The organism is Vagococcus fluvialis (genome assembly GCF_048815235.1).
Taxonomy (GTDB): domain Bacteria; phylum Bacillota; class Bacilli; order Lactobacillales; family Vagococcaceae; genus Vagococcus.
Genome location: NZ_JBMEAO010000013.1, coordinates 57,672 through 109,371, shown reverse-complemented (window position 1 = coordinate 109,371; position 51,700 = coordinate 57,672). Strand labels below are relative to the sequence as shown.

The following is a 51,700-nucleotide window of genomic DNA, read 5'->3' as shown; positions in this document are numbered from 1 at the left end:
AGGAATAACTAACATCACTATTTAGATATTCTCGGACAACTTTATGCTTAAATTTATAGTTATACTTTGTCATAAAAATACACCCCTAAAGTTAGATTTTTTGGTCTAACTTTAGGGGTGCACTACAGTAGAAGATTTTTTTATTAATCAACCACTTACGCAAAACATTAAATAACAAATTTAAAATAAATAAATTTTTAAAACAACTTTAATAAAACGATTGAATCATACATATACCTATAATTTATCTATTTAGACAATGTCCGTCAAGTTTTATAACCCTAATACCAAATTTGTTCATTTAACATCCTATTTTCTGTTTACACAACCTTTACAAACGTTAAATATTCACGATACACAGTTATATCTAATTTTTCTAATGATAACCTAATCTAGGTAAACGCATACAACATGAACACTCGAAACAATATAATGAAAATTATTTATATTTATAATATAACAAAAAAAGAAGATTAGAACTGAGTTCTAATCTTCTTTTTTATTATTTTGATATTTCTTTGAGATATCCATAATACTTTGAAAAGTTTCTAATATTGATTCTTCATATTCTTCTTTTGTAACCATCGATGATAGATTACTAATGACTTCTTTTTCTCTTGATGTATCCAGTGTTGGGATATTATTTTCTTTTTTTATCCTGACAACTTCATCCACACAGACATATCTTTTTTCTAATAACTTTAAAATCTCTTTATCAATCTGATTAATTTCTTTTCTTGGTTTATCTAACACTATCTTTTTCCCCTTTTCTTATAATTCGGCAAAGAAAGTTTCTGCTGATTGTTTCACTAGCACGTGCGGCTCAAATAAATTAATTTCTTCATTGTTAACAACTAAAATCTGACTATTAGCATTTCGATAATCAATTAAACCACTAAAAGGATAGACTTTAAAAGTTGTCCCTACGATAACCACTAAATCGGCTTCACTTAACCACTTAATAGATGTTTGAATGGCCTCTTCTGACAGACCTTCTTCATAAAGAACAACATTAGGACGAATCATTCCACCGCAATTCTCATGAGAATAACCTTTTAAGTACTCTTCAGTTGTGACTGATTGCTGACATTTTAAACAATACAAATCATTTAAATTCCCGTGAAAATTTACTACACGTGAGCTACTTGCTAAATCATGAAGTCCATCTATATTTTGAGAAATAATACTAACCTCATGCTGATTTTCTAACTTTTTCATCACTTGATGAATGATATTTGGCTTTGCTTCTGGGTGATACAGTCCTTTAACAAAATCATAAAATTTTTCTGGTTCTCTCATTAAGCACGTATGACTTAGTAAGTATTCAGGATTTTCATGACCTTGATAGACACCTGTCATCGAACGGTAATCAGGAATACCTGAGGCAGTTGAAACACCTGCTCCAGTCATAAAAACAATTCGCTTACTATTTTTAATCAGTTCCATTCCTTCATTAATCAATTTTCTTCACCTACATTTCTTTTCTCTTATTGTAGCACTAGCCATCATAAAATCCTAAAATCGCAATAGACACAATAATTGCTAGTATCATAGCATATTGTTTACCAGATAATTTTTCTTTTAGAAAAATCCGAGACCATAATACTGAAACAATACTATATGAAGCAATCATCGGTGCGACAACTATTGCATTACTAGCAATCGCTCCAACATAGAAAAACTGTCCTGCAGTTTCAAAAATCGCCGCTAATCCTTTTGTTTTTTCTTTAAATAAAGACATTTTCTCTTTCTTCACTAATCTTAAATACAGCCACAAAATAATAGCAACAATCAAAAAAGTCAGTTCATAAGTCATATTAGCTTCTGATTCTGGTAATATTTTAGCGTAATCTAGATAGTAACCATCTAAAAAAGTTCCTAATCCATCAATAATACAATAAAGAATTGGAAAAATAATGGCTACAGCGCTTATCCGATATTTTTTTTCCACTACTTCACCACTGGCTGCAATCTCTTTATCCATTTCTTGTTTCTCAAAATAAGACAGCATAAAAATCGCTACTGAAATAATAGCTATTGCAATAAATTGAATCCAGACCATCTTAGTTCCCAAAATTAAAAAAGTTAATAAAGCACTTACTGCTCCTGAAGAATTACTAATTGGTGAGGAAATGGATAATTCAATATAACGTAACCCCACATAACCTAAAGCCATAGATAATATATACATGGAAGAAACTGGTAAGTAGGTTAATAAATAGCTCGGATGAAATTGAACTTTTTCATAAAAACCGTAATAGAAGATAGCGTGTATCCCCATTACAAGGCCTACCATAATAGTTGTTTTAATGGCACTGTGTTTATCTCTTTCATTATTTCCTATCTTATAGAATAAATCTGCCGTTCCCCAAGCAAACACAGCAATCAATGCGGGTATAAACCACATAATAACAAAACTCCCTTTAATTTCGATTTAGATACGAATCAAAAATAGCTCAAAAAAGAAAATACGTCAATAAAATTTTCATTTTTTCATGACTTTTCAATTTTTATGTGCTATAGTGGTCTACGAAGAACGAGAAGAACAATTAAATAAATAATCTAGAGGTTGCGAAAGATCATGACAATTAGTCGAGCATAAGGATGTGTTGACACTAATTACGAGGGGTTTTCGCCGAAATATCAATGAACTCCTTAATTCATTGGTGTTGGGGCCATGGTGAATAACTATGGCACTGTCTCAGTTACAAAACTGAGTTGCGCTATGATTTTAATAAATAATTTTTTATTTATTATTAAACCATCGTAGAAGCAACCTTTAGATAATAAGGTTGCTTCTTTTTTCGTATAAGAAAGGATTGAAAGTAAATGAACTCTCAAACACATAATAAGTTCAACCGTTTTTTCTACACCCTCCTATTAATGATTAGTAGCGTTATCACTTTAGGAACGATTACTTTTGCTGAAGATGGCACTTTTACAGTTGGAATGGAGGCTGGATATCCGCCTTTTAACTGGACACAAAAAGATGACAGTAATGGAGCAGTCCCAATTAAAGGTAGTAAAGAATTTGCCGGCGGTTATGACGTTGAGATTGCCAAACGCATTGCTGACGGACTAGGAAAAGAATTAGTTATCTTTAAAACTGAGTGGGATGGTTTACCTCCTGCAGTTACTTCTGGAAAAGCAGATGCCATTATTGCTGGTATGTCTCCTACTGAAGAACGTAAACAAACACTTGATTTCTCTGACTATTATTACAGTTCGCAACTAACGATTTTAGTTAAAAAGGACAGTCCCTATGCTAATGCAACTTCTTTAAAAGACTTTGAAGGTGCCAAAATAACGGGACAACTTAACACCCTTCATTATGGTGTTATTGACCAGATTCCTGGTGTGGCAAAACAAACACCAATGACTGACTTTTCAGCTATGCGTGTTTCCCTTGATTCAGGAAAAGTAGATGGCTATGTAACAGAAATTCCTGAAGGGATTACAGCCGAAAAACTAAATCCAAATTTCAAAATGATTCAATTTAAAGATGGCAAAGGTTTCCAAACAAGTGAAGCTGACAACGCTATTGCCATTGGAATGAAAAAAGGTTCACCACAAGTGAGTGAAGTAAATCAAATTCTAGCTAATATTTCTCAAGAAGAACGTGATCAGATTATGGATGACGCTATTAGCCAACAACCTGAAGTGGTTAATAATAAACCTTGGTATGTTTGGGTAAAAGATATTGCTACTGAAAATTGGCAAATGTTCCTTCGCGGAGCTGGTGTCACATTGCTTATTGCTTTAGTTGGTACTGTCGTTGGGACAACTATTGGGTTAGGTATTGGTATTTACAGAACTATCCCAACTCCAGAAAAAGCATTTCTACGTTTTATGTATAAATTAATTAATACATTGTTCTCAATTTACATTGAAATTTTCCGTGGAACACCGATGATTGTTCAATCAATGGTTATCTTCTATGGTTCAAAACAACTTTACGGAATCGATATGAATCCAATCACAGCTGCTCTCTTTATTGTTTCGATTAATACAGGAGCTTACATGACTGAAATCGTGCGTGGTGGTATTTTCGCAGTTGATAAAGGTCAGTTCGAAGCTGCCTCTGCCATTGGTATGACTCATTGGCAAACAATGAAAAACGTGGTTATTCCGCAAGTATTTAGAAATACATTACCTGCTATTGGTAATGAGTTTGTTATCAACATTAAAGATACGTCTGTATTAAACGTTATTGCTGTATCAGAGTTATTCTTTGCTACTAAAACGGTGGCAGGTGCTAACTTTAGATTCTTTGAAACCTTCATGATTACTTGTGTGATTTACTTTGTTATGACATTTACTGTAACTCGTATTTTAAGATACTTAGAAAAAAGATTAGATGGTGACGGTACATACGCACCATACGCTAACCAAATGCAAACCTCAAAACTTGAAAGAAAGGATGAGCGTTAATGACTTCATTTATTGATATTAATCATTTACAAAAAAGCTACGGAGATAATAACGTTTTAAAAGATGTTAATGTTTCTATTAAAGAAGGCGAAATTGTTACTATCATTGGGCCATCTGGTTCTGGGAAATCAACTTTACTACGCTGTATTAACTTACTAGAAAAACCAACAGGTGGAGAAATTCTTTATAAGGAAGAAAACATTTTAGCTCCTGGCTATAATCTTCCAAAATTTAGAGCCCACGTTGGAATGGTATTCCAACAATTTAACTTATTTGATAACCATGATATTTTAAGTAATTGTATGGTTGGACAGATTAAAGTATTAGGACGAAGCAAAGAAGAAGCTGAAAAAATTGCTATTGAAAACTTGGAAAAAGTTGGCATGAAACAATTTGCTCACGCCAAACCTTCTCAACTATCTGGTGGACAAAAACAACGTGTGGCAATTGCACGAGCAGTTTCTATGAACCCAGAAGTTATGCTTTTTGATGAACCAACTTCAGCCCTGGATCCTGAAATGGTAGGCGAAGTGTTAAAAATTATGCGCGAGTTAACCGAAACTGGGTTAACGATGATTATTGTTACTCATGAAATGAAATTCGCAGAAGAAGTTTCTGATAGAGTCATTTTTATGGATAAAGGTGTGGTTGCTGAAGAAGGCTCTCCCGATGCCATCTTCAACCATCCCACCAAAGAAAGAACTAAAGAATTTTTACAACGAATCATTGAGAGCTAAACAGGATAATCAATGGTTAATAGATAAGGATGACTAGTTAAGTCATCCTTATTTTTTTATACACAATTATCTTTAATAATTCAGAGGCAAAATAGCTCTTTATTAGTCCATTATACCTGTGCATAACTTTAGACTATCCACAAAAAGTTCTACACATTTTCAAAGCTGATTTAATCACTTTTCCAAAGGTTATGCACATTGTCCACAGAGTTATCCACAGTTTTTGCTATTTTTACCCACATTTACCATTTTGTCAAAAACTATTCACAAAATTATTTTTTTATTTTTCATTTTATTTATACCTAGGTTTAGCATTTTATTTTGATATTATTTTACAAAAAAAAATGACACAAACATTGATATAACAGCAACAGATAGATGAAAACGGTTAAAACAAACGCTCGTTCCTATTGACTTATGCCCTCAAAATTGCATTGATCTTCATAAAGTTATCCACACTTGTCCACAATTTTTGTTGATAACTCTTTTTTCCCCCTATAAATCACCTTTATACACTTTATCTTTCCACATTTCTTAGCTACAATAGATTTAATAGAAAGGAGAGAGACTTGTGGATATTAAACATTTAGATTATTTTATAACCATTGTGGAAAACAATTTCAATTTATCACGAGCTGCCACCATTTTACTCATCTCTCAACCTGCTTTAACTAAATTCATTAAAGAGTTTGAAGAGCAAGAAGATGTCTCTCTCTTCATCCGATCTAAAGGACGATTAATTGGTTTAACTCCTATTGGCAAAGAATTTTACGATAACGCTCTAGTGGTTTTATCTGAACACCAACAATTAATGGAAAGTTTACGCATCAATAAAGACACTATTAAGGGAACCATAAAAATTGGCATCCCTCCTGTCATTCTGACTGTTCTTTTTAAAAGAGCGATTCCCCATTTTATTATGGAAAATCCTGATATTCAGTTAGAAATTGTTGAAGCGGGTGCTTATGATTTACAAAAAATGCTACTACTTCAAGAAATTGATATCGCCTTTTTAATTGATCCCATAGACACACCTAACATCACTCATAAAACTGTGGTATCTGATGAAGCTGTGGTCATATTTAACGATCAACATCAGTTAAGCCAAGAAAATGACGCGATTAGTTATTCTCAATTAAGTAATGAAAAAATTCTCCTTCTAAATGATAGTTTTATGTTACATCATCAAATTAAAAAGAATTTTCGAGTAGCTGATGTGACTCCCTATGTCTTCTTTGAGTCTGGTGCCTGGGATTTGCTTGTTAGTATGTGTGAATCTTTAAATATGGTGACGATTTTACCAAAGCCTATTATTGCTCACTATCCGCAAAATAATTTGCTCTATAGATCCTTAACACCACCTCTTAAATGGACAGTGAATATTTGCCGTCTTGATAATGTACATCACAATCATTTAACTAAATACACAGAAAATTTTTTCCTAGATTTTTTTAATGAAGATACACAAGCAAAAAGAGATTAGCTCTAAAATAAGAGCTAATCTCTTTTTCTATTAAATAATAACCTCACTTGTCTAAATTGTGGGAAACATCTTATCAATATGGGGCTACTTATTTACTTCATAAAAAGTTGTTCTTTAAATAAGCAACTTGGCATTACTTTTAAATTAGGAGAAATTAATGGTTTAAAAGCCATTTGATTTAGAATATCTTTTTCTAACTCTACGCCTGGGCCAATTTCTATTAATTCAACGCCTTCTTTAACTAATTTAAAGACTGCTCTTTCAGTAACGTAATAAACTTCTTGACCATTTTTAATAGCTTGTTTACCACTAAAAGTTATCTGTTCTACTTCTTTAACAAACTTAGATTTTTTACCTTCATTTTGAATGACTAATTCTTCATTTATGATGTCTGATTTAAAACCACCTGCTGTAAAAGTACCACAGAAAACCACATGCTTAGTACTTTGAGTGATATTGATGAATCCACCACAGCCTGCGATTTTAGGGCCAAATTTAGAGACATTAATATTTCCTTCTTGATCACATTCTGCTAATCCTAAGAAAGCTATATCAATACCACCACCGTCATAAAAATCAAACATATAAGCTTGATCAATGATTGCGTCTGGCGATATGGCAGCACCAAAATCCATGCCACCTTGAGGAATTCCTCCAAAGCTACCAGGTTCAATGGTCGTTGTATACTTATCATTAACACCCTCTTCTGCTAAAACAGCCGAGATGACTTCTGGTACACCAATTCCATAATTAACAATTTTAGCTGTTTCAGGAATTAAGCATGCTGATCGTCTAGCGATAATTTTACGTTCATTCAATGGGTATGGTTGACCTTCTTCTTCTTTTTTACCTTTAGAAGAAACAAATTCCTCATTAAAAGCTGTTCCGTAAGTTTGCATATGATTATTTTCATCTGCCACCTCAACTATGTAATCCACTAATAACCCTGGAATTTTAACTATTTTTGGATCAAGATTTTCTTTTTTTCCTTTTACTTGGACAATGACGATACCACCATTATTTTTAACAGCTGTTGCTAATGAGGTACAACCTAATGTTAATACCTCTTCATCAAAAGCAATATTTCCTCGCTCATCTGCATAGGTACCTCTTAAGATCGCTACATTTGGTTTAACTAAAGAATAAGCTAATAATTCTTGATTATTGAAAGTCATTTTAGAAACTAACTCTTCCGTTGTGACTTCATTTAACTTACCACCTGTTATATCTGGATCAACAAAAGTCCCAATACCAACCTTCGAAAACAGATAGTCTTTTCCTGCAGCCATTTCTCTAAACATTTGAGCAATGACCCCTTGTGGGAAGTTATAGGCTTCAATTTTATTGTCAGATACTAGAGGTTGAAGTTTAGGAGATAATCCCCAGTGACCCGCAATTACTCTTTTTAATAATCCTTCTTTAGCTAAAAGGTTCATGCCTTTATCTTTTCCATCTCCAATACCTGCAGAGTAAAGTAATGTAAGGTTTTTAGGAGATTGAGATACTTCGTAATGTTCTCCGATTGCCTGATAAACTTCTTCTGCCGTTCCTGAACCAATAAAGCCTTCAATTCCAATAATATCCTCATCCTGTAGCAAACTTGGTACTTCGTCCGCTTTTATAAATTTGACACCCATCACATTTCCTCCTAAGGTTTTAAGGTAACTAATTCCTCAAAATCTATTTCATCCACTGTATTTCCATCTACTTCAAAACCGTTTAAATTTAAAAATTCTTTTCTAAATAAATCATATGAAGTTAAATCTGTTTTAAAGTTTTCTGGTGTTAATTCTGACATTAAGGCACTTACTTTTGCTTGTACTTTTTCATCTAACTCCCAGCTATCTGGACGTAAACGACCTTTTTCATCGTATTCTGATTTATTACCGTATAACATAGTTCTAAAAATACGATCTTTATGCATAATTGGTGTTTCATGAGTGCCTTCTTCAAGCATAACTTTGTATAAACAAATTAAATACTTCGGTAAAATTGGAATTACCACACTTGCTTTAGTTGTCACAGCTTTAGACACACATAAAATACTTTCACCCTTAATATCTTGTACTAATTCATTAATTCGTTTTGATGATTCTTCTGCTTGTTCTTTTGCTTTACCAAGTGAACCATCATGATAAAAAGCGTGAGTTGCATCAGGTCCAATGTAAGAATAAAGAATTGTTTTAAATCCTTCAGCTAAACAACCAGCTTCTTTTAATAACTCAATCCACCATTCCCAATCTTCGCCACCCATGACTTTAATAGTGCCTTCAATTTCTTCTTCCATAGCTGGTTCTATAACCTGAGTGAATAGTTCTTCTGTTTCAAGATTGATATTTTCACCACTAACAGTTTGTCCAATTGGTTTTAATGCTGAAGAATAAGTAATACCTGTTTTGTAATCTGTTCGTTTCGGTGCTGCTAAGCTATACACTAATAAATCAATCTGACCACCAAAAGATTCTTTAATATAAGCAATAACCTCTTCTTTCATCTCTAAGCTATAAGCATCACCAATGAAGTTTTTAGCAATTAATCCTTCTTTTTCAGCGAATTCTCTAAAGAAAATATTATTATACCAACCAGCTGTTCCTAACATATTTTCATCTCTTGGTCCTCTTTCAAAAGAAACGCCAATAGTATCTGCTCCACTACCAAATGCTGCTGTAATACGACTTCCTAAGCCATAACTTGATGAACTTCCTAAGATTAAAGCTTTTTTAGTTCCTTCATAAGTTCCTTGTTCTTTCACATAATTGATTTGATTTAAAACTTCTTGACGACATCCGTAAGGGTTAACTGATCTTGCTGCATTTCCTTTTAATTTCATTTCTACTTTCATTTTCCTTATTCTCCTTTTGGTGGAATCACTGTTGCTGTTCCACTAATTAATAGTTCACCATGTTGATTAACAACTGTTGTTTTTAATTCTGCTAAAATAAATTTTTTCTTATCAATTAAATTAATGACTTCGATTTCTGCTGTTATCTCATCATCAAAATAAATAGGATGTAAAAATTTAACTTCTTGCCCTAAATAAATAGTCCCAGGACCTGGTAAATCCATTCCTAAACACGCTGATATTAATCCAGCTCCAAGCATCCCATGAGCAATTCTTTTTCCAAATAAACTGTTCTTTGCATAATCTTCATCCATATGAGCCGGATTCATATCACTGGTTACCTGAGCAAACATTTCTACATCTTCTAACGTAATTCTTTTTGATTTTTTCGCTTTTTGGCCTACTTTAATTTGATCCTGAGTAACACTGGTATACGTTTTTAACATGATAAACCACTCCTATTTCTAAAGTTTGTTAAACATTGAACAAGTATAATTAAAAAAATAAGAAGTTATCTTCTTGATTGTTTTTTTATATCTCTTTCATGTCTTTATTATAAGACGTGTTATGTATAATTTCTAATACCAACTTTTCATATATAGTATAACTAAAAGTTATAGTAGGTGAAAATAAAAAGAGAACAACTTATTAGTCATTCTCTCTATTTTTTAAACCAATCTGTTACAAAATCAATAAACTTTTTATTGGATAGTGTTTTATTCAACGTTTTTCGCTCCACAAGTAATATTTCCCAATTACGATCTAAACTAATTGGATAGCTAACTAATTGAGGATTAGCATATTGTTCGACAATCGGTGTTGGTAAAATACTAATTGTATCCGGATTATGGCGTACCATATTAATTAATAAGTCCCATTGCTTACTTGTAAAAACAATATTAGGTTTTGCATTACGTTGTTTAAAGGCCGTCATAATAACATCATACAGTTGGAAATCTTCATTTAACGTTACCAATGGATGGTCTTTTAGTTCAATAATATCTTCCACTTTTTTCTGACTTAAAGGATTATCTTTGTTGATAACTATCGAAAAAGTACTCTCGGTTAGAGTTGTTTTTTTACACAATTCATTATCAAATGGCTCAATTAGAACGGCTAATTCGATTTCCCCGTGCATTAAATCATTGATTAAACGATTGGCACCAACTTCCAAAATATCTAACTCAATATCCGGATGTTGTAGCATAAAATTCGATAAAATATCGTAGAAATAAACAGATAATGTAACTGGTGGGATTCCAATTCTTACTTTTCCGCGTTTGTCATCTTTTAACTCACTTAACTTATCTTGAAAATCTTGAGCAGCTAATAAGAAGACTGCTAATTCTTTTTTTAACTCCACACCTTGGGGCGTAATTTTTAACTTTTTTCCAACTCGTTCAAAAAGTAATAGGTCATGTTCACTCTCAAATTCTTGGACTGCTTGACTCATGGCAGGTTGAGAAACAAAACATTTTTCTGCAGCTCGACTAATGTTCTCAGTAACTAAAACAGTATAAATATACTTTAATTGCTTTAAAGTTGATTTCATATTGGCCTCCACTGACTTCTTTTCTTAAGTGTATCTTATTTTAGTCACGATTTAAATACTACATAGAATAAAACAAGAGGCTGACCTAAATGGCCAACCTCCTCTCACTTATTTATTTAAAAATTCTCGTACTTTTTCATCAAATAGGTGTGTATCTAACACGCCACCCATATGACCTTTTTCACTTTCAAAAGTAAAGAGTTCAGCATTTTTACCTAGTTTAGTTAATGTATCCACCATATTTTTATTAAAAATAGTTGGTTGTAGGTAATCTCTTGTACAAGAAACCATTAATACATTAGCTGTAATTTTATCCAATGCTTTTTCTAAAGACTCGTGATTATGAGCGATGTCATGCATCATTGTTGCACGGCTTGTGTAATACCAGTGGCTTGCATCAATTGCTGCAGCTCCTGCTTTAATTCCTTCACCAAGTTGTTTTTCGTAAGACGTTGGCTCATGAATATCTGCATACGTTGATACTTCACTACTATCACGTTTATAAGTATTTTCATAAAATTCTTCTGTGAAAGCTCCAGCATTCATCATTTGGATAGCTAACTCTAAGCCTTCAGTTGGGCCTTCGCCATCTGCATAATTTCCGTCTTGCCATTTTGGATCCATAGCAATAGCACGCATTGCATGTTGTAATACAGTAAATGATGTTAAGACTGGATTTTGAGGATTCGTAATAACACCAATCACATTATCTAGCATCTCTGGGTATTCTACTGCCCAAGATTGGGCAATAAATCCACCAGCAGAAGCTCCCATAATAGCATGTAACTTAGTTATACCTAGTTGTTCTGTAATAAATTCTTTTTGAATTCCTGCCATATCTCTAAAAGTATAAGCTGGGAAATCCATTCCCCATTGTTTACCTGTTTCTGGATTAATACTTCTTGGTCCAGTTGTGATAATCATTGGGTTGTTTGCTTGAACGTTTGCTAAGTTATCCGTACTGATGACAAAATATTTATTAGTGTCTACTGCTTTACCAGGTCCAATTAAACCATCCCAGTAACCAGGAGCTACATCATCTTCAGAATATTTACCAGCTGCATGACTTGATGCACTAAAGTAATGAGCTACTAAAATAGCATTTGATTTATCTTCATTCAATGTTCCATATGTTTCATACCCTAATGTTACTGGAATACTTTTGCCATTTTCCAATGTATAAGAATCTAAACTAAATGATTTTTTTTCGATATTCATTAATTCCACGATAAAATCCCCCTAAGATAATGTTTATTTTTTATTTTTTCCTGTTTCTGGTAATAAAAATGAACCAATAAAGAATGAGAAACTTAAAGCAACAGCTAATAATAATCCTGCTTTGAATCCAGCGTTATCGATAATCATACCAATAACAAAGTAGAAGAATGTTTCAAAAATATATGAGAATGACCAGAAGATACCCATGATTAATGTTAATTTAGATGGTGTCATACCAGGCATTTCTTGTGGAATCGTTACAAGAGCTGTCATTGGAACAAACATAAAGAATCCTAAAAATGCTGCAGCAATTAAAGCCACTGAAGTTGAGTTAGTTAAAACCATTGCTAAACCTGATAAACTCATTAAAAGACCTGACCAACGAATAATCGGTAATCGTTTAGCAAACTTTTTAGCTGCTCCGATACCAACTGCTGCTCCAACCACACCTGCGATTGCTACTGTAGCACTTAAGAACTTAGGATCTACAGGAGCGCCATCTGAGATTGGGAAAATAGTTAAAACAACGATATATAATGTTAAAAGACCAGCATAAGTGAATGGGAAAGCGTAAGTAAATTTCTCTTTTAATGCTTGAGATAATGTGTATTCATCTTCAGCTTTTGTTGCTGTTGCTGCTGGTTTATTGATTTCAAAGTCTTCACCAAAAAGTAACCAAGCTACTAACAATACTAAACTACAAACAGCAAAGAACATCATACTCTTTTGCCATGTTACTAACCAGTTAATAACTGGAGCCACAATAACCATTGCTAAAATACTACCTACGTTATACGCTGCAGCATTAATTCCATTAACCATGGCACGTTTGTCAGCTGAATAGTAGTTCATCACGATTGGGCCAAAGTAAACAACGAATAATGCGCCACCAAATCCCATAATGAAACGAGCAATAACAAAGATTAAGTAAGATGGTGCAAAGACACCTAAGAAACTACCCCCAACAATTAATAAAGCTGCTAAAGTAATTGCTTTTTTAGGGTACAATTTAATTAAAATTTTGGCTGCCATTAAGTTACCAATAATTTTAGCAATTGTAATCGCATTTGAGATAAATGTTGCTGATGAAAATGATTTTAAATCAAAGTGCTCCATAATTTGTGGTGTTAAAGTTGTTCCAGCAATCCAGTTAACCGCGAAAAACGCATAACTTAAAAACATAATAATTTCAATAATATGTGCTCTTGATGAGTTTTGCTTTGTTACATTTTCCATGTAAATTCTCCCTTTTTGTTTAAAATTTTAAATCCATTTTATGTTGACTAAAAATAGTTAAATCCATAAAACTTAAGTTGTCAGAAATAAGCGGCTTAAAGGCCATTTGATCTAAAATATCTTTTTCAAGATCCATTCCTGGAGCAATTTCAATTAAAGTTAAACCCTTTTCCTCTAATTTAAAAACAGCTCTTTCTGTCACATAATAAATTTCTTGATGATTTTTTCTTGCAAAAGAACCACTGAATGTAATATGCTCCACTGCTTCAACTAATTTTTGTTTTTGTCCTTCTTCTACAATAGTTAAACCAGCTTCGTTAATACCATATTTAACCCCTTTAGCTGTAAAAGTTCCTGTAAATATTACTTTTTTAGCTGTTTGAGTAATATCGATGAAACCACCAGCACCAGCAATCTTAGGACCAAACTTAGACACATTCACGTTACCAGCTTTATCTGTCTCAGCCATACCAAGAAAGGCTGTATCAATTCCGCCACCATTATAAAATTGGAACATATCACCTTGTTGAATTATTGCTTCCGGAAATGCCGCACAACCAAAATCTAAACCACCTTGAGGCGTACCACCAAAGATACCTGGTTCAACAGTAGGTGTGAAGTATTCTTCCTGTCCTTCTTCACTCAATACTTGAGCTACAACCTCAGGAACACCAATTCCATAATTAACTACGTGGTCTGTTTCAGGATTTAAAAACATCGCTGCACGTCTTGCTATTATTTTTTTAGCCGTTAGAGGTGTTAAGTCAGCGTTTTCATCTCTTTCCACAATACCAGCTGAAACAAACTCTTCATTATATAATGTATCAAAAGTCTGTTGATGATTTTTCATGTCTGTTGCTACTACCACATAATCCACACACACACCTGGTACAACAATTGACTTAGGATCTAGTGTACCCGCTGGTCGTTGTTCTTTTACTTGAACAATAACTTTACCACCATTATTACTAGTTGCCATTGCCATTGAAATAGCTTCTAACACAAGGGGTTCATCTTCAAAAGAAATGTTACCATTCTCATCTGCATATGTTCCTTTTAAAATGGCCACATCTGGATAAATGGTTTTGTAGGCTAAGAATTCTTCACCTTCAATAGATACTTTTTTGACTAATTCTTCAGTCGTTACTTCGTTTAATTTTCCACCATCAATATCAGGGTCAACAAATGTATCTAAACCAATTTTTGATAAATGCCAGTTACGTTTAGCAGCTGCGTCTCTAAAAATTTGTGACATAACGCCTTGTGGAAAGTTATAACCTTCCACTAAGTTGTTTTCCACAAGTGGTTGGAAGGTTGGGACTAAGCCCCAATGCCCTCCAATAATACGTTTCACTAAACCTTCATGACCATAATGATTTAAACCACGAGCACCTCTGTCACCAATACCTGCAGCATAAACTAATCCAATATGTTGTGGATGACCGGTTTCTAGAAATCTTTTTTCAACAGCTAAATGAATTTCTTCTGCAACACCTGTTCCAATAAAACCACCTACAGCAAGCATCGCACCGTCACTAATTAAATCCGCTGCTTCATTAGCTGATATAAATTGAACTTTTTTGTCAGACATGTTACTTCACCACCTGTTTAACAATCATCGCTACACCCATACCGCCACCAATACATAAAGAAGCAACTCCATAAGTTAAGTTTTTATCTGCTTTCATTTGATGTAAAAGAGTTGTCGCAACGCGAGCTCCTGAAGCTCCTAATGGATGACCTAATGCAATCGCACCACCATTTAAGTTAACACGACACATTAATTCTTCTTCTGTCATGTCATGTTGTTTTGATAATTCTTTAACAACACCCAATGATTGAGAAGCAAATGCTTCATTTAACTCAAAAATATTAATATCATTTAATGATAAATCAGCTTTTTTAAGAGCTTTTTCAATAGCATAAACAGGTCCAAGTCCCATAACTGATGGGTCTAAACCAGCTGTTCCAAATGACACAATTTCTGCCATTGGTTCAAATCCGTATTTCTCAATCGCTTTTTCAGAAGCTAAAAGTAACATACTAGCTCCGTCATTAATACCAGAAGCATTACCTGCTGTTACTGTTCCATCTTTTTTGAAAGCTGTTCTTAATGTACCTAATTTTTCTAAACTAGACTTCGGATTTGGATGCTCATCTGTATCAATCACCACTTCTTGACGACGATTCATAACTGTTACTGGAATAATTTCATCTTTGAATTTACCTTCAGCCATTGCTTTTAACGCTTTTTGTTGTGAGTTATAAGCAAATTCATCTTGTTCTTCTCTAGTGATACCATATTTATCAGCAATATTTTCTGCTGTAATTCCCATATGATAACCATGAACACCATCTGTTAAACCATCTCTTAAAAGCGTATCTTGAATTACTCCACCACCTAATGGTAAGCCACTACGACTTTGGTAGTTTGGTAAAATTTGTGCCGATTGACTCATGGATTCAACTCCACCAGCTAAGACAACTTCTGCTTCTCCTAATAAGATATCTTTATAAGCTTCTTGAACAGTCATTAAACCACTACCACAAAGAATATTAAGCGTATAAGCTACTCTTTCTTCTGGTAAGCCAGCATTTAATAAAACTTGACGAGCAATATTTTGACCATGTCCTGCTGATAAAACATTACCTAAAATTAATTCATCAATTAACTCTGGTGAAACATTATTATCTGCTAATAATTGTTTAACCACTGTTGTTGTTAAATCTACTGGGTTAACACTTGAAAGTCCTCCCATAAATTTACCAATTGCTGTTCTTTTAGCATCTACAATATATACTTTCATTTTGATTTAGCTCCTTAAATTCTCATTCCACCGTTTACTGATAATACATGTCCATTTACAAATGATGCTTCATCACTTGCTAAAAATGCTACTGCGTTAGCAATTTCAATTGGCTCAGCTAAACGTTTCATTGGGTTTTGTTCTTTCAAGCGATCAATGATTTTTTCCGGCACTGACTGAACCATTTCTGTATTGACGTAACCAGGTGCTACAACGTTTGTACGGATGTTTTCACCTTTTCGTGTAAACTCTTTTGCCCACGTATAAGTCATACCAATCACACCAGCTTTTGTTGCTGCGTAGTTTGTTTGACCGATGTTACCATACTCACCAACAACTGATGATAAGTTAACGATTGAACCTTTACCTACTTCTTTCATAAATGGAACAACTGCTTGAGTCACATTGAATGTTCCTTTTAAGTTTATATCAACAACAAAATCCCAATTAGCTTCTGTTGTTTTTTCAATTAAACCATCTCTTGTTACACCTGCATTATTTACTAAAACATCAATTTGTTTGGCTTCAATAATAATTTCGTTCACTACTTTTTTAACTTCATCTGTATTAGAGATATCTACTTTTTTTTGTGTGAAGTTTGCCATTTCTTCACCAACTGCTACGTCTAGTGAATAAACATGCTTCGCTCCTTGCTCTAACATTAAGTCTGCTACAGTACGTCCAATCCCTCTGGCAGCCCCAGTAATTACAATAATTTTGTCTTCAAATCTCTTCATGATTTTTTCCCTCCAACTTGAATTCGCTTACAGATAGAATATAACAAAATAACTACTGTTTTAGAAATACATAAAAACTATTTGCATATAAGCACTCCTTATATAGAATCAATGAAATATTCCCTTTATTTTAACTAATGTTTGCCTTTATTCACAAAAAAACAAACCTTTTGTTATTTTAAAATAAAAAGGCTTGTTTTTTATTAACTTATTATAAATATTTTGATAAGATTGTTGCGATTCCGTCTTCATCATTTGATAAAGTTTCGATATCTGCAATTTTTTTTAATTCTGGAACAGCATTTCCCATGGCTACGCCAACTCCAGCATAAGCTAACATAGTGATATCATTATGACCATCGCCAAAGGCAATAACGTCTTGTCTATTAATCCCCATTGGTGTTAACACAGTATCTAATGCTCTTGCTTTATCAATTCCTTGAGCTGTAAATTCAAAATAAATAGGTGCTGTAAAGACACAGTTTAAATGTTTAAAAGGTGCCATCATTTCCTTATAATTTTCCTGTAAGTAGCTAGGTTCTCCGGCAGTTAATATTTTATTGATCGGATAATCTAAAAATTCTTCTAAATCATCTTTTTCACATAATTTGTATTTACCACCTCGAGCTTCATACTCCACAACATTTAAGAGCTTCCCTTGGATATCCACCTGACAGCTAAATACATCATTAACATACATGTAGTCTTTCTTATCAATCATGACGGTCACATCAAATTGTTTCATATGATTTAAAACAGCTTTTCCTTCCTCAATGGATAAAGTCTGATTGTATAACTCTTTTTGTGTCGCAACTTCTACAACTTTTGAGCCGTTATAAGAAACAATTAAACCGTTATTCTTCTCTAATTCTAATTCTTTGGCTAAATCTAGCATACCTGATGTTGGTCTTCCTGAGGCAAGAATAACTTTCATCCCTTTTTCTTGAGCTTCTATCAAACTTGCTTTAGTTTTAGGTGACAATTGTTTATCACTTCTTAGTAAAGTTCCATCTATATCTAGGATAATTGCTTTCATCTTATCCCCTCCTTAGTTTTAGATTAGCATATTGTTTTCAATTTATTCGTCTTTTCAAGTCTTTTGATAAATATTTCTCAACCAGTAAAAAAATGAACCATGAATTGAAACATTTATCTCAATCCACGATTCATTTTACGGTAATTAGTTAATTTATATTCTTTATTTTTTTCTGCGTCTTGATTAAAAATCCCTGCATACAGAAGATCGAATACCATTAATAATGAAAATCTCGTTGAAAAAGACGATATTTTATTATAATGATTTTCAATAGAAGATAAAAATAATTTTTCAGTTGCATAGGACAAAAAGGGATTATTTTGTGTCGATGTAATCAAAATAACTGGGGTTTGATTTTCTTTAAGAATTCTGAGAACTTCTTTCGTTGTTTGCCCCCTGCCACCATAAGATACAACTATCGCTACATGGCCTTCTGTACTATTCGCTGCTGATAATTTCTGTACATAGTCTTCTTCTGGGACGTTAATTAAATAGCCTATCTCTTGTAGTTGAAACTTAAAATTTTGGGCAAAATGGACATTAGCTGATGAACTATAGATATCTATCATCTTTGCTCTCAAAAGAAGATCAACACTTCGTTTTAAACTATTGGTATCAACTAAGTTAATCGTATCATCTAATGTTTGTTGATAAAGAGCACTCATACGAGAAACTGTTTCTTCTGGTGTATCTGTTTCTAATATTGGATAGTTAGGATCAATTTCTAACGTTTCTTCCCTAATTGTTGAAGCTAACGCAATTTTTAACTCATTAAATCCTGATATACCAACTTTACTTAATAAGCGATAAACAGTTGCGACTGACACATAAGAAGCCTCTGCTAATTCGCTTGGTGTCATATTCAATACTTCTTTCGTATGCTTTTTTAAATAGTGTACTAAAGCTTTTTCATTCGGTGTTAGCATAGTTAAATTAGCTAAGTCTGTAAAAATACTCATAATGTCCCTCCTTTTTACTTCTTTTTATCACTATAACAAAAAAAACCTATTCAACATAGTTCATAATGAACTTTATTGAATAGGATTCTACATATAATAACCTTATTTTTTCTGAATGTATTTATAAGCCGTTCCTAGCGATACATCACATTCCTCAGCAATTTCTCTTAATGTATACGATTGATTATGATACAAATACTTAATTTGCTTGATTGTTTGTTCTGATATTCTAGGTCTTCCGCCAACTCTTCCTTGGCTTTTTGCTTTCTCAATACCTTTTGTTGTTCTTCTTCTGATTGTTACTTTTTCTGCTTCAGATACGCTGCAAACTAGTTCCATATATACTTTGTTTGAAATCGTTTCTGAGGCATTTTTCTTATTAATTACAACTAATTCAATTCCTTTAGCTGTTAATTCTTCTAAAAATTCACCTAATTGAATAATCGTTTTCCCTAAACAACCTAATTCATAAATAACCAATTGATCTCCAGAAGATAGCACTCCAACTACTTCTTTAAGAACTTCATCATTTTGATTATCTTTTGCCATCTCTTTTTCAACAACTACTGTATCTAATTGTAATCGCTTTAAAGATTCTTTTTGTTTATCTAAATAATCTGCTTCACAGATTCCATAGATATATCCAACTTTTTTCATTTCCCGTTAGCCTCTTTTTTCTATTTTTAACACTAAAAAAAAGCAAATTCTGATATATTGTCAGAATTTGCTTTTTCAGTGTACGTTAAATTAGCATTTGAAACGTCCGTTACTATCTCTCTCTACTGAAAACATTCTGATTATTAAATTCTAAGTCTCAAAAATTAACAATAAAGAAAGATTAATAACAACATTTCTTGCATGATCCTTTTATTAACAAGGATACTTTCTTTAATTTCTAGATATGAAAGACAAACTCTATCTCTTAATCTAGTTTTCTTTTTCTAGCAAACCATACATTTGATCCAAATAAGACAAGTAATACAGCCATACCTAAGTTAACAAGAGCTGAAGTTTCAGCTTCACCTGTTTTTGGTAAGCTACCTGTTTTGCTTGTAGTTCCTTTTGATGAACTATTTGAAGATCCTGTATTGTTTGTACCAGTTGGTTTCTTACCTGATTCTTTAGGTACATGAGTATTGGTAATTGTAAATCCTTTGATTTCAGTCTTGTAACCATCTACTTTATTTTCAGTTACAGAGTACTCAATTTCTTTACCTGCTTTAAATTTCGGTAAATCTTTAAATTCATATGACCACTCATTTGTATCCATTGAACCTTTAAATGTTACGACAACAGCTTTTCCTTCTTTATCTTTTACAGCTTCTCCATCGGCAAATAAATTAACTGTAATTGAATTTGGACGGATACCATCTTTGTTATTAGCGTCATTCCAAATTTTCTTAACTGGAATTGAAATTAATTCTACTTTATGAGTATTCGTAAAGTCGTTTCCTTCTTTTGTTGATTCATATCCTTTTACAGCTTCTTCTTCCACTGTATAAGTTACTTTTTGACCAACTTTGCCTACTTCGTAAACTGGTAAGTTTGTAAATTCATACGTCCAATCTGATTTTTCATCAGCTGTTGTACTATCAATTTTCTCACCGTTTGCTAGTAAGTTAATTGTTACTTTTTCTGGGCGGATACCATCTTGGTTGTTAGCGTCATTCCAGATTTTGTTCCCTTTGATTTCTGTTAATTCTACTGCATGAGTATTTGTAAAGTCGTTTCCTTCTTTTGTTGATTCGTATCCTTTTACAGCTTCTTCTTCCACTGTATAAGTTACTTTTTGACCAACTTTGCCTACTTCGTAAACTGGTAAGTTTGTAAATTCGTACGTCCAATCTGATTTTTCATCAGCTGTTGTACTATCAATTTTCTCACCGTTTGCTAGTAAGTTAATTGTTACTTTTTCTGGGCGGATACCATCCTGGTTGTTAGCGTCATTCCAGATTTTGTTCCCTTTGATTTCTGTTAATTCTACTGCGTGAGTATTCTCAACATCAAAACCATTATCTGTTTTAGTAATTGTTGCTTCATATTTTTCTACTGCTTCTTCTTCAATTGAATAAACAACTTTTTGTCCAACTTCACCAACTTTGTAAACTGGTAAGTCAGTAAAGCTATAAGCCCAATTAGATTCAGCATTTACTTTTTGACTAGCAATCTTTTTACCATCAGCAAGTAAATTAATTGTTACTTCGTCTGCTCTCATACCATCTTGATTATTAGCATCGTTCCATGTTTTATTCCCTGAAACGCTTGTTAATTCTACTGCACGAGAGTTAGTTACAAGAACATCTTTGTTTTGTTTATTTTCTTTATTTGCTGAGTAAGCAATTTTAGCTTTATAGCCAACTTTTTCAGCTGCTTCACTAATTTCTTTTACTGAGTATTTAATGTCTTTCCCTTTAAACTTAACTGGTAAGTTTTTAATAGAAGCTTTCCATTTGTTAGCACTACTTAATGTTAATTTTTTACCTGTTAAAGCTTTACCATCTGCATAAAGCTGAATGGCGATATCTTGTGGACGTTTACCATCTTGATTACTTGCATCATCCCAAGCTTTTTCAACAAATAGTCGTGTTTCTTGAGGTTTGTAACTATTGGTAATTGTACTTCCTTTAACTTTTGTTTCGTAGTTTGCTATTTTTTCTTCAGTAACAGTGTATTTAATTTTTTTACCTACTTTGCCTTCAACATGTTTTGGTAAATTGTTAAATTCATAACTCCATGTAGCATCTTTTTCTTCAAAACCACGTGAACCTGTTACTACTTGTGAAGCTACTTTTTTACCATCAGCAAAGAGGTTAACTATTATATTTTTTGGACGGATACCGTCTTGGTTATTTGCGTCATCCCATACTTTAGTTCCTTTAAATGATACTTTATCTAAAGGACGAGCATTGGTTACGTTCATACCGTCTTCTTTAATAACATATTCTTCATTGATTAATTTTTTACTTACTTCTTCTTTAATTGTGTAATTAATTGGTGTTGCTTTTTCAATTGTGTCCCCTGCTTTTACTGCTCTATATTTTGGTACATCTTTAAATTCATAGTTCCATGTATCAGCTGTTTTAGCATCCTTAACTGTGACTGGTTTAATTTCTTTTCCATTCTCATCTAAAGCTGGTTGTCCATCTGCTAACAAATAAATCTTAATTGACTCTGGACGTTTACCATCTCTGTTGTTAAAGTCAGCCCATGTCTTAGTTCCTTTTAGGCTTACTTTTTCAATTGGACGAGTATTCGTTACGTTCATTACATCTTCAGCTATTTCATAGTTAGCAGCTTCATCTTCTTTAGCAATTTCTTCTTTTACTGTGTAAGTAATCGGCTCTGCTTTTTTGATTGTATCCCCTGCTTTTACTGCTCTGTGTTTAGGTAATTTTGTAAATGCATAGTTCCATGTATCAACAGTATTGTTACCTGTTACTGTGATTGGTTGGATCGCTTTACCTGCTTCATCTAAAGCTGGCTCTCCATCTGCTAATAAATGAATCTTAATTGATTTTGGACGAACATTATCACGGTTATTATTATCTTTCCATGTCTTAGTTCCTTCTAAATTAACAGTCTCAATATCACGTTCATTTGTTACATTCATTGAGTCTTCTGTTGCTGTATATCCTGCTGATTTATCATCTTCGGCTAATTCTTCTTTTACTGTATAAACGATTGGTTCTACTGACTTAAGTTCTTCTCCAGCTTTAACCGCGCGATTTTTTGGCATTTCTTTAAATTCATAATTCCATGAAGCGACTGTATTGTTACCTGTTACAGTAATTGGATCTACTTTATTACCAGCTTTGTCTAGAGCTGGCTCTCCATCTGCTAACAAATGAATTTTAATTGATTTTGGACGAGCATTATCACGGTTGTTTTTATCTGACCAGGTCTTAGTTCCTTCTAAATCAACTGTATCAATATCACGTACGTTAGTAATATTCATTGAGCCTTCTGATTCTTCTTTTGCTGCGTAGTTAGAAGCTTTCATTTTTTTCGTTACTTCTTCTTCTACTGTGTAAACAATCGGTGTTGCTTTTTCTGTTTCTTTTGTTGCAGCTTTTTTCATTGCTTTAACTTGATTTTTCGGTACATCTTTAAATTCATAACTCCATGATTTAGCTGTATTACCACCTGTTACAACAACAGGTTCAATTAAATCACCATGCTCATCTAAAGCTGGTTTTCCATCAGCTAATAGTGTCACTGTAATCGACTCTAAACGAGCTCCGTCACGGTTATTACCATCGTCCCATGTCTTTTTACCTTTTAAGCTAATTTTTTTCAATAGGACGTGTATTAGTTACAACGTATCCATCTTTAGCGTTACCAGTCACTTCAGAAGTATAACCATTTGCTACAGGGACTTCTTCTACTGTGTAAATAATTTCTTCTCCAACTGGTTGGTAAACATCTAAATCTGTAAAACTATCTGTCCAGTTATTCTTTTCAGATAAAGTAACTGATTTACCTGTATCAACTTTTGTTTCATTCTTTTTAGTATGTTTGAATAATTTAACTTCAACATTACCTAAACGTTTGCTATCACGGTTATTATCGTCATTCCAAACTTTAGAAACACTTACTGATGTTTTTCCTGGTGTATAAGAGTTAGTGAAATCATTACCCTCTTGACTCATTGAGTAATTTTCAATCGCTTTTTCTACCACAGTATATTTAATTTCTGCTCCAGCTTCATATTTAGGTAAATCTGTAAATTCATATGACCATGTTGATTCTGGATTTACTTCATCTTTTTTATCTTCTGAAAGTCCGTTAAACGATTCTGTTTTAACTTCTTTTCCATTAGCAAATAAGGTAACTGAGATTGACTGTGGACGTTTACCATCTTGGTTGTCCTTGTCATCCCATGTTTTAGTACCTTTTACTTCAGTTAATGCTGGTGTACGTTTATTTGTTACTTCAAAACCTTCTATTACAGCTTTTTCATAACCCTTTACAGTTTGTTCTTCAAGACTATAAACAATATCTTTTCCTGCATCATCTTTTTTACGAAGATGATCTACTGTAATTGACCATGTATTATCTGCTTTTTTATGTTTTTCTTCAGTTAATGTAATTTCTTTTGGTGTTGCTTCATCTGTTGGAACTTTTCCATTAGCTAATAAATTAAACGTGATTGACTCTGGACGTTCACCATCTTGATCATTTCCATCGTCCCATGTTTTATTAATCGTAATAGAAGTTGTTTCATACTTTTTATTTTGTACAACAATATCTTTACTTGGATGAATGTAGCCATTTTCATCAATAACTTCAAATTCAACAGCTTCATTTTCTAATAATTTGTCGTAACCTTTTGGTGCTTTTAATTCAATAACTTTATATTTACCAACATTTAATCCGGCTACTTTAACTAAACCATTCGCATCTGAAATTAATGATTGGCTTACTTCTTTTGATACGTCTGAAAGTGATTTAACCCACTTAACTTCATATTTATCGTTGATGCCATTGTAATATTGACCTGCTTCGTTTTGAATAGCAAACTCTGCATCAGCTAAAACTTTTTGACCATCAGCATCTACTTTTTTTATTTCAAGACGAGGAATATCATTTTTTACAATATGAGTTTCATATAAGTTGATTTCACTTGTATCTTTTAAGTTAATACGAATACCGTTACGGTTTTCTTTACTAATCGTATAACCTTCTGGTGCTTTTGTTTCAACTAAAACATAGTCTGCATCTGGCATTAAGTTAGCAAATTTAAGTTCGCCATCTTTATTGGTTTCACCAGAACGAACGACTTGAAGTTTTTCGCCTGTTGCTTTATCAGCTGCCCATAATTCAAATTGAACACCTTCTAAAGGAATTTCATTGTTAGCATCTAATTTTAGAACGCGTAACGCTGCAGCTGTTCCGCTACCAGAACCGCCTGATGTGATTACCTTCGCGCTACCTGTTTTAGAATCTGAAATTGTCTCTACATTTTGACCTGTATAAGAGATAGTATTTGTTAAATCGTCACTTGCTTTATTCGTGTTAATCAATGAACGATATTCTAAGACATAAGCATTTTTTACAACTTTTAAAAACTTGATTGTTAATACTTGTTGTCCTGTTTCATTGTCTGTTGTTAATTCATACTTGTAGTCAACTCCTGGAGCCAAAGTTGTCTTAACTTTTTTGACTTCACCTGCTGAGTTCACTTGTGTTTCATAAATAACAATTGATTTTTCATCTAATACTTGATTTGTTGACGGTGTATCTACTAATACTAAATCATGAATAGTTGATTGTGATTTGTTAATATCTACTGACCAGTTAACATAGTTACCTGCTTGCTGACCTTCTTTATTAACAATTTCGCCACCGTTAGGAACAGTTACTGAACTACTTACATCTGTACTATGGCTATCAGTTTTATATGTAGCTGTATTGTCATAAGTTCCTTTTGAAATATGAGTACCTTCTAAAGATGTTTTAAATTCTAAGATATAAGCTTTCTTAGAACCTTCTGGTAATTCAGCTGTTAATTTATTACCTTCTAAGTTAATGGGTGTTTTAACTTCTGCACCTCTATTAATAGTTCCATCTTTACTTATTGTTGCTTCATAAACATGAGCACTATCTTTAATATATTCTTGTTCTTTAGGAATAGTATCCACAATAGTAGCATTTTTTAATTTTTCTAAATTGTAGTTCGCTTTAATTGTCCATGTAATTTCTTTAGACACAGCGTTATAAGAACCACCTTTAGTTGCATCATTAATAAAATTCACACCAATTTCTGGTTTGTTGCTAGCTGATTGTTTATGATCTTTTCCGTCTTTACCTTTCCAATATGAAGTTGCTGTATTTGTAAGGTCATTTCTACGGTAATCAAAATCAGTTTGATACGAAATTGTATATGATTTATTGGTAGATACTGAACGAGGTTCTTTAAATCTTACATGGAAGTTTCTATCATCACTTGAAACTAATTCATAGTCTGTACCTAAAACTAATTTAGGTCCATTAGCTTCTTGGATCTCTAAACTATCTTTAATAAATGTTAAACCTTCAGACATAGTATCTTTTAATTCCCAGTTAGCCATCTCGTATTGATAAATATTAACATCAATACTCCAACTGATTTTTCTATTTTCATAGTCTACATCAGATTTTTTTTGCATCCCATTATTTTGAATACCACCACCAGCAGAATGTTCCACTCCACTGTCAGTTTTTACACCATTTTTTAATTGTGTATTACTATTGCTATCATCAATAACAAAAGGAATCTTAGTGAAGTACTCAATATTAACTGGCTTATCTAAGCCGTTAGGAAATGATATTTTCATTTGATTATTGCCAATGTACTCAACAACGTAATCTTTATCACGTTCTAACCATGCGCCACCATCTACCCAGATTTGTACTGGAGCAAAGTCTTTTCCTGGTGTTTCAGTAACATATTGTTGGTTATCTCCTGATAACGTATCAACAATATAACTTCCTTTTGGTAAATCTTTATTGCCATGGTTATATTCAACACGCCATCTGTATACTTGTTCTGCAAATCGATCATCTTTTGATGGACCTTTTTTTTGAATTAGCATACCAAATTTTAAAGTCGCACTAGCACTAGCTGGATAATCTTTACCATTGTTTGTTAATGTAGCATTATTTTTGAAAGAAACATTACCACCAGTTTCTGGAATTTTACTTTCTTCAATAACCGTATCATAAACAATTTTATAAGATTTATTCGTTTGACCTTTGAATGTAATAACATCGCCAGATACTGTATATAAATCTTCTGAAATAGGTGAATCAGAAACTGATTTCACTGTTCCGTTTTTATTAATTGTTTGTTCATAGATTTTAATCCCTTTAAGTTCTAAACCTTCAGGCATCTTATCTGTTACTGTCGCATTATTTAATGTTTCTAAATTATTATTAATTGATACTGACCATTGAACTGATTTTTTATCGTCTCCAATTGATGATTGCTTACTGATTGGATTACCACCAGTTGGTTTAACATTAACTTTAATCACTTGATCTTCACCATCAAGTGGGATTCTAATTTCATTCTCCCCAGCATCAACAGTGTTATCTAATCGTTCATTATAAGTAAAGTCACCTTCAATCTTAAATAATGTTTCGACTGACTTATTGAAAGTTAAGCGCACCTTACCATCTACTACTTTGTAAGTTCCATAATTACCTAACTTTCCTTCAATACCTGCATTGATATTAATACCTGCTGGAATTGTAATATCGTAATAATCTCCAGCTTTTAACTTTTTATCTGTTAATAAATGTTCTGGAATTTTATAATTATATTTTAAACTAACTAAAGCATCTAAAGGAATTGACTCTGTTTTGTAGTCTAACTCTTTACCATCTTTATCAGTAATCTTAATGGCTACATCAGTAAGAAATTTTTCACCATTTAAAAGTGTTTTAATATCGATTGACTCTCTATCTTCTACTTCTTTCTTGGCTGTTAATTTTTTAACTTCTTTTTCTTCTGTCGTACTTTCGACAGTTACTTCTGTTGATTCTTCTGTTTCATGTATTGCTTCTTCAGAAGATGTACTTTCTTCAACTACCTCACTGCTTGAACTAGTTACTACTTCTTCTGTTGATTCTTCTACAACTCCTTCGGCTTGAGTTGTATCTATTTCTTCGTTAAGTACTTTAGCTTCTGTTGCCATCGTTTCCATAGCTGTTACGGCTGCCACTGCTTGAAGTGGTTGAATAACAGTAGAAATTGAAATTAACAGTACTAAAAATAACGAATACCATTTTTTATTTTGATTCATTTTCCCTTCCCTTTCATACGTTTTTCAAACTATTTTTTTGCACAACGATATTTATTATATGTAATAAACATTAAATACGTTCACTTCTTTTTTCATAATAATATGCACTTTTTGGAAGTTGTGAAGTTGTGAATATGTATATACGGTGCTTTTATTCATTCAATAGTTTCAAAAGACTAATAAGGATATAAAAAACATCTTAATAGAACTGTAAACACTTAATAGTTCAATAGATTAGTTCATTATTAGTACAGCGCTTTTATTTGTGAAATATTAAATATGCTATTTTTCAGAAAATAACATGGTTTCTTCATTTAAAATAACATCTTTTTTACATCATATTTTCTATTTTTGTTCTTCATGTATTTTAAAAAGAACTTGTAGAACAATATGATAAAATAATGAGAATAAATCTTATTATATATTTATTTAACTTAATCCTTTTATTTTTTTATTAAATATCCTTTTATTAAAAAAGTTAGTAAATTCACATTAGATTCTTACGACACTTACTCTTTTGCGCACAAAAAAAGAAGACATTTTCATAAATGTCTTCTTCAAAACTACTTATTTGATTAAACGATAGATAGCATCAGCATAAATGACTGTTGCATTGATTAAATCATCTACTGAGATAAATTCATTTTTTTGATGCATAGTATCAATGCTATCTGGGAACATTGCGCCATAAGCAACACCACGTTCTAATAAACGTCCAAATGTTCCACCACCAATAGATTGTTCATGACCTTTAAGTCCTGTATGGTCTTCATACACTGCTAATAATGTTTTTACCAATGGATCTTCTGGTGACACATAATGCGGTTCTTTACTACTTGCTAAAATAACTTTAGCGCTTGTATTAGCTACTTTTTCTTCAATAGCAGTAGCGATTTCTTCTGCTGTGATTCCTTTAGGGAAACGGAAATTCAATGTAATTGTATTATTGTCTTTATTAGCATCAAAAACAAATACACCTGCATTCATTGACAAAGCTCCCATAATATCATCCACATAATTAACACCAAAACGGTTACCTTCTGTATCTAAATGAATGTAATCAGCAACTACTGTTACAAAATCTTTAGCTGGACCTGAGAAATCATAGTAGCTTAAGAAATTAGCTAAGTAAGTACCTGCGTTAATTCCTTTTTCAGGCATTGCACCATGAGCTGCAGTACCGATTAATTTAATAGCAGCCATATTTCCTGTAACTGTTAACTCACCCGTTACTGGTAATTCTGCTAAATACTCTTCGTATTCTTTTGCAAAAGCATCGATATCGCCTGATACTTCAACAATTGCTTCCGCTAAATCTGGTACCATATTAGCACGTTGACCTGATTTAAATGAAATCAAACGTAATGTTCCTTCATTTTTTCCAGCAACTTCTAAAAGAATAGTTGTATTTCCTTTTTCACCATTAATGATTGGGAATTCTGCATCTGGTGAAAAACCAAAATCTGGTGTTTCTTCTACTTTTAAGTAGTGATCCATACATTTCCATTCGCTCTCTTCATCTGTACCAATGATAACGCGAGTGCGTTTAGAAACTGGTAATTCTAATTCTTTAATGATTTTCAAAGCATAATAAGCAGCCATTGTAGGGCCTTTATCATCACTTGCTCCACGAGCATAAATACGATTATCTCTAATTTCTGGTGAGAATGGTTCTGAATCCCAACCTGAACCAACTGGTACTACGTCAACGTGACCAAAAATTCCTAAAGTCTCGTCTCCTGCACCGTATTCAATATGTCCTGCATAGTTATCAACGTTTTTTGTTAAGAAACCGTCTCTTTCACCAATTTCTAAAAATTTTAGAAGAGCTGCTTTAGGGCCTGGTCCTACAGGAGCATCCTCTGTTGCTTTATCATCTTCACGAACGCTAGGTACACGTAATAAATCAAATAAATCTTTCATTAAGTCTTCGCGGCGTGCTTCGACTTCTTTTCTCCAATCAATTGTCATCCTTGTAATCCCTCCATTGTTTCCTTTATATGAAGTTATCATATCATTTTTTTAAGTATTTTGATAATTTATTTTATTTTTATTCTAATTATCATCCCTTAAAATTTTAATTTCTTTCTCATTTAAAGCTCGATAAGCACCTAACTTTAATGTTTCATCTAATAATAGCCCACCCATGCTCTTTCGATTCAGTTCCACAACTTTCTTTCCAACAGCTTCGACCATTCGTTTGACTTGATGAAATTTTCCTTCCATTATTTCAAGTTCAATTTCACTTGTTTGATTTACCTCATCCACACTCATAATAGTTAATTTTGCTGGCAGACATTTTTCATCACCACTAATGGTAATTCCTTTTAAAAAGATCTCTTTATCTGTTTCAGTCATAATTCCTGATACGTGTGATTGATACAACTTAGGTACTTTCTTTTTCGGTGATAACAATTGATGGGCTAAATCGCCATCATTTGTTAACAATAAAAATCCTGTCGTATCTTTATCTAAGCGTCCCACTGGAAACAATCCTTTTTTATAATCTTCTTTAGCGATTAAATCAACCACTGTTCGGTGAACGTTGTCCTCAGTAGCTGATACAACACCTTTAGGTTTATTTAGCATATAGTAAACAAATTCTTGATAACATATCTGTTCTCCATCAACACAAATAACGTCACTTGTTTCATTAACAGACAGTTTCCCGTCCTTCACTCGTTTCTCATTGACTGTTACTATCTTTTTCTTGAGTACTTCTTTGACTTCTTTTCGCGAACCAAATCCTGTATGACTTAAATACTTATCTAATCTCATAATAGCTCCTTATTGGTAAAGAAAAAGATAGAAACAGGTAACCTGCTTCTATCCTTATTCCTATTTAATCTTTAATTTTTTTCTGATTTTAGAAACTTTTTCACCAAGTAACTTATCAGCCAATCTTGTTTTCAATCCTAACCAACCATATGTGGCTACTCCCGCTGAAACTGAGAGCGAAATAATAAGAAACGCTTGGAATTTACGTTCTGGATTTAAGAATAAATACAAGAACGAACGTACTAAAAAGACTGACGCACACATCAACATACTTAAAATAAAAATCAAAATAATTCTTCTAACCGTTAATGAATAATTAAAACGAGTTATTTTGTGGATTTTCTTAGTCATTAAATAGGCTGAAACAGCAAAACCAATTGCTGACGCTAGTAATGGACCATATACTTCAAATCCTCTAATCATTGGGTATTGTAAAACTATTTTAATTAATAGACCTACACCAAGATTAAAAATAGCATCGCCATTTTTATATAAACCTTGTAGCGTTGTAGAGACTAATATAAAGTATCCCATGATTAAACCAACATAACTAGCTTCAATCAATACATTTACACCAAGTGGATCTGGCTGATAAAAGAACACATACATAGGTTCTGCTAAAATAATCATACCAAATGTTGCTGGCATCATAATGAAGAATAACAACTGGATGTTATCACTTATTAATTTGGCAAGACCCGCTTCATCCTTTTTAGAGTAAGCTTCTGTTACTAAAGGTAAACTCGTCATCGCCATACCTGAAGCAAGAGAAATAATAATCATTACTAATTTATCTGGATTAGCACTAAAAATACTAAACAAAGCAGACAATTGATCTTTAGAAAAACTTGTAATACCACCCATTATTGGTTCAAAGGTATACTGGTCTACTAATTTAAAAATTGTAATCGCAGAACCTACAATAATAAATGGAATAGCTTCACGAACCATTTCTTTGACTAAACTAGTTTCTGAGACCGTTATCTCGTTACTACTTCCAGCAACCAATCGGTCCATTTCAGGTTTTTGTTTTAAATAAAACCAAATCAAGGCCCCGTAAGCACCTATCATACCAATGAATGCAGCAAATGTTGATTGAACAACTGCACTAACATAATCCCCTGAACCTAACTTCATTATCATAAAAGCTGTTAGAAGCATGTAAAATACTCTGGCAACTTGCTCAATAATTTGAGAAACCGCTGCTGGCATCATATCTTGGTTACCTTGGAAGTATCCTCTAATAACACTCATACTTGGGAAGACTAAAACAGCAACACTCAACGCCCTCATAACAGGAATTAAATTTTTGTCTCCTGCTGCTAATATCGGTGATAAGAAATACATCACACCAGCACAGAGAACTCCAAAACCTGCCATAATAATTAACGTTCGCTTAAACAATCGCTGACTAATACGATATTCATTTTGCGAATTATAATATGAAATTTGCTTAGCAATTGCTCCAGGTATTCCTGCTGTAGCAATCATTAAAAATAACGCATAAATATTGTAGCCTTTATTAAATAAACTATTTGCTACTTTGGCGTTTTCTCCCATCCATAGATACCAAGGAACAATATAGATTGCCCCTAACAACCTCGATAACACATTTCCAATTGTCATCCAGAGAGAACCACGAACCATTTTTTCTTTAGCATTTAACTCTTTAGAGTTACCCTCAAAAGAGGCTTCTTGATTCGACATGCTTCTATCCAACTTTCTTCATCATACTGCTTTTAATTGTAGCGATTTACATCACTTTATGCAAACCCTTTTAACAATTTTTAAACTCTTTGTGATGAATGAAATTAATTAGCAACAATGTTGACTAATTTGTTTGGAACAGCAATAACTTTACGGATTGTTTTCCCTTGAATAGCTGCTTTTACTTGATCATTTTCTAAAGCCGTTGCTTCTAATTCTTCTTTACTTAGTCCAGCTGCAATAACAGCTTTCGCTTTTAATTTACCATTTACTTGGAAGATTACTTCAATTTCATCTTCAACTAATTCTTTTTCGTCATATACTGGCCAAACTGAATGACTAATGCTTTCTTTATTACCCATTCTTTCCCATAATTCTTCTGAAATAAATGGTGCTACTGGTGCTAATAATTGTAAGAATCCAGTCATGTACTCAACAGGTAATGCTTCAACCTTATAAGCTTCATTAACAAAAATCATTAATTGAGAAATAGCTGTGTTGAAACGTAGATGTTCATAGTCTTCGCCTACTTTTTTCACTGTTTGATGGTACACTTTTGTTAATTTACCATCATTATGAGTTGTAATGCGATCACGTAAAACAGCATTCTCATCGATAAATAAACGCCATACACGATCTAAGAATTTACGACTTCCTTCTAATCCTTTTTCACTCCAAGCAACTGATGCATCAAGTGGGCCCATAAACATTTCGTATAATCTTAATGTATCTGCTCCAAATTCTTGAACCACATCATCTGGATTAACGACATTTCCTTTAGATTTAGACATTTTTTCATTGCCCTCACCTAAAATCATTCCTTGATTATAAAGTGTTTGGAATGGCTCTTTAGTTGATACCACACCGATATCATATAAGAATTTATGCCAGAAACGAGCGTAAAGTAAATGTAGTACTGCATGTTCCGCTCCACCTAAATAAACATCAACTGGTAACCATTCTTTTAATTTTTCAGGGTCAGCTAAAGCTTCGGTATTATGAGGGTCGATAAAACGTAAGTAATACCATGAGCTTCCTGCCCATTGTGGCATTGTATTTGTCTCACGACGGCCTTTCATACCCGTTTTTTCATCAACCACATTAATCCAGTCTTCCATGTTAGCTAGTGGTGACTCACCTGTTCCACTTGGTTTAATATCTGTTGATTTTGGTAAAACTAAAGGCAATTCTTCTTCAGGAATGGCAGTCATTGAACCATCTTCCCAATGAATAATTGGAATTGGCTCACCCCAATAACGTTGACGAGAGAATAACCAATCACGTAAACGGTAACTTGTTTCTTTTTTACCAACACCATTTTCTTCTAACCAAGCAATCATTTTTTCCATAGCGGCTTCTTTTTGAAGACCGTCTAAGAAATCAGAATTAATGTGAGCACCATCTTCTGTGTAAGCTTCTTTCTCAATGTCGCCACCTTCTAAAACTGGAACGATATCTAGATTGAAAGCTTTCGCAAATTCATAGTCACGCTCATCATGTGCTGGAACCGCCATAATCGCTCCTGTTCCATAAGTAGATAACACATAATCAGCAATCCAGATTGGCATTTCTTTTCCGTTAACCGGATTAATAGCATATGCTCCTGTAAAGACACCTGTTTTTTCTTTCGATAATTCTGTACGATCTAAATCGGTTTTCTTTTCAGCTTCTTTGATGTACGCATCAACTGCTGCTTTTTGTTCAGGTGTTGTAATCTCTTGAACTAATTTTAATTCTGGAGCTAGAACTGAATAAGTTGCTCCAAATAATGTATCTGGACGAGTTGTAAAGACAGTAAATTCTTTATCTGAATCTTTTACTTTGAAAGTTACATTAGCACCTTCAGAGCGACCAATCCAGTTTCTTTGCATGTCTTTAACACTTGTTGGCCAATCAATATCATCTAAATCATCAATTAAACGATCTGCATAAGCTGTAATTTTTAACATCCATTGTTTCATCGGTACTCGGTAAACTGGATGATCACCACGCTCAGATTTACCATCAATAACTTCCTCATTAGCAAGAACTGTTCCTAATGCTGGACACCAGTTTACCGCTACTTCAGCTTCATATGCTAAACCTTTTTCAAATAATTTAGTAAAAATCCATTGTGTCCATTTATAATAACTTGGATCTGTTGTATTGATTTCACGATCCCAATCAAAACTAAATCCTAATTCATTTAATTGACGTTTAAACGTTTGAATATTTTTTTCTGTAAATTCAGCAGGGTCATTTCCTGTATCTAAAGCATATTGCTCCGCAGGTAAACCAAACGCATCCCAGCCCATTGGATGAAGAACGTTATAGCCTTTTGCACGTTTGTAACGTGATAACACATCTGTTGATGTATATCCTTTTGGATGTCCTACATGAAGTCCTTGTCCAGATGGGTAAGGAAACATATCTAAAGCGTAGAATTTTTCCTTGTCTGATGTTTCTTCTGTTTTAAATGTTTGATTCTTTAACCAATATTTTTGCCATTTTTTCTCAATATCAAGATGATTGTATGCCATTTTTCTTCCTCCTAAATATAATAAAAAAAGCCCTATAAAAGCTCAAAAAAAGCTTTTATAGGACGTTGATTTTAAACGTGGTACCACCTATATTTATGCTAAAACTACTAGCATCTCTACTTCATGATAACGGGTTGATCCCGGCTGTATTAGCGAACTCAGAGCTAAGTTCGGGTTTCTTTCTTTATGTGTTTTCACCAACCACACACTCTCTAAAAAAGTTTCCACCGTACTACTTCTCGTCATTGTTTTAAATATTAAGCTCATGATAACAGAATCTATTTTACTTGGCAACTAAATCAAAAAACAGTTAATTAATTAACCGACTCTTAAATTTTGACCTTTATAAATAACGTCACTTGTTAAACCATTCCATTGCTTAATTTTTGAAACACTTGTTCCATATTTAGTTGATAATCCCCATAGTGAATCACCCGTTTTCACCTGATGGCGTTTCACACCACTTGGACTCGTTGTGTTAGTTGCCACTGTTTGACCAGGGATTTTAAGTGTTTGTCCTACATATATCATATCACTTTTTAATCCATTAGTTTGCTTCAACTCTGAAACGCTAACACCATGTTTTAAAGCTATTTGATATAAACTATCACCAGTTTTCACTTTATATGTTGAGCTTGTTCCAGTTGTTTGACCACCAGAATTACCACCTTGGTTAGTCGAAGTACCACTAATGACTAAAGTTTGACCAATATAAATAAAGTCTGACTTCAAACCATTTTTTTGTTTGATTTCATTAATACTCACACCATAACGTAAACCAATGCCATAAAGAGTATCACCACTTCGAACGGTATGTGTTCTTGTTGTTCCTACTCCTGATTGGTTACCTTGAGACTGATTAGACCCGCCGTTGCTATTACTACTACCACCAATTGACAATGTTTGTCCTACATAAATAACATCGTTTTTCAAATTATTCCATTGTTTAATTTGAGCGACTGTCACACCGTATTGAGTTGCAATACCATATAACGTGTCACCACTCTTAACTATATGTTTTTTCATTTGTCCTGTATTTGGTGTAGTTGGTTTCGTATTATTATTATTGTTTGTGTTTCCACCTTTAACAGCTAGCTTTTGTCCCACATAAATAACATCACTTGTTAAGTTATTCCACTGTTTAATTTGAGCCACTGTCACACCATATTGATTGGCAATACCATATAAAGTATCTCCACTTTTTACTGTATGTGTAGTTCCCTGAGAAACTGGTGGTTTCGTATTGTTATTTGAATTATTGTTGTTGCTGTTATTATTATTGTTGTTTGTGTTTCCACCTTTAACAACTAATTTTTGTCCCACATAAATAACATCACTTGTTAAGTTATTCCACTGCTTAATTTGAGCGACTGTTACACCGTATTGATTAGCAATTCGGTACAAGGTGTCTCCACTTTTAACCGTGTGTGTTGTTCCTTGCGATACTGGTGGTTTTGGTTTATTAGTTTCATTATTATTACCATTATCCGGTTTTGGATCTGGCTTAGGAGTCGGTTTTGGTTTAGTTGTTGATGAATTATCATTAGAAACTTTTAAAACCTGTCCTACATAAATCATGTCACTTGTTAAATTATTCCATTGTTTTAATTGAGCCACACTAACACCATAAGAAGTTGCAATGCCATACAATGTATCACCACTTCTAACTGTATGTGTTTTGCCTTTATTAGTGTTATTGTTGTTATTTGAATTATTGTTATTATTCGAATTATTATTGTTGTTGTTATTATTTCCATTTCCTGGCGTATCATATTGCGTTAAATTATGAGTCACAATCAAATTATTTAACTTCACATTGTAATTAGGGTCTGTTGCATAACGCCCTGTTAACCAACGTGTTGCATCTTGATATGTGTTAGTATTTGATTTCCATGCGCCTGAATAGAAATAGTTACCAGGGTAGAAAGATGTTGTTTTTAACACACGCGCATTGTCTTCATATGACTCACGATATGATGGGTATTTTCTGAATTCGGCGTTGATAATAACGTCCTGTCCATTAAAATGTTCCCAAGTCTGCATTGTTACAGATTGACCATTATAAGCACCCTTAATACCGAATAAATTATGGTTTGGTGGTGATGATAATGTACTTGAACCATAACCACTTTCTAAAATAGATTGTGCAATCATAACTGATGCATATAAATCATTTTTCCCTGCTACTTCTTGAGCATAGTGAGCAGTGTTTTCAATAAACTGAGCTTGTGGTGTTGCTGCTCTGAACATAGTTGGTCCCATCATAGGAGCACTCATTGCTTTTGCAGCCTGTGGTTTCACAACTACTTCTTCTGTTGTTGATTCAACTGGCTCTTCTGATTCTGTTGTACTTGTTTCCTCAGAGTCATCAATTGAACTTGTTGTCTCCTCTACTGATGTCTCTTCTGTTGATTCTTCTTCAGCACTTGTTTCTGTACTCGTTGTTTCTTCCGTAACTTCTGTTGATTCCTCCACAACTTCCTCTGTTGTCTCAGTTGTTATATCTTCCACCTCAGATGCCGTTGTTTCTTCTGTTATTTCTTCAGACTCTTCTGTCACTTCTTCCTGAACCTCTTTTTTCTCAGTAACAAGGCCTTGCGATAACATACTCTCTCCAATAGAAGCTGTCACAACTTGCTCTGTTAAATCAAACTTTTTAAGAGACATTGGTACAACTAATTTGGCTTGGGTAAACCCACTATTTGTAAATTTAATTTTAATTTGATTTAATGTTTGATCTAGTTCATAACTACCAACAATATTTCCAATCTCATCCTTAACTTCTAATTTCGTTTCATCGAACACTAAATTAGCATTCGGTGATATTTGGATGATCGTATCTAGGTTTTCAACTTGATGAGCATTTAAAACAAATGCCATCTCAAATCTGTTATCTTCCTCTTTTACAACAGAGTTTTCTGTTGTAAAACTACTTAAGTCCATAGCTGGACCTTTCGTTGAAATTAATTCTTTTTCACTTTCTTCTGTATATTCCTTAGCTGCATCTGCATAAGCTTTAGTTGTTACTCCAGGAATTAAGACAGATGAAGAAATCATCATGGTTGTTCCGATTAGCGAAACATTTTTAAGAATTGGCTGTTTCGTTAACATATTTTTAGAGACATTCTTTTTCATTTATATTTCCATCCTTTTACTCGATTTTTAGAGACAACATGCTTATCTTATTTTTCATATAGTCCACTATAATTAAAGCATCTTAATAGACGTTTATCAAGGTTTATAGCACAGTATTAATAATTTGTAATCTGTCCGCAACAATAAATAAAAAAACGTCAGTTGTTTTAAGAGCTTTATCGCTCATACTTTAGCCCGATTTTAGCCTAAACCTCTTGTTATCAAGGATTATAGACGGTATATTAGCATTAAGAAAACAGTCAAGAAAGGATTCTGTCATGAATAAAGAGCACTTTTTAATTGAATTAAAACTGCACTTGCGTCAACTTTCTCTCATTGATCAACAAGCTATTTTAGCTAAATACGATGATTTATTCACTGAAAAGATGGCTCAAGGTTTAACTGAATATCAAATAACCAAAGAATTAGATACACCTAAAGAAATAGCTTGTGCCATTTTAAAAGAATTTAATTTGGAATTTAAAGAAGCGGCAAAGAGTAATAACGATTGGGTAGAAATGTCTAGCGAGACTAACCATTTTAATAATGAGCAGTCACACCCTTACTACAATAACGACATTCCTCAAAAAGCTCAAAGCTCTGGATTTATTCGTTTCTTTCAAGTAACAGGTATCATTTTCTTAAATCTCTTTTTTATGCTTTGGCTTATTTTTTCATGGGGACTCTCTTTACTTGTAGGATGGATTATTAGTCTGTCATTTATCCTTTCCCCAGCATTAGGTGTTTATAGTCTACTAACATTAACGCCATCTTATGGTTCATTTCAATTTTTCATGTCCCTCTTATTCTGTGGAATCGGGTTAATAGGGCTTGTTATTATGGTTCCTTTCTCTAAAATTTCATTTAACTTATTAAAGACTTACTCTAAATGGAATTTACAAGTGCTGAAAGGAGATCGTGCTTTATGAAAAAACGTATCTGGTTCGTTTTAATAGTGGCAACACTCTTAATTATTACTGGTGCTGCTGGAAGTATCTATCACTTCCAAAAATTAGAAGCTGAACGCGCAAAAAGTGATATCAATAAAAAGTTTAAATACGACAACTCCGAAGAACTTGTACTAAACATAAAAAATCGTGCATCTCTTTATTTAAGTACTTCAGAAGATGACTATGTTCATATGAAAAAACAAGGTTTAAGTTATGGAAATACCAAAAAAGATGAAACCTCTTGGGACATAAAAAAAGAAGGCAATAAAACTACAGTAACCATCGATAACCAAAATATGCAACAACGGATACAGCCTACTGTCTTTAACTTTGGAGACATCTACGATGACAGTATTTCTCTTAGCCTACCTGAAAACTACAAAAAAATAACGATCAATGGCAACAGCTTAGATATTCATACATATGAATTAACCCTTTCAAAATTAGACATTAAAACAAAGTACGGCTTTGTAGATGCTAATGATTTAATTACTGAAGAATTAACCATTGAAAGTCATCATGGGGATGTCTTTTTAAATGAAGCTAAAATCGAAAAAGATTTAAACATTGATTCAACTAATGGAAATATTACTATTCAAGATGCTTCCTTTATGAATTTAAAATCAACTTTAAAAAATGGGGATATTGTTACTGGGAACACAAAGGGGAATATGGATATTTCAAATACATCAGGAAATACTTACATCAATCACACTAAAGGAACAACGAAAGTTGATAATAAGAATGGCGATGTTATTTTCCATTCAAACCAAGTCAATTATGATACTACTTTAGAAAGTGTTCATGGCACCATTTTTATTGAAATCGATCAACAATCCTATGACCGAAACAAAATGGATTTTGCAACGAATTTTGGTGTTGTTTCAATATTTAATGAAAATTTATCATCTGAAACAAAATTCTCTAAAGATAAAGGAACTCACCTCCTAAAAGCTACTTCAAAAAATGGTGATATCACGGTTAATGAGCTAGATGAAGATGATACTGAGTACGACAGCCATTAAAATCGTGTTATAATATGAGAAGCCCTGATGTCAGGGCTTCTTTATTTTTAATTATGGAGGTTTTTTATGTCAAAAAAAACGCAAACATCATGGTATCTCGCTTCTTATATTAGTTTATTATTATTTGCGGCTATTGCCATCTTTGTCGTTATCGATGAGACTATCTTAAGTGTTATTGATAACCCAATTATTCATGCTATTCGAGGTAATTTAACTACTACTAAAACATTATTTTTTTCAACAGTCACTCGCCTTGGAGATACTTCTACAGTCATTATTTTAACAGTAGGATTAGCACTAGTTTTATGGTTCTTACTAAAAAATAAAGTAGCTGCCATTTGGTTAGTTATTAATTCGGCAATTATCCAAGGAGCTGGTAACACTGCTCTAAAATTTATATTCAATCGTCCAAGACCTAGTGGTGAACACCTTGTAGCTGCTGGTGGAACAAGTTTCCCAAGTGGACACTCAATGGGAAGTATGCTGTTATATGGAACACTTATTCTATTACTTCCTAGATTCATTAAAAATAGAACAGTTTGTTTAATCGGGCAAATCGGACTAGGGATAATCATTTTATTGGTTGGAACAAGTCGAATTTATTTAGGTGTTCATTATCCAACAGACGTGCTAGGTGGCTTTTTAATGGGATTTGCTTGGTTAAGTTTCTCTTATCCTCGTTTTACTAAATACGACACATTAAGTGCTTAAAAGGAGTTTTTGTTGATGTTTACTTTTAAAGAGGGCAATTCAAAACGCTACTATACGTGGAATGATGCTCTTAGAGAACAATTTGATGCTAAAATATTCAAAGTCCCCATTGATGCTGGCTTTGATTGCCCAAATCGAGATGGAACTGTTGCTCATGGTGGGTGTACCTTTTGTAGTGTTTCAGGGTCTGGAGACATGATTATTGCTCCAAGTGATCCCTTACCTGTTCAATTCAGAAAAGAAGTCGATCAAATGCATCGCAAATGGCCAGGCACAACTCAGTACATTGTTTATTTCCAAAATTTCACCAATACTCATGCTCCTTTAGAAGTGATAAAAAGTCGCTTTGAGCAAGTAGTTAATGAAGAAGGTGTCATCGGACTCTCTATTGGAACTAGACCAGATTGTTTACCAGATGATGTGGTTGAATACTTAGCTGAACTAAATCAACGATTATATTTATGGGTAGAGCTTGGTTTACAAACAACCTATGAACACACTAGTGACATGATTAACCGAGCTCATGATTATCAAACTTATTTAGATGGGGTTGCTAAGCTTCGCAAACATAATATCAATGTTTGTACCCATCTCATCAATGGATTACCTGGTGAATCTTATGAGATGATGATGGAAAATGTTAGACGAACAGTGACTGACTCAGACATTCAAGGTATCAAGCTTCATCTCCTTCATTTAATGAGAAATACACGAATGGAAAAAGATTATTTAGCTGGTCGCTTACAGCTATTAACTCAACATGACTATACTCAGTTAATATGTGACCAATTAGAAATTATTCCTGAGAATGTTATTATTCATCGTTTAACAGGAGACGCTCCTCGTGATACTATTATCGGGCCAATGTGGAGCTTAAAAAAATGGGAAGTTCTTAATGGATTTGATACAGAATTAAGACGCCGTGGTACTTATCAAGGTATTTATGCCAATGGGAGAAAAGGAAAGATAATCTATGCTTAAACGTTCATTACATTATAGTCACGACTTATTAAAAGAAGTTATTAATCTTGGGGATACGGTTGTTGATGCCACAATGGGTAACGGCAATGATACATTATTTTTAGCTCAATTAGTTGGTGAGGAAGGTTGCGTCCATGCTTTTGATGTCCAAGAACAAGCCATTATTAACACAGAAATAAGAATCAAAGAACATCAATGTGACAAACAAACCACTCTACATCTGACAGGCCATGAGAATATCGGTAAAGTAATTGATATAGATACTAGTATTAGCGCTGCTATTTTCAACTTAGGTTATTTACCTAAAAGTGATAAGTCTATTGTGACAAGAGAAGATACTACCATTAAAGCCCTGGAAGAGTTATTACTCCGTTTAAAAGAAACTGGACGTATCATATTAGTTATTTATGATGGTCATGATGAGGGAAAAGTAGAAAAAGCAGAAGTCTTGTCTTTTGTTAGTAACTTGCCGCAAGAAATATATAGTGTTCTTAGTTATCAATTTATTAATCAACGAAACAATCCACCATCACTTATTTGTATCGAAAAAAAACCACAGTAACGCTCTTCAAAAGAGTTACTGTGGTTTTCTCTTAAATAATTGCCTCGTAAATAGAACGCGCATCTGACATATTATATTGTTCTGTAAGAGGATTACCATCTGCTCCAGTGGTAATTAACATATAGGTATCACCATCAATTTCAGCTAGACTAATAAGACATTGTCCTGCTTTTTTAGTGTAACCTGTTTTCCCACCTAGTATTTCACCATTAGACAGACTTAAATCTGTAGAATCTTTTAATAAAGTACTTTCCAAATAATATCCTTCAGGAGTATAACTAGTTCCTGCTGTTTGATAGGTTGTTGTTGTTACAACCTTTTTAAAGGCATCGTTTTTTAATGCTACTTCCATAAATTTACTTAAATCTTCTGCTGTAGAATAATGTTTCCTCGCGTCTAATCCTGTTGCATTTTTAAAATGAGTGTCCTTCATCTCAAGTTTACTAGCTAAGGTATTCATTTCATTCACAAAAGCTGATTCACTACCAGATACATAATTAGCCGCGACCAGCGCAGCGTCCCCTCCAGAAGGTAAAATAATACCGTAAACTAAATCTTCAATCGTTATCTCATCTTCACCTTTGTAACCTGAAAGAGAAGCTCCTTCAGAAATCAATTCATCAATAATACGCTGATCAATAGTACGCTGATCAATAGTTATTTTTTTAGTCAAATCTGATTCATATTCAAGTAATAAATAGGCTGTTATTAGTTTAGTTAAAGAAGCGATTTCTACTGTTTTACTTACATTTTGCTCAACTAATGTTTCTTTTGTACTTAAATTTTTTAGTAAAATCGTTTGACTGTGAACTGGTTTAGTTAGGTCTAGTTTAGACTGATTTTTAGCTACTCCTGTCTCAGATAAATTAGCTTTAAATTGTGTTGACCATAAATAAAAGCCACCACCACCTAATACTAAACATACCAACAATAAACGAATTATCTTTTTCATCTTTTTGCCCTCTCTTCTTAAGTCATCTAAAGAATAACAAATTAAAATGTAGATTTAATAAACTAATTCTGTTTAATTTCTTAATTTCGACTTCTCTTTCATCATTAAATTCGATATAATCGTTAACAATACCCAAAAGGAGGTTTTCTTATGAAACATCGTTTAGCATTACCAGTAACAGAAAATATTTTCTTTGTTCAACCAACCATTCAAATGGCTGAAGAACTATTTAATCTAGTTGATAGTGATAGAGCACATTTAGAAGAATTTTTAGATTTTGTAAAAATGACGGAAAACATTGAAGATGAAGCTAATTTTCTAAAAATGAAAATCACAGGAGAAGCTGAAGGAACTGATCGCCTATTTTTAATCTATTATCTAGAGCAATTAGCAGGAACTATTGATTTACACATGATAGACCAAAAAAATAAACATGCTGAAATTGGTTATTGGATTCATTCTTCCTTTGCAGGTAAAGGTATTATGACTCAATCCGTTCATAAAATAACTGAAATTGGATTTGATGATTTAGGTTTAAATAAACTATCTATTATTGCTGTTGTAGAAAATATTGCTAGTAATAAAGTGGCACAAAAAAGTGGTTATGAGTTTGTCGCGACGCTAAAAGAAGAACAACTTTTATACGGTGAATTCAGAGATATTAACCGCTATGCTCTTCTAAAAAAAGAGTTTGAAGCAAAAAAATAAGGCTCTCCCAGTTTGGGAGAAGCCTCTTTTTTATGCTAATGTATCATCTGTTTTTTGGAAATAGTTCAATACAAATGAAATACCTACCAATGTGATTCCAACTAAGTAGACTTGATGTAAGTTATTAAATAAGATTTCTCTTAAGTCCCCTACTAAATGACTAGGTAAAGAATCTACAGTTTGAGGGTTAATTAGTTTATTCATCATATCTTTTGTTACACCTAAATCACTTTTAGCTTCTAATCCTTTATTCATTGAAGAGTTTAATACTAAACCAAAAATCGAAATCATAATTGTTTGACCAATCGTACGAGACAAGGTGAAGAACGATGTCGCTACCCCAATATGTTCATGATCGACAGATGTTTGAGCTAGCACTGTTAAGATCGTCATTGTCATACCAAAACCAATACCTAGGACTGCTGAATAAATAAAGAAAATGCCATATGGTGTGTCAATTTTAGAGAAGGCTAAACAAATAGCTCCTACTAATACTGGTAACATACTAATAAAAATCGCCTTTTTAGCTGACCATTTCTGCATGGCTTTTCCACCAGTAAATGAGCCTACCATCCAAATAACAGACATCGGTGCTAGTACAATACCACCCAAAGCTGCAGGTTTTCCTAAAATACCTTGCATCCACATTGGAATATAAACTTCTACTCCCATTAAAAAACCACTAATTAATGCCGCAATGATATTTACAATGACATACGTTCTGTTACTAAATAATTCTAGAGAAATAATGGGATCCACAGCACGTTTTTCTACTTTGATAAAGGCAATAAAACCAATTATAAAGATAACAAATGAAATAATAGTAATAGCGCTGAAGCCTTCACTAACTGTTTGGAATCCGTACAATAATGAAAGAAGCATAAAGACTAAACAAATACTACCTAGATAATCAATTGGTGCCTTATCCACTTCTTTTTTCTCTTCATTTAAAAACATCCAAACCAGTAACATCAATACTAAGCCAATTGGAACGTTAATTAAAAAGATCCAATGCCAACTAAGGACATCTACAATAAACCCACCTGCTAAAGGACCAAAAATACTAGCAATTCCCCAAGCAGCACTGTTTAAACCTAAGATGCTTGCTCTTTTTTCAACGGGATACATATCGGCAATAATAATTAATGACACAGGCACAATTGAACCTGCTCCGATACCTTGAATCGCTCTAAATAAAATCAACTGAATCATATTCTGACTAATTCCAGAAAGAGCTGAACCAATAATAAAAATAATAATACCAATTAAAAAGATTGGTTTTCTTCCGATTTTATCAGCTAATTTCCCGTAAATAGGAGTCATCATAGCATTAGTTAATAAATAGATTGAGAATACCCAGTTCATAATAGATATTCCTTCGAGTGAACCAACAATCGTTGGCATCGCTGTTGAAACGATTGTACCTTCTACTGCTGTCATAAAAGTGGCAATAAACACACATGCCGTAATAATTTTAACGCTTGTTTCTCTTTGTTTTATCATTTCCTACCTCCAAAACTTATAAAAAAACCCCTTGTTAGAGAAATATCTCTAACAAAGAGCGCTTTCTACTGACCTAAACTTTGTTTTAAATCTGCAACTTTATCTAATCTTTCCCAAGTAAAGTCTGCGTCTTCACGTCCAAAATGTCCGTAAGCGGCTGTCTTTTGGTAAATTGGGCGTTTTAAATCTAACATATCAATAATACCTACTGGAGAAAGATTGAAGTTTTCTCTAATAGCTGTTATTAAATCTGTTTCTGATACTTTACCTGTACCAAATGTTTCAACTGAAATCGAAACAGGTTGTGCCACTCCAATAGCATAAGCTAATTGAACTTCACATTTGTCTGCTAACTCAGCTGCTACAATATTTTTAGCAATGTATCTAGCGGCGTAGCTGGCTGAGCGGTCTACTTTTGTCGCATCTTTTCCTGAAAATGCGCCACCACCGTGTCGTGCGTAACCACCATAAGTATCAACAATAATCTTACGACCGGTTAATCCAGAGTCCCCTTGAGGACCACCAATCACAAAACGACCAGTTGGGTTAATAAAATATTTTGTTTTATCATCTAATAAGTCACTTGGAATCACTTCATTAATGACTAACGATTTAACATCTTTAATAATTGTTTCTAAGGTCACATGCTCATCGTGTTGTGTACTAACAACAATTGTATCCACTCTAACAGGTTTTCCTGCTTCGTCGTATTCAACTGTAACTTGCGATTTCGCATCTGGACGTAAATAGTCTAAAGTTTCATTTTTTCTAAGTTCCGCTAATTTTTCAGTAATGCGATGACTTAAAGCAATCGGTAAAGGCATTAATTCTGGTGTTTCGTTAATCGCAAACCCAAACATTAACCCTTGATCTCCAGCTCCTAAATCTTCTTTTTCTTCATTACTTTCACGTTTCTCAAATGAAGCGTCAACACCTTGTGCGATATCCGGTGATTGTTCATCAATCGCCACCATAACAGCACATGTATCCCCATCAAAACCATATTTAGCACGTGTATAACCAATTCCTTTGATTGTTTCACGAACTACTTTTTGAATATCCACATAAGCTGTGGTTGTGATTTCACCAAACACAAGAACTAATCCTGTTGTCACAGATGTCTCACAGGCTACTCTGGCCTCTGGATCTTTTGCTAGAATCGCATCTAAAATCGCATCACTAATTTGGTCTGCGACCTTATCTGGATGTCCCTCTGATACTGATTCTGATGTAAATAATTTTCTTTCTAACATTTCTATTCCCCCTGGTTATATATTCGGTTACAAGGAATCTTTACGCGTATAGTAAATCCTATCGGGAATCTTGCAACATTGACAGTATAACAGATAAAAATCTTTTTACCTACCTAAATATATTGACCTTTCTTTCTTATTACAATAAAGTAAACTCATAAGACTAAAAGAGAGGTTATTCCATTGAATAAGACAAAAAACAATTTATTTATTTTACCGTTTTTAATTGTAACCACTTTAACCCAGACACTGATTTCTCTCTTGCCTGGTATTCTATTTTTACGAGATAGTAGCCGTGGCCCTGCCATATTAACCTATCTGGTGATTTATCTATTAATTAGCGATTTTTTTCATTTAATTGGTAAAGCTTCCTACAAAAAAGGCTCTTTCATCTCATTACCTGTATATGGTACAAAACTAGTTATTTCTACTATTCTCATTTTTATGATAGCTCAGCAGACAGCTTACCAATTTGCAGCTATTTTAGTTGCCTATGAACTTTTTCAGTTACTGATTTTTTCAAAACAATTCTTCTATATTGATTCTATTTTTTATTCCTTACTCAATGCTTTTTTTAAAGGAATTGTTTTCAATCAATTACTAACAATCAACTATCCTTTTGATTATAATTTTGAATTAATGAAACCTTTTATCTTTTCATTTGTACTCATCTTGTTTATCACTATCTTAACTCAAGGAATGTACTCATTTTTAAAACGTCATGGGTGGTTTTTATTTTTAGCTGGACTTTGCTTAATACTTCTCTATTATTTACTTATCTCTCAATATTTAGCTCACGAGACAGTTCTTTGGAAAGTATTAATCTTCATTCTATGTAATTTAGGAGCTCTTTATTTCTTTATGAAATCAAAAGATGCTATGAAAAAAGAAATTGTTCTTAATTTTTTCGCTTTAATTAGTTTATTTATTTATTACTTCTAAATGTAAAAGGAGGCTGCGAACAAATGGATAAGAAAAAAGAAATCATGATACGTGTTGGTTCTCTAGCCATCGGAATTCTCATTGCACTACTTATTTTGAAATATTTTTAAAGAAAAAGTCCTTAATGGGCTTTTTTTCTTTACCTTCACACAATGTTATCCTTTATAATAAGATTATTAAAGGAGGTATTTTGAAATGAAAATAAGTGACTTTTCTAGACTTTCTAATACTAGTACACGTATGCTTCGACATTATGAAAAAATAGGGTTATTATCTGTTGAACGCTCTGACCAAAATAATAATTACCGAGACTATTCGCCCAAGCAACTAAAAACAGTAGCACAAATAAAAACTCTCCAAGAACTTGGTTTTTCCTTAAGTAATATCAAAGAGATACTGAACTCCTCATCACCTAGTGAGCTCACAATATCCTTTAATCAACAAAAAGAGCAATTGCAACAAGCATTAGAAAAAATTCAAATCCAACAAAATTTACTTGATTCTATTTCTGATGTTTTAACAGACAATCAAGACTACTTAAATTATCACGTTACTCTAAAAGATATTCCCGAACGACACGTAATGAGCTTACGCCGAGTCGTTCCAAACTATGAAGCAGAGCAATATTTATGGCAAGAACTCTATCAAGAATACCTACTACAAGAAGTTCAATTTTCTGAGCCTTCACTTGGCATTAGCATCTATCACAATGAAAGTTACGAAGAACAAGACATTGATATTGAAATTCAAAGTAGCATTGTTGGTGACTATGTCAGTACGGATAATGTCCAATTTAAATTAGCACCTAAAATGATGGTAGCATCTACTACTTTTCAAGGGAGTTTTGAACAAATGCCTCTAGTAATGGAAGCTCTGGCTATTTGGATTGAAGCCAATCATTACGAAATTGATGGACCAATGATTAACATTTTTCATGTCACAGCTGCTCAAGATAAAAATCCTGATAACTGGGTTACCGAAGCCTGTATTGTTATTAAAGAAAAGGAGATGCTTTAAAAATGGCTAGACCACAAACTAAAACGGATTTAATAGCACAAGCTACTCAAAATTATGATAAATTAACAAAATTAATCAATAGTCTTTCTCAAGAAGAACAACTAGGAACATTCCCTTTTGAAGGACGAGACCGTCAAATAAGGGATTGTCTAGTTCATCTTTATGAGTGGCAACAACTATTTATTAATTGGATAGCACTCAATCAAAATGAACCTGTCACGCCTTTCTTACCAGACCCATACAACTGGAAAAACTATGGTGAAATGAACCAAGCTTTTTGGGAAACACATCAAGAAACTTCTTTAGATTCTGCCAAAGAATTACTAGCAGATAGTCATAAAAAATGCCTTACCATCATTGAAGGATATACAGATGAAGAATTATTTACCAAAAAGTACTATAACTGGACTGGAACAACTAGTTTAGGTAGTTACGCTGTTTCTGCTACTTCATCTCATTATGATTGGGCTTTAAAAATTATTAGAAAATATAAAAAAACATAAAATAAAAATAGAGATGGATTTTTTAAGTCCATCTCTATTTACGTATTAATTATCTTGTCCTAAAATTTGATTAATTTCTTGGCTATATAAGTCTGCCTTACCACCAAACACTGCTTGAATTCCCCCACTTAATTCTAAAACAGCTGTGGCACCTAGTTGTTGAATTCGATTTTTATCGACGACTTGATTATCAACAACAGCTACTCTTAAACGTGTTGCACAAGCTCCTACTGAAGTAATATTAGTCTCCCCACCTAATGCTTCAATGATAATCAATGACTCTTCATGAAGACTATTACTTCCTTTAGTTACTTTTACTTCTTCATTACCAGTTGATTCCATCGCTTCCATTCCTGGAATGGCTACTTTGAATTTTCGAATAAAGAATGTAAACACTGCATAATAAACTAAAGCCCAAATAATACCAATTGGAATCACATATAACCAATGTGTTTTAGCTTGGCCTTGGAAAACACCGAATAAAAGAAAATCGATTAAACCACCAGAGAATGAATTTCCAATTCTAATATTCAATAAATCTGCTACTAAGAATGAACAACCATCTAAAAAGGCATGAATGACATACAACCAAGGAGCACTAAATAAAAACATGTATTCGATTGGTTCTGTAATCCCTGTTAAGAATGATGTTAAAGCGCCACTAGCATACAAGCCACCTGTTTGTTTGCGATTTTCTTTTGGAATCGCATGGTACATTGCTAAACAAGCTGCTGGTAAACCAAACATCATAGTTGCAAAACGACCTGCAAAGAATCGGGTTCCATAAGTGAAAAGTCCTGTATGATTTGGATCTGCTAATTGAGCAAAGAAAATGTTTTGTGCTCCTGAAATAGTTTCCCCTGCAACTACCTCAGCTCCTCCAAGAGATGTATACCAAAACATTGGATAAATCGTATGGTGTAAACCTACCGCTCCAGTTAAACGAAGTAAGAATCCATAAAGGAATGTTCCAAGACTGCCCATCTCAGCGACTGCTTCACCAATAGTTGTCATCCCTTGTTGAATTGGTGGCCAAATTAAGAAGAAAATAACCCCAATAAAAATAGCTGCAATAGATGATACTATTGGAATGAAACGTGAACCACCAAAAAAGCCTAAGAATTGAGGTAATTCAATTTTTCGATATTTATTATGAAGAAAAGCCACTGTTCCACCTACAGCAATTGAACCTACAACACCAGTATCAATAGCTGTCTCTGGTGCAAATAATTGCAATAACCCACTAATAGTTGCTGTATAAACTAAGAAAGAAACACCACCGGCTAATCCAGCAGTTCCCTTATCCCCATTTGCTAAACCGACTGCTAAACCAATCGCAAAAATCAACGCTAAATTACTAAAAACGGCATTCCCCGCATTACTCATAACCGTTAAAACTGTCTGTAACCAAGCTTGGTCTAACCATGGATAAGCTTGAATGGCACTTGCATTTGATAAAGCGCCTCCAATTCCAAGTAACAAACCGGCTGCTGGTAAAATAGCAATCGGTAACATAAAGGCCCTACCTAGTTGTGAAAATTTCTTAAACATAATACTCCTCCTTTTTTTATAAACCTAATCCATCAATAAATCGTTTAGCAATTTCTTTTGGACGGGTAATAGCACCACCAACAACAATTCCTGAAACTCCTAACTCTTTAATCCGTTTTGCCTGTTCTGGAGTATGGATTTTACCTTCAGCTATTACTGGGATATCAGCAGCAACTAATTGCTCCATTAATTCCATATCAGGACCTTCGTCTTGTCTACTGTTAGCTGTATACCCTGATAAAGTAGTTCCGACAAAATCAACCCCTGCTTCATATGCCGTAACACCTTCCTCAAAAGTAGCAATGTCTGCCATTAACAATTGAGTTGGGTATTTTTCTTTAATTTTTTTGATATTTTCAGTAACTGTTAAACCATCAAACCGTTCTCTAGCAGTACAATCTAAAGCAATAACATCTACTCCAGCTTCATAAAGCTCATCTACTTCTTTCATTGTTGCTGTAATAAAAGGTTCTTGTGGTAAATAATCACGTTTAATAATGCCAATAATTGGTAACTTGGTTACTTCCTTGATTTGTAAAATATCCCTAACTGAGTTAGCACGAATCCCCACTGCTCCAGCTTCCTCTGCCGCTTTAGCCATTAAAGGCATAATCCCACCAGCTTCTGTGTATAAGGGTTCACCTTCTAACGCCTGACATGAAACAATAATGCCGTCTTTAATCTGGGTTAAAAACTCTTCTCTCTCCATTTTTACCTCCATAATTATTTATTAGGAGTTTATCTCCAACTAGAATATATCACCTTTCTCCAAAAATGTAAATATGGAGAAAAAATAATTTGACATTATTTTTTTTTAACGCAAAATAGAGTTAATAATAGTTAAAAGGAATGATTACTATGAGTTACCTTGATGCCATTCATACTCATTATGAAGAACTCACAAAATCAGAAAAAAAAGTAGCCGATTTTATTGTTTCTTCTGGAGAAAAAGTATTACATCAAACCCTGCTAGATATAAAAAAAGCGACCATGGTAGGAGATGCTACCATCGTACGCTTCTGTCAAAAACTTGGTTATAGTGGGTTTTCGGATTTAAAAATTGATATTGCCAAAGAAGG

At 33.4% G+C, this 51,700-nt stretch carries 40 protein-coding genes, 2 riboswitches and 1 other annotated feature (1 of these 43 running past the window's edge); of the genes, 13 read left to right on the top strand and 27 right to left on the bottom strand.

The features are described 5' to 3' along the window. Positions 1–486 precede the first annotated feature (486 nt). The 3 genes from ACODH8_RS09760 to ACODH8_RS09750 are packed head-to-tail and all read right to left on the bottom strand — an operon-like array spanning position 487 to position 2,407. Entirely contained in the window at positions 487–753 is a 267-nt protein-coding gene (locus tag ACODH8_RS09760) for a chorismate mutase (protein WP_332465720.1), read from the bottom strand. 18 nt (positions 754–771) lie between these two features. Then, positions 772–1,446, bottom strand: a complete 675-nt coding sequence (locus ACODH8_RS09755) for an NAD-dependent protein deacylase (RefSeq protein ID WP_332465752.1) — start codon at positions 1,444–1,446, stop codon at positions 772–774. Positions 1,447–1,498: 52 nt separating this feature from the next. Further along, positions 1,499–2,407 (bottom strand): EamA family transporter, encoded by a 909-nt coding sequence (locus ACODH8_RS09750; protein ID WP_332465719.1) that lies wholly within the window; start codon positions 2,405–2,407, stop codon positions 1,499–1,501. A gap of 148 nt (positions 2,408–2,555) precedes the next feature. Further along, a riboswitch (Lysine riboswitch) is annotated at positions 2,556–2,734 on the top strand. Positions 2,735–2,829: 95 nt separating this feature from the next. Between ACODH8_RS09750 and ACODH8_RS09745 the strand changes: the two genes are divergently transcribed. From ACODH8_RS09745 to ACODH8_RS09735, 3 genes are all read left to right on the top strand, one after another. Next, positions 2,830–4,431, top strand: coding sequence for an ABC transporter permease subunit (locus ACODH8_RS09745; RefSeq protein ID WP_332465718.1), 1,602 nt, complete (start codon positions 2,830–2,832; stop codon positions 4,429–4,431). Beyond that, complete coding sequence (locus ACODH8_RS09740; RefSeq protein ID WP_332465717.1) at positions 4,431–5,168, top strand: amino acid ABC transporter ATP-binding protein; 738 nt, start codon at positions 4,431–4,433, stop codon at positions 5,166–5,168. Before ACODH8_RS09745 ends, ACODH8_RS09740 begins: the two co-directional genes overlap by 1 nt. Before the next feature lie 571 nt (positions 5,169–5,739). Next, entirely contained in the window at positions 5,740–6,651 is a 912-nt protein-coding gene (locus ACODH8_RS09735; RefSeq protein ID WP_332465716.1) for a LysR family transcriptional regulator, read from the top strand. Between the two features lie 92 nt (positions 6,652–6,743). Here ACODH8_RS09735 and ACODH8_RS09730 read toward each other — a convergent pair whose 3' ends face one another. The 19 genes from ACODH8_RS09730 to ACODH8_RS09640 all read right to left on the bottom strand — a co-directional run bounded on the left by ACODH8_RS09730 (position 6,744) and on the right by ACODH8_RS09640 (position 37,963). Then, complete coding sequence (locus ACODH8_RS09730; protein ID WP_332465715.1) at positions 6,744–8,288, bottom strand: acyl CoA:acetate/3-ketoacid CoA transferase; 1,545 nt, start codon at positions 8,286–8,288, stop codon at positions 6,744–6,746. Positions 8,289–8,299: 11 nt separating this feature from the next. Next, the gene (fabV, locus tag ACODH8_RS09725) at positions 8,300–9,493 is read right to left on the bottom strand and encodes an enoyl-ACP reductase FabV (protein ID WP_332465714.1); all 1,194 of its coding nucleotides are present in this window, start codon (positions 9,491–9,493) and stop codon (positions 8,300–8,302) included. Positions 9,494–9,498: 5 nt separating this feature from the next. Then, positions 9,499–9,939 carry a MaoC family dehydratase gene (locus ACODH8_RS09720; protein ID WP_332465713.1) on the bottom strand — a complete coding sequence of 147 codons (441 nt, stop codon included), beginning with the start codon at positions 9,937–9,939 and terminating at the stop codon, positions 9,499–9,501. 215 nt (positions 9,940–10,154) lie between these two features. After that, a complete protein-coding gene (locus tag ACODH8_RS09715) occupies positions 10,155–11,045 on the bottom strand; it encodes a LysR family transcriptional regulator (RefSeq protein ID WP_332465712.1) in 891 nt (296 codons plus the stop codon). A 108-nt stretch (positions 11,046–11,153) separates the two neighbouring features. Then, positions 11,154–12,263, bottom strand: coding sequence for an alpha/beta fold hydrolase (locus tag ACODH8_RS09710; protein ID WP_332465751.1), 1,110 nt, complete (start codon positions 12,261–12,263; stop codon positions 11,154–11,156). 33 nt (positions 12,264–12,296) lie between these two features. Further along, positions 12,297–13,499: an MFS transporter gene (locus tag ACODH8_RS09705; RefSeq protein WP_332465711.1), complete on the bottom strand. Its 1,203-nt coding sequence runs from the start codon at positions 13,497–13,499 to the stop codon at positions 12,297–12,299. A gap of 19 nt (positions 13,500–13,518) precedes the next feature. Then, positions 13,519–15,090, bottom strand: a complete 1,572-nt coding sequence (locus ACODH8_RS09700; protein WP_332465710.1) for an acyl CoA:acetate/3-ketoacid CoA transferase — start codon at positions 15,088–15,090, stop codon at positions 13,519–13,521. Between the two features lies 1 nt (position 15,091). Next, the gene (locus tag ACODH8_RS09695) at positions 15,092–16,306 is read right to left on the bottom strand and encodes an acetyl-CoA C-acetyltransferase (protein ID WP_332465709.1); all 1,215 of its coding nucleotides are present in this window, start codon (positions 16,304–16,306) and stop codon (positions 15,092–15,094) included. Positions 16,307–16,320: 14 nt separating this feature from the next. Continuing rightward, on the bottom strand, positions 16,321–17,043 hold the full coding sequence (fabG, locus tag ACODH8_RS09690) for a 3-oxoacyl-ACP reductase FabG (protein WP_332465708.1): 723 nt from the start codon (positions 17,041–17,043) through the stop codon (positions 16,321–16,323). Positions 17,044–17,254: 211 nt separating this feature from the next. Then, the gene (locus ACODH8_RS09685) at positions 17,255–18,079 is read right to left on the bottom strand and encodes a Cof-type HAD-IIB family hydrolase (protein WP_332465707.1); all 825 of its coding nucleotides are present in this window, start codon (positions 18,077–18,079) and stop codon (positions 17,255–17,257) included. Positions 18,080–18,192: 113 nt separating this feature from the next. Further along, a complete protein-coding gene (locus ACODH8_RS09680; RefSeq protein ID WP_332465706.1) occupies positions 18,193–19,038 on the bottom strand; it encodes a MurR/RpiR family transcriptional regulator in 846 nt (281 codons plus the stop codon). Between the two features lie 102 nt (positions 19,039–19,140). Then, positions 19,141–19,695, bottom strand: a complete 555-nt coding sequence (locus tag ACODH8_RS09675) for a recombinase family protein (RefSeq protein WP_332465705.1) — start codon at positions 19,693–19,695, stop codon at positions 19,141–19,143. A 265-nt stretch (positions 19,696–19,960) separates the two neighbouring features. After that, positions 19,961–23,335, bottom strand: coding sequence for a Cna B-type domain-containing protein (locus tag ACODH8_RS09670; RefSeq protein ID WP_420517688.1), 3,375 nt, complete (start codon positions 23,333–23,335; stop codon positions 19,961–19,963). Then, positions 23,322–27,824 carry a Cna B-type domain-containing protein gene (locus ACODH8_RS09665; protein ID WP_420517687.1) on the bottom strand — a complete coding sequence of 1,501 codons (4,503 nt, stop codon included), beginning with the start codon at positions 27,822–27,824 and terminating at the stop codon, positions 23,322–23,324. Before ACODH8_RS09665 ends, ACODH8_RS09670 begins: the two co-directional genes overlap by 14 nt. 567 nt (positions 27,825–28,391) lie before the next feature. After that, positions 28,392–29,795, bottom strand: a complete 1,404-nt coding sequence (gene pepV / locus ACODH8_RS09660) for a dipeptidase PepV (protein WP_332465703.1) — start codon at positions 29,793–29,795, stop codon at positions 28,392–28,394. 84 nt (positions 29,796–29,879) lie between these two features. Continuing rightward, positions 29,880–30,602: a 16S rRNA pseudouridine(516) synthase gene (locus ACODH8_RS09655; protein WP_332465702.1), complete on the bottom strand. Its 723-nt coding sequence runs from the start codon at positions 30,600–30,602 to the stop codon at positions 29,880–29,882. Positions 30,603–30,662: 60 nt separating this feature from the next. Next, positions 30,663–32,309, bottom strand: coding sequence for a polysaccharide biosynthesis protein (locus ACODH8_RS09650; RefSeq protein WP_332465701.1), 1,647 nt, complete (start codon positions 32,307–32,309; stop codon positions 30,663–30,665). A 104-nt stretch (positions 32,310–32,413) separates the two neighbouring features. After that, positions 32,414–34,828: a leucine--tRNA ligase gene (gene leuS, locus ACODH8_RS09645; protein ID WP_332465700.1), complete on the bottom strand. Its 2,415-nt coding sequence runs from the start codon at positions 34,826–34,828 to the stop codon at positions 32,414–32,416. A 55-nt stretch (positions 34,829–34,883) separates the two neighbouring features. Then, positions 34,884–35,083 (bottom strand) — a binding site (T-box leader). Between the two features lie 63 nt (positions 35,084–35,146). Beyond that, positions 35,147–37,963: a LysM peptidoglycan-binding domain-containing protein gene (locus ACODH8_RS09640; protein WP_420517686.1), complete on the bottom strand. Its 2,817-nt coding sequence runs from the start codon at positions 37,961–37,963 to the stop codon at positions 35,147–35,149. A 278-nt stretch (positions 37,964–38,241) separates the two neighbouring features. Between ACODH8_RS09640 and ACODH8_RS09635 the strand changes: the two genes are divergently transcribed. The 5 genes from ACODH8_RS09635 (at position 38,242) to ACODH8_RS09615 (ending at position 42,192) form a co-directional block, all read left to right on the top strand. Then, positions 38,242–38,892, top strand: coding sequence for a DUF1700 domain-containing protein (locus ACODH8_RS09635; RefSeq protein WP_332465698.1), 651 nt, complete (start codon positions 38,242–38,244; stop codon positions 38,890–38,892). Beyond that, a complete protein-coding gene (locus tag ACODH8_RS09630; RefSeq protein ID WP_332465697.1) occupies positions 38,889–39,938 on the top strand; it encodes a DUF4097 family beta strand repeat-containing protein in 1,050 nt (349 codons plus the stop codon). The genes ACODH8_RS09635 and ACODH8_RS09630 overlap by 4 nt, the downstream gene beginning before the upstream one ends. Before the next feature lie 66 nt (positions 39,939–40,004). Further along, positions 40,005–40,649: a phosphatase PAP2 family protein gene (locus ACODH8_RS09625; RefSeq protein WP_332465696.1), complete on the top strand. Its 645-nt coding sequence runs from the start codon at positions 40,005–40,007 to the stop codon at positions 40,647–40,649. Between the two features lie 15 nt (positions 40,650–40,664). Next, positions 40,665–41,630 (top strand): TIGR01212 family radical SAM protein, encoded by a 966-nt coding sequence (locus ACODH8_RS09620; RefSeq protein ID WP_420517685.1) that lies wholly within the window; start codon positions 40,665–40,667, stop codon positions 41,628–41,630. Next, on the top strand, positions 41,623–42,192 hold the full coding sequence (locus ACODH8_RS09615; protein WP_332465694.1) for a tRNA (mnm(5)s(2)U34)-methyltransferase: 570 nt from the start codon (positions 41,623–41,625) through the stop codon (positions 42,190–42,192). The genes ACODH8_RS09620 and ACODH8_RS09615 overlap by 8 nt, the downstream gene beginning before the upstream one ends. A 31-nt stretch (positions 42,193–42,223) precedes the next feature. Here ACODH8_RS09615 and ACODH8_RS09610 read toward each other — a convergent pair whose 3' ends face one another. Further along, a complete protein-coding gene (locus ACODH8_RS09610) occupies positions 42,224–43,144 on the bottom strand; it encodes a hypothetical protein (RefSeq protein ID WP_332465693.1) in 921 nt (306 codons plus the stop codon). A 150-nt stretch (positions 43,145–43,294) separates the two neighbouring features. Here ACODH8_RS09610 and ACODH8_RS09605 point away from each other — a divergent pair, with 150 nt between their 5' ends. After that, entirely contained in the window at positions 43,295–43,852 is a 558-nt protein-coding gene (locus tag ACODH8_RS09605; RefSeq protein ID WP_332465692.1) for a GNAT family protein, read from the top strand. 30 nt (positions 43,853–43,882) lie between these two features. Here ACODH8_RS09605 and ACODH8_RS09600 read toward each other — a convergent pair whose 3' ends face one another. Both ACODH8_RS09600 and metK read right to left on the bottom strand, forming a co-directional pair. Beyond that, positions 43,883–45,355 carry an MDR family MFS transporter gene (locus ACODH8_RS09600; RefSeq protein ID WP_332465691.1) on the bottom strand — a complete coding sequence of 491 codons (1,473 nt, stop codon included), beginning with the start codon at positions 45,353–45,355 and terminating at the stop codon, positions 43,883–43,885. Between the two features lie 65 nt (positions 45,356–45,420). Beyond that, entirely contained in the window at positions 45,421–46,608 is a 1,188-nt protein-coding gene (gene metK, locus ACODH8_RS09595) for a methionine adenosyltransferase (protein ID WP_332465690.1), read from the bottom strand. After that, positions 46,606–46,689: riboswitch (SMK box riboswitch) on the bottom strand. (Overlaps the previous gene by 3 nt.) Positions 46,690–46,791: 102 nt before the next feature. Between metK and ACODH8_RS09590 the strand changes: the two genes are divergently transcribed. The 3 genes from ACODH8_RS09590 to ACODH8_RS09580 all read left to right on the top strand — a co-directional run bounded on the left by ACODH8_RS09590 (position 46,792) and on the right by ACODH8_RS09580 (position 49,070). Next, entirely contained in the window at positions 46,792–47,550 is a 759-nt protein-coding gene (locus tag ACODH8_RS09590; RefSeq protein ID WP_332465689.1) for a hypothetical protein, read from the top strand. A gap of 195 nt (positions 47,551–47,745) precedes the next feature. Next, positions 47,746–48,567: a MerR family transcriptional regulator gene (locus ACODH8_RS09585; protein ID WP_332465688.1), complete on the top strand. Its 822-nt coding sequence runs from the start codon at positions 47,746–47,748 to the stop codon at positions 48,565–48,567. Between the two features lie 2 nt (positions 48,568–48,569). Next, positions 48,570–49,070 carry a ClbS/DfsB family four-helix bundle protein gene (locus ACODH8_RS09580; protein WP_332465687.1) on the top strand — a complete coding sequence of 167 codons (501 nt, stop codon included), beginning with the start codon at positions 48,570–48,572 and terminating at the stop codon, positions 49,068–49,070. A gap of 45 nt (positions 49,071–49,115) precedes the next feature. On the opposite strand, the gene ACODH8_RS09575 is transcribed toward ACODH8_RS09580, so the two are convergent. Beyond that, on the bottom strand, positions 49,116–50,621 hold the full coding sequence (locus ACODH8_RS09575) for a PTS transporter subunit EIIC (RefSeq protein ID WP_332465686.1): 1,506 nt from the start codon (positions 50,619–50,621) through the stop codon (positions 49,116–49,118). 16 nt (positions 50,622–50,637) lie between these two features. Beyond that, the gene (locus tag ACODH8_RS09570) at positions 50,638–51,330 is read right to left on the bottom strand and encodes an N-acetylmannosamine-6-phosphate 2-epimerase (protein ID WP_332465685.1); all 693 of its coding nucleotides are present in this window, start codon (positions 51,328–51,330) and stop codon (positions 50,638–50,640) included. Between the two features lie 149 nt (positions 51,331–51,479). On the opposite strand from ACODH8_RS09570, the gene ACODH8_RS09565 reads away from it, so the two are divergent. Next, on the top strand, positions 51,480–51,700 hold the start of the coding sequence (locus tag ACODH8_RS09565; protein ID WP_332465684.1) for a MurR/RpiR family transcriptional regulator. The gene runs 592 nt beyond the window's last position; only the first 221 of its 813 coding nucleotides appear in the window; it begins with the start codon at positions 51,480–51,482; the stop codon falls past the right edge of the window.

Bases quoted from the DNA above. Each gene is read 5' to 3' on its own strand.
- ACODH8_RS09755 (WP_332465752.1), bottom strand. From the start codon at position 1,446: ATGGAACTGATTAAAAATAGTAAGCGAATTGTTTTTATGACTGGAGCA.
- ACODH8_RS09750 (WP_332465719.1), bottom strand. From the start codon at position 2,407: ATGTGGTTTATACCCGCATTGATTGCTGTGTTTGCTTGGGGAACGGCA.
- ACODH8_RS09745 (WP_332465718.1), top strand. From the start codon at position 2,830: ATGAACTCTCAAACACATAATAAGTTCAACCGTTTTTTCTACACCCTC.
- ACODH8_RS09740 (WP_332465717.1), top strand. From the start codon at position 4,431: ATGACTTCATTTATTGATATTAATCATTTACAAAAAAGCTACGGAGAT.
- ACODH8_RS09730 (WP_332465715.1), bottom strand. From the start codon at position 8,288: ATGGGTGTCAAATTTATAAAAGCGGACGAAGTACCAAGTTTGCTACAG.
- fabV (WP_332465714.1), bottom strand. From the start codon at position 9,493: ATGAAAGTAGAAATGAAATTAAAAGGAAATGCAGCAAGATCAGTTAAC.
- ACODH8_RS09720 (WP_332465713.1), bottom strand. From the start codon at position 9,939: ATGTTAAAAACGTATACCAGTGTTACTCAGGATCAAATTAAAGTAGGC.
- ACODH8_RS09715 (WP_332465712.1), bottom strand. From the start codon at position 11,045: ATGAAATCAACTTTAAAGCAATTAAAGTATATTTATACTGTTTTAGTT.
- ACODH8_RS09710 (WP_332465751.1), bottom strand. From the start codon at position 12,263: ATGAATATCGAAAAAAAATCATTTAGTTTAGATTCTTATACATTGGAA.
- ACODH8_RS09705 (WP_332465711.1), bottom strand. From the start codon at position 13,499: ATGGAAAATGTAACAAAGCAAAACTCATCAAGAGCACATATTATTGAA.
- ACODH8_RS09700 (WP_332465710.1), bottom strand. From the start codon at position 15,090: ATGTCTGACAAAAAAGTTCAATTTATATCAGCTAATGAAGCAGCGGAT.
- ACODH8_RS09695 (WP_332465709.1), bottom strand. From the start codon at position 16,306: ATGAAAGTATATATTGTAGATGCTAAAAGAACAGCAATTGGTAAATTT.
- fabG (WP_332465708.1), bottom strand. From the start codon at position 17,043: ATGAAGAGATTTGAAGACAAAATTATTGTAATTACTGGGGCTGCCAGA.
- ACODH8_RS09685 (WP_332465707.1), bottom strand. From the start codon at position 18,079: ATGAAAGCAATTATCCTAGATATAGATGGAACTTTACTAAGAAGTGAT.
- ACODH8_RS09680 (WP_332465706.1), bottom strand. From the start codon at position 19,038: ATGAGTATTTTTACAGACTTAGCTAATTTAACTATGCTAACACCGAAT.
- ACODH8_RS09675 (WP_332465705.1), bottom strand. From the start codon at position 19,695: ATGAAAAAAGTTGGATATATCTATGGAATCTGTGAAGCAGATTATTTA.
- ACODH8_RS09665 (WP_420517687.1), bottom strand. From the start codon at position 27,824: ATGAATCAAAATAAAAAATGGTATTCGTTATTTTTAGTACTGTTAATT.
- pepV (WP_332465703.1), bottom strand. From the start codon at position 29,795: ATGACAATTGATTGGAGAAAAGAAGTCGAAGCACGCCGCGAAGACTTA.
- ACODH8_RS09655 (WP_332465702.1), bottom strand. From the start codon at position 30,602: ATGAGATTAGATAAGTATTTAAGTCATACAGGATTTGGTTCGCGAAAA.
- ACODH8_RS09650 (WP_332465701.1), bottom strand. From the start codon at position 32,309: ATGTCGAATCAAGAAGCCTCTTTTGAGGGTAACTCTAAAGAGTTAAAT.
- leuS (WP_332465700.1), bottom strand. From the start codon at position 34,828: ATGGCATACAATCATCTTGATATTGAGAAAAAATGGCAAAAATATTGG.
- ACODH8_RS09640 (WP_420517686.1), bottom strand. From the start codon at position 37,963: ATGAAAAAGAATGTCTCTAAAAATATGTTAACGAAACAGCCAATTCTT.
- ACODH8_RS09635 (WP_332465698.1), top strand. From the start codon at position 38,242: ATGAATAAAGAGCACTTTTTAATTGAATTAAAACTGCACTTGCGTCAA.
- ACODH8_RS09630 (WP_332465697.1), top strand. From the start codon at position 38,889: ATGAAAAAACGTATCTGGTTCGTTTTAATAGTGGCAACACTCTTAATT.
- ACODH8_RS09625 (WP_332465696.1), top strand. From the start codon at position 40,005: ATGTCAAAAAAAACGCAAACATCATGGTATCTCGCTTCTTATATTAGT.
- ACODH8_RS09620 (WP_420517685.1), top strand. From the start codon at position 40,665: ATGTTTACTTTTAAAGAGGGCAATTCAAAACGCTACTATACGTGGAAT.
- ACODH8_RS09615 (WP_332465694.1), top strand. From the start codon at position 41,623: ATGCTTAAACGTTCATTACATTATAGTCACGACTTATTAAAAGAAGTT.
- ACODH8_RS09610 (WP_332465693.1), bottom strand. From the start codon at position 43,144: ATGAAAAAGATAATTCGTTTATTGTTGGTATGTTTAGTATTAGGTGGT.
- ACODH8_RS09605 (WP_332465692.1), top strand. From the start codon at position 43,295: ATGAAACATCGTTTAGCATTACCAGTAACAGAAAATATTTTCTTTGTT.
- ACODH8_RS09600 (WP_332465691.1), bottom strand. From the start codon at position 45,355: ATGATAAAACAAAGAGAAACAAGCGTTAAAATTATTACGGCATGTGTG.
- metK (WP_332465690.1), bottom strand. From the start codon at position 46,608: ATGTTAGAAAGAAAATTATTTACATCAGAATCAGTATCAGAGGGACAT.
- ACODH8_RS09585 (WP_332465688.1), top strand. From the start codon at position 47,746: ATGAAAATAAGTGACTTTTCTAGACTTTCTAATACTAGTACACGTATG.
- ACODH8_RS09580 (WP_332465687.1), top strand. From the start codon at position 48,570: ATGGCTAGACCACAAACTAAAACGGATTTAATAGCACAAGCTACTCAA.
- ACODH8_RS09575 (WP_332465686.1), bottom strand. From the start codon at position 50,621: ATGTTTAAGAAATTTTCACAACTAGGTAGGGCCTTTATGTTACCGATT.
- ACODH8_RS09570 (WP_332465685.1), bottom strand. From the start codon at position 51,330: ATGGAGAGAGAAGAGTTTTTAACCCAGATTAAAGACGGCATTATTGTT.